The sequence below is a fragment of the Kitasatospora sp. NPDC004745 genome, assembly GCF_042873275.1.
GTDB lineage: Bacteria > Actinomycetota > Actinomycetes > Streptomycetales > Streptomycetaceae > Kitasatospora.
Genome location: NZ_JBIALK010000017.1, coordinates 130,965 through 186,762, shown reverse-complemented (window position 1 = coordinate 186,762; position 55,798 = coordinate 130,965). Strand labels below are relative to the sequence as shown.

50 protein-coding genes (2 of these 50 only partly in view) are annotated in these 55,798 nt (G+C 75.0%); 31 read left to right on the top strand and 19 right to left on the bottom strand.

Annotation, left to right across the window (positions count from 1 at the left end):
• On the bottom strand, nt 1-175 hold the 5' end (the start) of the coding sequence (locus ACFYUY_RS25855; protein WP_387904064.1) for an SRPBCC family protein. 410 nt of this gene lie to the left of the window's left edge; 175 of the gene's 585 nt are visible here — the first part of the coding sequence; it begins with the start codon at nt 173-175; the stop codon falls past the left edge of the window.
• 214 nt (nt 176-389) lie between these two features.
• Here ACFYUY_RS25855 and ACFYUY_RS25850 point away from each other — a divergent pair, with 214 nt between their 5' ends.
• Both ACFYUY_RS25850 and ACFYUY_RS25845 read left to right on the top strand, forming a co-directional pair.
• A complete protein-coding gene (locus ACFYUY_RS25850) occupies nt 390-1,283 on the top strand; it encodes a LysR family transcriptional regulator (RefSeq protein WP_387904062.1) in 894 nt (297 codons plus the stop codon).
• Nucleotides 1,284-1,663: 380 nt separating this feature from the next.
• On the top strand, nt 1,664-2,386 hold the full coding sequence (locus ACFYUY_RS25845; protein WP_387904059.1) for a hypothetical protein: 723 nt from the start codon (nt 1,664-1,666) through the stop codon (nt 2,384-2,386).
• A gap of 54 nt (nt 2,387-2,440) precedes the next feature.
• Here the strand turns inward: ACFYUY_RS25845 and ACFYUY_RS25840 are convergent, their stop codons facing one another.
• Entirely contained in the window at nt 2,441-3,202 is a 762-nt protein-coding gene (locus tag ACFYUY_RS25840; RefSeq protein WP_360218283.1) for an enoyl-CoA hydratase-related protein, read from the bottom strand.
• Nucleotides 3,203-3,438: 236 nt separating this feature from the next.
• On the opposite strand from ACFYUY_RS25840, the gene ACFYUY_RS25835 reads away from it, so the two are divergent.
• Nucleotides 3,439-4,773: a PLP-dependent aminotransferase family protein gene (locus ACFYUY_RS25835; RefSeq protein WP_387904055.1), complete on the top strand. Its 1,335-nt coding sequence runs from the start codon at nt 3,439-3,441 to the stop codon at nt 4,771-4,773.
• 72 nt (nt 4,774-4,845) lie between these two features.
• Here ACFYUY_RS25835 and ACFYUY_RS25830 read toward each other — a convergent pair whose 3' ends face one another.
• The gene (locus ACFYUY_RS25830; protein WP_387904052.1) at nt 4,846-5,820 is read right to left on the bottom strand and encodes a helix-turn-helix transcriptional regulator; all 975 of its coding nucleotides are present in this window, start codon (nt 5,818-5,820) and stop codon (nt 4,846-4,848) included.
• Nucleotides 5,821-5,929: 109 nt separating this feature from the next.
• Between ACFYUY_RS25830 and ACFYUY_RS25825 the strand changes: the two genes are divergently transcribed.
• The gene (locus ACFYUY_RS25825; protein WP_360218292.1) at nt 5,930-6,472 is read left to right on the top strand and encodes a DinB family protein; all 543 of its coding nucleotides are present in this window, start codon (nt 5,930-5,932) and stop codon (nt 6,470-6,472) included.
• Between the two features lie 97 nt (nt 6,473-6,569).
• Here ACFYUY_RS25825 and ACFYUY_RS25820 read toward each other — a convergent pair whose 3' ends face one another.
• Nucleotides 6,570-7,283, bottom strand: a complete 714-nt coding sequence (locus tag ACFYUY_RS25820) for an ester cyclase (protein ID WP_387904050.1) — start codon at nt 7,281-7,283, stop codon at nt 6,570-6,572.
• 14 nt (nt 7,284-7,297) lie between these two features.
• Nucleotides 7,298-8,092 carry an SDR family oxidoreductase gene (locus ACFYUY_RS25815; RefSeq protein WP_387904049.1) on the bottom strand — a complete coding sequence of 265 codons (795 nt, stop codon included), beginning with the start codon at nt 8,090-8,092 and terminating at the stop codon, nt 7,298-7,300.
• Nucleotides 8,093-8,248: 156 nt separating this feature from the next.
• On the opposite strand from ACFYUY_RS25815, the gene ACFYUY_RS25810 reads away from it, so the two are divergent.
• From ACFYUY_RS25810 to ACFYUY_RS25795, 4 genes are all read left to right on the top strand, one after another.
• Complete coding sequence (locus ACFYUY_RS25810) at nt 8,249-9,151, top strand: LysR family transcriptional regulator (protein WP_387904047.1); 903 nt, start codon at nt 8,249-8,251, stop codon at nt 9,149-9,151.
• 154 nt (nt 9,152-9,305) lie between these two features.
• On the top strand, nt 9,306-10,007 hold the full coding sequence (locus ACFYUY_RS25805) for a DUF3152 domain-containing protein (RefSeq protein ID WP_363365659.1): 702 nt from the start codon (nt 9,306-9,308) through the stop codon (nt 10,005-10,007).
• A gap of 156 nt (nt 10,008-10,163) precedes the next feature.
• Nucleotides 10,164-11,093, top strand: coding sequence for a glutaminase (locus ACFYUY_RS25800; protein WP_360218307.1), 930 nt, complete (start codon nt 10,164-10,166; stop codon nt 11,091-11,093).
• A gap of 187 nt (nt 11,094-11,280) precedes the next feature.
• Nucleotides 11,281-11,691 carry a hypothetical protein gene (locus ACFYUY_RS25795; RefSeq protein WP_387904044.1) on the top strand — a complete coding sequence of 137 codons (411 nt, stop codon included), beginning with the start codon at nt 11,281-11,283 and terminating at the stop codon, nt 11,689-11,691.
• 133 nt (nt 11,692-11,824) lie between these two features.
• On the opposite strand, the gene glmS is transcribed toward ACFYUY_RS25795, so the two are convergent.
• Together glmS and ACFYUY_RS25785 are read right to left on the bottom strand one after the other, a co-directional pair.
• Nucleotides 11,825-13,651, bottom strand: coding sequence for a glutamine--fructose-6-phosphate transaminase (isomerizing) (gene glmS, locus ACFYUY_RS25790; protein ID WP_360218313.1), 1,827 nt, complete (start codon nt 13,649-13,651; stop codon nt 11,825-11,827).
• A gap of 142 nt (nt 13,652-13,793) precedes the next feature.
• Complete coding sequence (locus tag ACFYUY_RS25785; RefSeq protein ID WP_244178662.1) at nt 13,794-14,069, bottom strand: hypothetical protein; 276 nt, start codon at nt 14,067-14,069, stop codon at nt 13,794-13,796.
• Between the two features lie 227 nt (nt 14,070-14,296).
• On the opposite strand from ACFYUY_RS25785, the gene asnB reads away from it, so the two are divergent.
• From asnB to ACFYUY_RS25765, 4 genes are all read left to right on the top strand, one after another.
• On the top strand, nt 14,297-16,147 hold the full coding sequence (gene asnB / locus ACFYUY_RS25780; protein WP_360218316.1) for an asparagine synthase (glutamine-hydrolyzing): 1,851 nt from the start codon (nt 14,297-14,299) through the stop codon (nt 16,145-16,147).
• Nucleotides 16,148-16,359: 212 nt separating this feature from the next.
• Nucleotides 16,360-17,478: a hypothetical protein gene (locus ACFYUY_RS25775; protein WP_387904040.1), complete on the top strand. Its 1,119-nt coding sequence runs from the start codon at nt 16,360-16,362 to the stop codon at nt 17,476-17,478.
• Nucleotides 17,479-17,621: 143 nt separating this feature from the next.
• Nucleotides 17,622-19,130 (top strand): pyridoxal phosphate-dependent decarboxylase family protein, encoded by a 1,509-nt coding sequence (locus ACFYUY_RS25770; protein ID WP_387904037.1) that lies wholly within the window; start codon nt 17,622-17,624, stop codon nt 19,128-19,130.
• A 76-nt stretch (nt 19,131-19,206) separates the two neighbouring features.
• Nucleotides 19,207-19,716 (top strand): hypothetical protein, encoded by a 510-nt coding sequence (locus tag ACFYUY_RS25765; protein ID WP_360218325.1) that lies wholly within the window; start codon nt 19,207-19,209, stop codon nt 19,714-19,716.
• Between the two features lie 21 nt (nt 19,717-19,737).
• On the opposite strand, the gene ACFYUY_RS25760 is transcribed toward ACFYUY_RS25765, so the two are convergent.
• On the bottom strand, nt 19,738-20,487 hold the full coding sequence (locus ACFYUY_RS25760; RefSeq protein WP_387904034.1) for a DUF2306 domain-containing protein: 750 nt from the start codon (nt 20,485-20,487) through the stop codon (nt 19,738-19,740).
• Between the two features lie 426 nt (nt 20,488-20,913).
• Here ACFYUY_RS25760 and ACFYUY_RS25755 point away from each other — a divergent pair, with 426 nt between their 5' ends.
• From ACFYUY_RS25755 to ACFYUY_RS25730, 6 genes are all read left to right on the top strand, one after another.
• A complete protein-coding gene (locus tag ACFYUY_RS25755) occupies nt 20,914-21,447 on the top strand; it encodes a hypothetical protein (protein WP_387904032.1) in 534 nt (177 codons plus the stop codon).
• A gap of 79 nt (nt 21,448-21,526) precedes the next feature.
• Nucleotides 21,527-22,336 carry a class F sortase gene (locus ACFYUY_RS25750; protein WP_387904030.1) on the top strand — a complete coding sequence of 270 codons (810 nt, stop codon included), beginning with the start codon at nt 21,527-21,529 and terminating at the stop codon, nt 22,334-22,336.
• 242 nt (nt 22,337-22,578) lie between these two features.
• Nucleotides 22,579-23,481 (top strand): hypothetical protein, encoded by a 903-nt coding sequence (locus ACFYUY_RS25745; protein ID WP_387904027.1) that lies wholly within the window; start codon nt 22,579-22,581, stop codon nt 23,479-23,481.
• Nucleotides 23,478-24,314, top strand: coding sequence for a response regulator (locus tag ACFYUY_RS25740; protein WP_387904024.1), 837 nt, complete (start codon nt 23,478-23,480; stop codon nt 24,312-24,314). Before ACFYUY_RS25745 ends, ACFYUY_RS25740 begins: the two co-directional genes overlap by 4 nt.
• Nucleotides 24,311-25,564 carry a sensor histidine kinase gene (locus tag ACFYUY_RS25735; RefSeq protein WP_387904022.1) on the top strand — a complete coding sequence of 418 codons (1,254 nt, stop codon included), beginning with the start codon at nt 24,311-24,313 and terminating at the stop codon, nt 25,562-25,564. Before ACFYUY_RS25740 ends, ACFYUY_RS25735 begins: the two co-directional genes overlap by 4 nt.
• 134 nt (nt 25,565-25,698) lie before the next feature.
• Entirely contained in the window at nt 25,699-26,577 is an 879-nt protein-coding gene (locus tag ACFYUY_RS25730; RefSeq protein WP_387904020.1) for an aminoglycoside phosphotransferase family protein, read from the top strand.
• Nucleotides 26,578-26,674: 97 nt separating this feature from the next.
• Here ACFYUY_RS25730 and ACFYUY_RS25725 read toward each other — a convergent pair whose 3' ends face one another.
• Entirely contained in the window at nt 26,675-26,920 is a 246-nt protein-coding gene (locus ACFYUY_RS25725) for a hypothetical protein (RefSeq protein WP_360218349.1), read from the bottom strand.
• Between the two features lie 183 nt (nt 26,921-27,103).
• On the bottom strand, nt 27,104-31,018 hold the full coding sequence (locus ACFYUY_RS25720; protein WP_387904017.1) for an amino acid adenylation domain-containing protein: 3,915 nt from the start codon (nt 31,016-31,018) through the stop codon (nt 27,104-27,106).
• 377 nt (nt 31,019-31,395) lie between these two features.
• On the opposite strand from ACFYUY_RS25720, the gene ACFYUY_RS25715 reads away from it, so the two are divergent.
• The 5 genes from ACFYUY_RS25715 to ACFYUY_RS25695 all read left to right on the top strand — a co-directional run bounded on the left by ACFYUY_RS25715 (nt 31,396) and on the right by ACFYUY_RS25695 (nt 36,920).
• Nucleotides 31,396-32,130: a GNAT family N-acetyltransferase gene (locus ACFYUY_RS25715; RefSeq protein WP_387904014.1), complete on the top strand. Its 735-nt coding sequence runs from the start codon at nt 31,396-31,398 to the stop codon at nt 32,128-32,130.
• A 251-nt stretch (nt 32,131-32,381) separates the two neighbouring features.
• A complete protein-coding gene (locus ACFYUY_RS25710) occupies nt 32,382-33,644 on the top strand; it encodes a MurT ligase domain-containing protein (RefSeq protein ID WP_387904011.1) in 1,263 nt (420 codons plus the stop codon).
• A gap of 46 nt (nt 33,645-33,690) precedes the next feature.
• The gene (locus ACFYUY_RS25705) at nt 33,691-34,419 is read left to right on the top strand and encodes a glutamine amidotransferase (protein ID WP_360218358.1); all 729 of its coding nucleotides are present in this window, start codon (nt 33,691-33,693) and stop codon (nt 34,417-34,419) included.
• Nucleotides 34,420-34,771: 352 nt separating this feature from the next.
• Nucleotides 34,772-35,797 carry a 6-phosphofructokinase gene (locus tag ACFYUY_RS25700; protein WP_360218361.1) on the top strand — a complete coding sequence of 342 codons (1,026 nt, stop codon included), beginning with the start codon at nt 34,772-34,774 and terminating at the stop codon, nt 35,795-35,797.
• Between the two features lie 127 nt (nt 35,798-35,924).
• Nucleotides 35,925-36,920 (top strand): 2-hydroxyacid dehydrogenase, encoded by a 996-nt coding sequence (locus ACFYUY_RS25695; protein WP_387904008.1) that lies wholly within the window; start codon nt 35,925-35,927, stop codon nt 36,918-36,920.
• A 120-nt stretch (nt 36,921-37,040) separates the two neighbouring features.
• On the opposite strand, the gene ACFYUY_RS25690 is transcribed toward ACFYUY_RS25695, so the two are convergent.
• The 4 genes from ACFYUY_RS25690 to ACFYUY_RS25675 all read right to left on the bottom strand — a co-directional run bounded on the left by ACFYUY_RS25690 (nt 37,041) and on the right by ACFYUY_RS25675 (nt 42,135).
• On the bottom strand, nt 37,041-38,774 hold the full coding sequence (locus tag ACFYUY_RS25690; protein ID WP_387904005.1) for a serine/threonine-protein kinase: 1,734 nt from the start codon (nt 38,772-38,774) through the stop codon (nt 37,041-37,043).
• Nucleotides 38,775-38,826: 52 nt separating this feature from the next.
• The gene (locus tag ACFYUY_RS25685; protein ID WP_387904003.1) at nt 38,827-39,039 is read right to left on the bottom strand and encodes a hypothetical protein; all 213 of its coding nucleotides are present in this window, start codon (nt 39,037-39,039) and stop codon (nt 38,827-38,829) included.
• A gap of 109 nt (nt 39,040-39,148) precedes the next feature.
• On the bottom strand, nt 39,149-40,240 hold the full coding sequence (locus tag ACFYUY_RS25680; protein ID WP_387904000.1) for a peptidoglycan-binding protein: 1,092 nt from the start codon (nt 40,238-40,240) through the stop codon (nt 39,149-39,151).
• 1,004 nt (nt 40,241-41,244) lie between these two features.
• A complete protein-coding gene (locus ACFYUY_RS25675; protein WP_360218373.1) occupies nt 41,245-42,135 on the bottom strand; it encodes a LysR family transcriptional regulator in 891 nt (296 codons plus the stop codon).
• Between the two features lie 155 nt (nt 42,136-42,290).
• Between ACFYUY_RS25675 and ACFYUY_RS25670 the strand changes: the two genes are divergently transcribed.
• Nucleotides 42,291-42,674 (top strand): VOC family protein, encoded by a 384-nt coding sequence (locus ACFYUY_RS25670; RefSeq protein ID WP_387903997.1) that lies wholly within the window; start codon nt 42,291-42,293, stop codon nt 42,672-42,674.
• Nucleotides 42,675-42,973: 299 nt separating this feature from the next.
• On the opposite strand, the gene ACFYUY_RS25665 is transcribed toward ACFYUY_RS25670, so the two are convergent.
• Nucleotides 42,974-43,990: an NAD-dependent epimerase/dehydratase family protein gene (locus ACFYUY_RS25665; protein WP_360211320.1), complete on the bottom strand. Its 1,017-nt coding sequence runs from the start codon at nt 43,988-43,990 to the stop codon at nt 42,974-42,976.
• A gap of 213 nt (nt 43,991-44,203) precedes the next feature.
• On the opposite strand from ACFYUY_RS25665, the gene ACFYUY_RS25660 reads away from it, so the two are divergent.
• Both ACFYUY_RS25660 and ACFYUY_RS25655 read left to right on the top strand, forming a co-directional pair.
• Nucleotides 44,204-45,220, top strand: a complete 1,017-nt coding sequence (locus tag ACFYUY_RS25660; RefSeq protein WP_387904079.1) for a cytochrome c oxidase assembly protein — start codon at nt 44,204-44,206, stop codon at nt 45,218-45,220.
• Nucleotides 45,221-45,303: 83 nt separating this feature from the next.
• The gene (locus ACFYUY_RS25655) at nt 45,304-45,942 is read left to right on the top strand and encodes a YdcF family protein (RefSeq protein ID WP_360211322.1); all 639 of its coding nucleotides are present in this window, start codon (nt 45,304-45,306) and stop codon (nt 45,940-45,942) included.
• 100 nt (nt 45,943-46,042) lie between these two features.
• Here the strand turns inward: ACFYUY_RS25655 and ACFYUY_RS25650 are convergent, their stop codons facing one another.
• The 3 genes from ACFYUY_RS25650 to ACFYUY_RS25640 form a co-directional block, all read right to left on the bottom strand.
• Nucleotides 46,043-48,262 carry an NADP-dependent isocitrate dehydrogenase gene (locus ACFYUY_RS25650; protein WP_360211324.1) on the bottom strand — a complete coding sequence of 740 codons (2,220 nt, stop codon included), beginning with the start codon at nt 48,260-48,262 and terminating at the stop codon, nt 46,043-46,045.
• Nucleotides 48,263-48,427: 165 nt separating this feature from the next.
• Entirely contained in the window at nt 48,428-48,844 is a 417-nt protein-coding gene (locus ACFYUY_RS25645; protein WP_360211326.1) for a DUF4180 domain-containing protein, read from the bottom strand.
• Entirely contained in the window at nt 48,837-49,268 is a 432-nt protein-coding gene (locus tag ACFYUY_RS25640) for a helix-turn-helix domain-containing protein (protein WP_387903994.1), read from the bottom strand. Before ACFYUY_RS25640 ends, ACFYUY_RS25645 begins: the two co-directional genes overlap by 8 nt.
• 235 nt (nt 49,269-49,503) lie before the next feature.
• Between ACFYUY_RS25640 and ACFYUY_RS25635 the strand changes: the two genes are divergently transcribed.
• From ACFYUY_RS25635 to ACFYUY_RS25625, 3 genes are all read left to right on the top strand, one after another.
• Nucleotides 49,504-49,809: an SAV_915 family protein gene (locus ACFYUY_RS25635; protein ID WP_387903991.1), complete on the top strand. Its 306-nt coding sequence runs from the start codon at nt 49,504-49,506 to the stop codon at nt 49,807-49,809.
• Complete coding sequence (locus ACFYUY_RS25630; protein ID WP_360211332.1) at nt 49,806-50,126, top strand: hypothetical protein; 321 nt, start codon at nt 49,806-49,808, stop codon at nt 50,124-50,126. The genes ACFYUY_RS25635 and ACFYUY_RS25630 overlap by 4 nt, the downstream gene beginning before the upstream one ends.
• A gap of 596 nt (nt 50,127-50,722) precedes the next feature.
• Nucleotides 50,723-52,384 carry an APC family permease gene (locus ACFYUY_RS25625; protein ID WP_360211334.1) on the top strand — a complete coding sequence of 554 codons (1,662 nt, stop codon included), beginning with the start codon at nt 50,723-50,725 and terminating at the stop codon, nt 52,382-52,384.
• Between the two features lie 137 nt (nt 52,385-52,521).
• Here ACFYUY_RS25625 and ACFYUY_RS25620 read toward each other — a convergent pair whose 3' ends face one another.
• Nucleotides 52,522-54,147 carry an FAD-dependent monooxygenase gene (locus ACFYUY_RS25620; RefSeq protein WP_360211336.1) on the bottom strand — a complete coding sequence of 542 codons (1,626 nt, stop codon included), beginning with the start codon at nt 54,145-54,147 and terminating at the stop codon, nt 52,522-52,524.
• 304 nt (nt 54,148-54,451) lie between these two features.
• Here ACFYUY_RS25620 and ACFYUY_RS25615 point away from each other — a divergent pair, with 304 nt between their 5' ends.
• Together ACFYUY_RS25615 and ACFYUY_RS25610 are read left to right on the top strand one after the other, a co-directional pair.
• Nucleotides 54,452-55,618, top strand: coding sequence for a SchA/CurD-like domain-containing protein (locus tag ACFYUY_RS25615; RefSeq protein ID WP_360211338.1), 1,167 nt, complete (start codon nt 54,452-54,454; stop codon nt 55,616-55,618).
• A 30-nt stretch (nt 55,619-55,648) separates the two neighbouring features.
• A protein-coding gene (locus ACFYUY_RS25610) for a cupin domain-containing protein (RefSeq protein ID WP_360211340.1) crosses the window boundary here: on the top strand, nt 55,649-55,798 show its 5' end (the start). It continues 276 nt past the right edge of the window; the window shows 150 of its 426 coding nt (coding positions 1-150); the start codon lies at nt 55,649-55,651; its stop codon lies off the right edge, out of view.

The following is a 55,798-nucleotide window of genomic DNA, read 5'->3' as shown; positions in this document are numbered from 1 at the left end:
CCTCGAACCGGGCGCCGGGCGCCGGCCCGTCGGCGCCGTCGAGCCAGCCCACGCGCTGGAGCTCGGGGCTCAGGCGGGCGGGCAGGCCGATGTCGGTGACCAGCCGCCACACCTGCTCCACCGTGGCGTCGACGTGCACCTCGCAGTGCGTCCCCGGACCGTCGGCGTAGCGCACGTCCGTCCCCCTTCGTTCGTTCCGATCGCGGTCGTCCTCATCCTGCACCAGCTGTGCGGGTCGGCACCCGCCGCGTCCCCGCCTCTGCGTCCGGTGCGCGCGAGGACAGCGGGCGGGTTGCCGCCCTGGGCCCACGACGATGATCGATCCTGCCGAACACCCAAGTCAGTCCACCGATTTACTGGGAAACCCCCAAGCACTACCTTGGGTCGTCGTGACTCTTGACGACCTCCGCGTCTTCGCCGCGGTCTGCCGGGCCGGCTCGCTGAGCGCCGTCGCCCGCGAGCTGTCCTGCACCCAGTCGGCCGTCAGCCAGCACGTGAAACGGCTCGAACGGGAGCTGGGCCTGACCCTGGTGGAGCGCCGTCCGCGCGGGGTGGTGCCCACCAAGGCCGGCCGCCTCCTGCAGACGGCCGTCGCCACCGGTCTGGGCAGCATCGACCACGCGCTGCGCAGCATCGGCGAACTCGCCCGCGGTGAGGGCGGATCGGTGCGGATCACCACCGGAGCCACCAGCATCCGGCACTTCATGTCCGCCGCCGTGGTCGACTACCGCCGGCGCTTCCCGCAGGTCAGCCTGGAGTTCCAGACCGAGGTCTCCAGTCGGAGCTGCTTCGAGGCGCTCACCGCAGGCCGGGTCGACCTGGCCTGGGTCACGCTCGGCACCCCGGTGCACGGGATCGAGCAGCGGCCGGTGGTCGAGCTGCCCTGGGTGCTGGCCGTCGCCGCCGGGGACCCACTGGCCGCCCGGGACGCCATCGAGCCCGCCGACCTGCAGGACGCCCGGCTGATCGGGCTGCCGCAGAACTCGGTGTCGCGCTCCCAGCTCGACTCCTGGCTGGGGCGGTCCGGCATCCGGCCGGTCTTCGACACCAGCGTCGCGGACTGGGACACCGCGATCCTGCTGGCCGAGCTGGGTCTGGGCCACGCCGTCGTCCCGGCCCTGCCGCAGTGGCAGGGCCCCGGCCACCCCGGCCTGCGGCTGCTGCCGCTGCCCGCGCTCCCCGTCCTCGCGGCCGGCTGGGCCGTCCGCCGCGGGGACCCGCTCTCCCCACTGGCCCGCGCCTTCGCCGACACCGTCGCCGACCACTGTGGCCGGAACACCTAGCTCGCCCGACGGAGCACGGCACCGCGCCCGTCCCCGAACCGTGGACGGATCACGGCGCTCCGGCAGCGCCTGCCGGCCGGCGGGGCCCTGGCGGCGACGGCCGCCACGCGGTACCGGGTCGACGAGGAGTCCCCTGCAGCGATGCCGGCCAGGCCGGTCGTCCGGGTGCTGACGGAGGCGGCTTCCGCGGTCGTCGGGCTCGACGGCGACCGCTGTTCCTCCCCCGAGGAGGAGGTCGAGGGCGCCCACCACCAGAACATCGCGAACGTGCTGTCGCCCGGCATCGGACGGTGCCCGCTGCGATCGCCGCAGCGCGGAGGCCTGCGCGACCGCACTCGCGCTGCCTGCCCGGCCCGCGCGGGGCGTGGGAGGATCCCGGGATGCTGATCGAACGCATCGCCGCGGTGGACTGGGACGCGATCCCGACCCCGGGGCTGCACCTCACGCCGCGGGCCGACGACACCGGGCCGCCCGAGCGTTGGCTGTCCGATCCGGTGGAGCCGCTGCGGCTGCTGGCCACCGCCCGCAGCCGTGTCCAGGTCGCCACCGCGGTGTCCGGGCTGGAGTACAGCAGCGTCATGCACGGCCACATGTCCGCCGTGTTCCCCGCTGCGGTGACGGCCGCGCGGTTCCTGCTGGAGATCGCCGAGCAACCGGAGGCCTTCCCGCCGGCCCGCGCGAGCGCCATCGCTCTGCTCGGCGAGTTCCTGACGATGGCGCCGTTCCACGGTTTCCACCGGGTCGAGGGCACCGCGCTGTGCTGTGCGGTGGCCGATCTGCTCCGCACCCGCCGGGCTTTCCTGCGGGCGCTGGACAAGTCCGGCCGGCTGCTGCTCCAGGAGGCCGACACGCACTGGCGCCTCGAGGTCACCGAAACCCTCGCGGACGGCGACGGGGTGCTCGTCTTCGGCGCTCTGGCGGGGCGGTTCCCGGCGGCCAGGGTGCGCGCGGAGCTCCAGCCCGGCGGAGCGCAGCACGCGGCGTCGGTCGAGTACCAGGCGGACGGCCCGGCCGGCGAGGCCTGTCTGCTCCTGGCCGGCCCGGCCGCGCTGCCCGTCGGCGGCGTGCTGCGGCCCGCCGAGTGCGGTGAGCGCGAACACTGAGCAAGCCCCCGAGAGCGCGACCGCCGAGCGAGCATGCCCGCAGGCCCTCGGGCGCTACCGGTCGAGGAAGCGCCGCAGTCCGTCCCGGACGCCCTCGGTGGGCAGGGTGCTCGCGAAGCAGGCCGCCTCGACGGCGAGGCCCGCGTCGACGGGCAGGTCGATGCCCCGGGTGACGGCGCGCAGGCAGGCGGCGACCGCGGTCGGCGCGTGCCGGATGATCCGGTCGACCAGGGCCCTTGCGGTGTCGAGCAGTTCGGCGGCCGGGACGACGGCGTTGACGAGGCCGAGCTCGGCGGCTCGGGCGGCGGTGATCGGGTCGCCGGTGAGGATCAGTTCCAGTCCGCGCTTGCGGCCGACGTGCCGCGGGAGCCGCTGGGACCCGCCGAACGGCGGCGGGAAGCCGAGCGAGATCTCCGGCTTGGCGAAGGTCGCGTGCTCGGCGGCGACGGCCAGTGGGGCGGCCTCGGTGATCTCGCAACCCCCGCCGTAGGCCAGGCCGTTGACGGCCACCACGACCGGCTTCGGGAACTCCTCGATCCGCCGGGTGAGCGCGTGGCCGCGCCGGACGACCTCGCGCAGCGCCCGTTCCGTGCCGCCCGCGATGCTGCCGGCGAGCCAGGGGATGTCGGCGCCGGCGCTGAAGGCCCGCTCCCCTGCCCCGGTGAGGACGACGGCGCGGACGTCGTCGTCGGCGTCGGCGCGGTCGAGGGCGGCGAGCAGCGCGTCGATGGTCGGCCGGTCGAGGGCGTTCAGCTTCCGTTCCCGGTCGATGGTCAGGGTGACGACGTGCCGGTCGCGTTCGGTGCGGACGGTCATGGCGGTTGCTCCGTTTCGCCCGGCGGCACGCGGGGCCCGCGCCGGGGCGGGGCACGCGCACGGACCGCTCGGGGTGGGCCTGGGTGCGGACGGCATCGAGGCTACGAACACCCGCCCGGGACGAGCCACTTATTGTCCTGGATACACGTCGACGGACACGTCGACGGCCCCATGTGGACGAACCCGCGGACGAACCCCATGGGCGGACCCCATCGACCCCGATCCCGGAGGCGCCCGTGCGACCGCCCTCCTACAAGGCCGTCGTCGACGCGTACGCGGCGGCCATCCGCTCCGGCGCGCTCCGGCCCGGCACCCGGCTGCCGACCCACCGGGCGCTGGCCCGCGAGCGGCGGATCGCGCTGGCCACCGCCTCCCGGGTGTACGCCGAACTGGCCGCCGCCGGGCTGGTGGTGGGGGAACGCGGGCGCGGCACCTTCGTCCGGGACCGCTCCGGGTTCGACGGCATCGAGCCCTCGCGCGCACTGCCGGTGCCGCGGGTGGCCGACCTGTCGTTCAACCAGCCGCTCGATCCAGGCCAGGGGGAGGAGCTGCGCCGGGCCCTGCGCGAACTGGCCGCCTCGGCGGACCCGTCGGCGCTGCTGCGCCAGCACCCGCCCGGCGGCCACCGGGCCGACCGGGCGGTGGTGGCGCGGTACCTGCTGGACCGCGGGGTCGACACGGCCCCGGAGCGGGTCGTGCTGACGGGCGGGGCGCAGCAGGCGCTGGACTGCGTGCTGCGCGCGCTGACCCGGCCCGGTGACGTGCTCGCCGTGGACGCGCTCGGCTACCCGGGCGTGAAGCTGCTGGCCGCCGCGCACGGCCTGGACCTCGCGCCCGTCCCGGTGACGGCGGCGGGCCCGGACCTCGACGCGCTGGAGCGGCTCTGCCGCGCCCGGCCGGTCCGCGCCGTGTACACGATGCCGACCGTCCACAACCCGCTCGGCTGGGTGCTCGACCCGGCGCAGCGCGAGCGGCTGGCGGACCTCGCCGCCGCGCACGGCTGCACGCTGATCGAGGACGGCACGTACGCCTTCCTGGAGGCGTCGCCGCCCCCGCCGCTGCACGCGCTGGCCCCGGAACGCACCTGCTACGTCGCCGGGTTGTCGAAGAACGTGGCTCCCGGGCTGCGGTTCGGCTTCGCCGTGCCGCCCGGGCACCTGGTGCCGGCCGTGACCGGCGCGCTGCGCGCCGCGGCCTGGGGCGCCCCGGGGGTGGTCACGGCGCTGGCGACGGGCTGGCTCGCGGACGGCACGGTCGCCCGGCTGGAGGCGCGGCGCCGGGAGGACGCCGCCGCCCGTCAGCGGGTCGCCCGGGCCGCGCTGGCGGGTCTCGAGGTCACCGCGCACCCCGCCTCGTACCTGCTGTGGCTCGGGCTGGCGGAGCACCAGCGGCCCGATCGGGCCGCCGCCGTCCTGGCGGAGCAGGGGATCCTGGTGTCCACCGCCGACGCCTTCGCCACCGGCCCGCTCCGCCCGCACGCGCTGCGGCTGGCGCTGGCCGGCCCGCCGTTGGAGGAGCTGGCGGGCGTGCTGGGGCGGCTGCGGGCGGCGGTCGAGTCGATCCCGCCCTGACGTCCCGGCCGGGGCGCCCCGGCCGGACGGTCCGCCCGGACGACTGCCCCGCCCCACAGCGCCGCACCGCCGCTACCCGGCGGCCCCGGCCCCCGCCGCCCGGGTGAAGCGTGCCCCCCACTCCTCGACGAGGACGCGCAGTTCGGCCGGGTCCGTCACCCGGAACTCGGCGCCGAGCGAGCCGAGCGCCATCGCGGGCCAGTCCAGCGAGTCCGCCGTCATCAGCAGCCGGCAGTGCCCGGCGTCCACCTCCTCGACGGTGCCCCAGCGGCCGACGTGGGCGCGGACGGTCTCGGCGGGGGCGGCCACCAGGGCCTCGACCCGGTGCGGGCGGGGCACGCCGTCGAGCCCGGCCCGGACGAACGCGGCGGCGTCCTCGGCGGGGAGTTCGCGGGGGCCGAACCGGGTGCCACTGCCCTGCGGGGAGCTGAGCCGGTCGAGTCGGAAGGTCCGCCAGTCCTGCCGGTCGAGGTCGTAGGCGACGAGGTACCAGCGGCGGTGGAGGCAGACCAGCCGGTGCGGCTCGACGTGCCGTCGGGAGCCCCGGCCGTCGGCGGCGGAGTAGGAGAAGCGGAGCCGCTCGGTGTCCCGGCAGGCGAGCGCCACCGCGGTGAGCCGGTCCGGGTCGACGCCGGGGCCGGCCGGGGTGCCGCCGCCGATGGGCACGGTGACCGCGCGCAGCGCCTCGACCCGGCGCCGCAGCCGGGCCGGCATCACCTGCGCGACCTTGGCGAGCACCCGGACGGAGGCCTCGGCGATGCCCTCCACCGGGCTCTCGGCCGCGGCCTGCAGGCCCACGGCGAGCGCCACCGCCTCCTCGTCGTCGATCACCAGCGGGGGCAGGGCGGCGCCCGCGGCGAGCTGGTAGCCGCCGTCGACGCCGCGCTGCGCCTCGACGGGGTAGCCGAGTTCGCGCAGCCGGTCGACGTCCCGGCGCAGCGTGCGGATCGAGACGCCGAGCCGGTCGGCCAGTTCCCCGCCCGGCCAGTAGCGGTGGGTCTGGAGCAGCGAGAGCAGTCGCAGCGTTCGGGTGCTGGTGTTCGCCATGTCAGCGATTCTCGCGCAATTCAGGCCAGGAACTGACCGCAATGGCCCGTAGCGTGGACCTTGTCCGAGAGAGCAGGAACCGAGCACGACCCGAACGGAAGGCCACACCATGACCGCGACCCCGAGCAGCAGCACCGCCACCGCCACCGGCGAGCGCGCCGACCTGCTGACGGCCCTGGCCAAGCAGCGGCACTTCCTCCGCTTCACCACCCGCGACCTCACCGACGAGCAGGCCGGTCTGCGGACGACGGCCAGCGAGCTGTGCCTGGGCGGCCTGATCAAGCACGTGGCCGCCGTCGAGCGGGTCTGGGCCGACTTCATCGTCGGGGGCCCGTCGGCGATGCCCGACTTCACCGCCTTCACCGAGGAGGACTTCGCCCGCCGGGCCGACGAGTTCCGGATGCTGCCGGGCGAGACGCTGGCCGGCGTGCTCGCCGAGTACGAGGAGGTGGCCCGCCGCACGGACGACCTGGTCGTGGAGCTGCCCGACCTGGGCGCCACCCAGCCGCTGCCGAAGGCGCCCTGGTTCGAGGCCGACGCCGAGTGGTCGGCCCGCCGCGTCCTGATGCACGTCGTCGCCGAGACCGCCCAGCACGCGGGCCACGCCGACATCATCCGGGAGTCCCTGGACGGCGCGAAGAGCATGGGCTGAGCGGGTTCCGGCGGCTCGGCGACCAGGGGCCGAGCCGCCGGAGAACCGGGGGAGGAGGCGGACGGGCCGGGGAGGGAGGGGGCGGACGGGCCGGCCGTCAGCCGCCGACGCCGAGTTGGCGCAGGAGCGTCTGGTTGTCCTCGACGTGCCAGTCCTCGGTGATCCGGTCGCCCCCGGCGTGCTGGATGTCGATCGCGTTGAACTCGACCCGCTGGCCCCGCCCCCGGACGCCCTCGAAGGTGCCGGTGAAGTGGCCCCGGAAGACCAGCCGGGCGGTGATCCGGTCCCCCGTCACCAGGACGTCGGAGAGCTCGCAGGTGAGGTCGGGCACCGCCGCCCGGAAGGCCGCCGAGGCGGCGGCGGGTCCGGCGGGCCCCTGCGGGCGGCCGTCCGGCAGGGTGTTGTCCCGGAACGACGGGCTGATCGCGGCGTCCAGGTACTGCTGCTGGCCGGTGTTCCAGAACGTGTAGAGCTGCTGGGCCAGGTGGACCAGCCGGGTGGCCCGGCGTTCGCCGATCGTGCGGTCGACGGTGAGCGTGCCGGGCCGGACGAGGTCGGGCGAGCGGTCGACCAGCCGCTGCGGCCAGGCCCGCGGGGTGTCCCGGTGCCCACCGCCGCGGGACTGCGCGGCCGCGGTGGTGCCGCCCACCAGGCAGGCCGCCACCGCGAGGGCCACGGTGCCGCGGGCCAGACGGCCCCGGGGCGGAGTCCGGTGCAGGACCCGGCGCCGGCCCTGGCCACTGCCACGCCCTGGTGCCCGCTGCGGAATAGCCACCGGGAGCCCGGAGGCCGTCGGAGTCGTGTGCGTCATCGGAGGTCCTCCCGTCAGGCCAGCCGGCCGCCGCCGTCGACGTGCAGCACCGTGCCCGTGACGTACGGGTTGTCGACTGCGTAGAGGACGGCCTTGACCAGGTCGTCGGGGGTGCCGACGCGGCGGGCCGGGTTGCGCTCGGCGACGCCGCGCAGGAACGCGGCCTTGCCGGAGCCAAGCCCGTCCCAGGAGCCGGTGTCGACGATGCCGGGCGAGACGGCGTTGACCCGGACCGGGGCGATCTCGACCGCGAGCGCCTGGACGAGGAAGGCCAGCGCGCCGTTGGCGGTGGCCATCACCGTCCGCTCCGGCGCCGGGCGCCAGGCGGCCACGCCGGAGAAGAAGGTGAACGAGCCGTCGTCGGCGGCCTGCGGTGCCAGGTGCTTGGCGAGCAGCAGCGGGCCGATCACCTTGGCCGCGAACGCCCGCTGCACGTCGGCGAGTTCGAGGTCCTTCAGGGGGCCGTTGGCGGGCATCGCGGCGGTCGAGACCAGGTGGTCGAAGCCGCCGGCCCGCCGGGCGAGGGCGGCGATCGACGCCTCGTCCGCGAGGTCGACCGGCACCACCTCGGACGGCCCGGACAGCTCACCGGCCGTCCACTCCAGCTTGCGGGGGTCGGGCCCGGCCAGCACCAGCTCGGCGCCGGCCGCCGAGGCGGTCACGGCGAGCAGGCGGCCGGTGCGCGAACCGGCGCCCACCACGATCAGGCGCTTCCCTTCGAGGGCGGCGAGCGCGGGCCGCGGGGTCGGGGCCTGCGCGGACGTCGGGGACTGCGCGGACGTCGGGGACTGCGCGGACGTCGAGGACACGGGGTACTCCTTCGGGGGTCTTCGGGTACGGGCGCGGGAACGGGGACGGAAGGTCCCCGGGCCGGGCGTCTCGCCCGGCGGCCACCCCTTGACCCTCCCCCGACTAGTACTCATGCGTCCAAGGCATGTAGTCGATGCCATCGATAAAATCCGCTCATGACAACGCTGCGGCAGCTCGAGTACCTGGTCACCGTCGTCGACACCGGCTCCTTCACGCGCGCCGCCGAACAGCTGCACGTGACCCAGCCGGCGCTGTCCCACCAGGTGCGCGCGCTGGAGAAGGCCGTCGGCGGTCCGCTGCTCGAACGGCTCCCCCGCGCGGTGCGCCTCACCCCACTGGGCCGGGCCGTCCTCCCGCACGCCCGCGCGGCGCTCGCCGAGACCGACCGGCTGCACGCGGCCGCGCGCCGCGCCGGCGGGCTGGACGAGGGCGAACTGGAGGTCGCCACCGTCCACTCGGTCAGCCTCGGCATCCTGCCGCCCGTCCTGCGGACCTGGCGGGCGAGGCACCCCGGCGTGCGGATCCGGCTGCGCGAGTACCCGCACGCCGACCGGCTCCAGGAGGCGATGGCGGCGGGCCGGGCCGACCTGGCCGTCGGGCCGGTACCGGCGGGGTGGGAGGGCCCGATCCGCGAGCTCGGCGTGGAGGAGTTCGTCCTGGTGCTCCCCTCCGACGACCCGCTCGCCGGGCGCCCGGAACAGCCGCTGCCGCTCGGCGCACTGGCCGACCGCGCCTGGGTGCACTACGCCCCCGGCCACGGCCTGGCCGATCTGCTCGACCAGGTCTGCGCCCGGGCCGGTTTCACCCCGCGGGCCGCCGTGCGCACCGAACAGACCTCCGCCGCGCCGCTGTTGGCCGCGGCGGGCCTCGGACCGGCCCTGGTGCCGGCCAACCTCGTCCCGGACCGCTTCGACGCCGCCGTGCTGCTGCCCGACCCCCTGGTGCACCGCACCCTCGCGGCCTACACCCGCACCCGCCCCGACCCGGCCACCACCGCCTTCGCCGACCTGCTCGCCCGCCAGGCCTGCGTCACCCCCGAACGCTTCCGGCCGTCCTGACACCGGCCGGTCCCACCGGGACACCGAGCTCCGCCACCGATCCGCCCCGCCCACCCCCGACCCGACCCGATCCGACCGAATCCGACCAGACCTGTCCGAATCCGACTGAACCAATCGCCCCCGTCCGCGCGTTCCTCCCGGTATGAGGAGGTTCATGAAGAGGCTCGGCGCACCCCGGTCCCGGCGGATCCGCTACGGCGCACCCGCCCTGGTCGTGGTCGCGGCGGTGACCGCCGGTCTGCTGTGGTGGCACCCGTGGGCCCAGGACACCCGGCAGAAGCCGATGCGGTTCACGACGGCCACCGGCGGCACGGCCCGCATCGGTACGGGCGAGCACCTGTACCGCTACAAGGTCCGCGCGGAGGACGGCCTCCCGGAGAAGCCCGGGCAGTTCGCCGCCGAGGTGGACGCCGTCCTCGGGGACGTCCGGCGCGGCTGGGCGGCCGGCGGCGAGGCCTCGTTCCAGCGGGTGGCCGCGGACCCGGTGGACTTCACCGTCTACCTGGCCACCCCGGCGACCACCGACCGGATCTGCGGCCAGTACGGCCTGGACACCGGTGGCACGGTGAACTGCGGGGTGGGGCACCAGGTCGTCATCAACGTCAAGCGCTGGCGGGAGCTGTCGGAGTTCTACGTCGGCAAGCCCGCGCTCTACCACGCGCTCGCCGTCAACCACGAGGTCGGCCACGTCATCGGGTACGGGCACGTCGACTGCCCCGGCGAGGGCCAGCCGGCGCCGGTGATGATGCAGCAGATCAAGGGCCTGCACGGCTGTGTGCCCAACGGCTGGCCGTACTCCGACACCGGCACCCTGCTCTCCGGGCCGGCCCTCCCGGCCCCGAGCGCCGCGCCCTGACGGCCACGCGCCGACGGCCACGCTCCCCGACGGAACGGATCACAGGACGACCACAGGGCGACCGGCCACGCCCCGGCGGCCGGCCCGTCGTGCCGAAACCCGCATAATTCTGGTCGTACCTGTGATCGCGCCCGTGGAGGAACAGCGTTGAGCGGCATGCCCGACGGAGAGAGCCTGGACTACCCGCTGCTGCTGGAGGCAGCCTCCGCGGCCGCGCACGCCACGGCCGGGCAGGGCCGCGTCGCCGACTACATCCCGGCTCTCGCCACCGTGGAGCCGGACGCCTTCGGCATGGCGGTGGCGACCGTCGACGGCGAGCTGTACGGGACCGGGGACTGGGAGCGGCCGTTCTCCGTCCAGAGCGTGTCCAAGCTGTTCACCCTCGCGCTGGCCATGGCGCACGGCGGCGACACCGTCTGGACCGGCGTGGGCCGCGAACCCTCCGGCAACCCGTTCAACTCCCTGGTGCAGCTGGAGACCGAGCACGGCATCCCGCGCAACCCGTTCATCAACGCGGGGGCCCTGGTCGTCACCGACCGTCTGCAGAGCATGACGGGCGACGCCGCCGGGGCCGTCCGCGACTTCCTGCGCCGGGAGTCCGGCAACCCGCTGATCGACACCGACCCGGTGGTGGCGGCCTCCGAGGCCGAGCACGGCCACCGCAACGCCGCGCTGGCCCACTTCATCGCCAGCCACGGCAACCTGGAGAACCCGGTCGAGACCGTCCTCGACCACTACTACGCGCACTGCGCGGTCACCGCCAGCTGCCGCGACCTGGTCCTCGCCGGCTCCTTCCTGGCCCGCTACGGGGTGCGCGCCGACGGCACCCGGCTGATGTCGCGCAGCGAGGCCAAGCGGGTCAACGCCGTGCTGCTGACCTGCGGCACCTACGACGCGGCGGGCGAGTTCGCCTTCCGGGTCGGCCTGCCCGGCAAGAGCGGCGTGGGCGGCGGCGTGCTCGCGATACTCCCGGGGCGGGCCGCGGTCTGCGCGTGGGGCCCTCGGCTGGACCAGGCCGGCAACTCGGTGGCCGCGGTCACCGCCCTCGACACCCTGACCACCCTCTCCGGCTGCTCGGTGTTCTGACCCACGGCAGGCCCCTGCCGACCCGGGACCCAACGGAGGCCGGACGCTCCGCCGACCGACCACCACCGCAACTTCTCACGCCCGTCGGCCGGTTGACCACCGGCCGACGGGCAGTCCGTGGCATGCTCCAGGCGGGGGCCCGATCGTCGTCACGAGGAGTCCGAGAGGAATTGGGGGGAACCGTCCGATGCGTACCGCGTTAGCAGCCCTGCTGGGTCTGGCCGGAGCGGCGGGGCTGGTGCTCAGCTCTTTCCAGCCCTGGTACGGGAAGAGCGATCCGAGGTCGGTGCCGGTGGCCGACCTGTTCCGGGGGATGTCCCCCACGCGCACCACCTCGACCGCGATGTCGATGTTCCTGCTCCTGGCCCTCGCCGCCGGGATCGCGGTGGTCGCCCTGCTGGTGCGGTCCCGGCCCGGGCTGCTGCTGGCCTGCGTGGTCGGGGTGGTCACCGGTGTGCTGTGGGTGTACCAGAAGGGCCGCGAGCTGTCGCCGGTCTCGCTGGACGTCACCGACCTGGACAACGGCTTCTGGAACGCCTGCGGAGGCGCCCTGGCGATCCTGCTCGCGGTGGCCCTGCTGCCGCCCAAGCGGGTCTGAGGGCGGGCGCCGGGCCGCGCCCGGCCCGTAGCTCCCGGGGCCCGGCCGTCCGCGCGACGGCCGGGCCCCGGGAGCGCCGGGGCGGACGGGCCCGGCAGGACCGGCCCGGCCGACCCGGGCCGGTCCGGAGCGACTACTCGACGGTCACGCTCTTCGCCAGGTTGCGCGGCTTGTCGACGTCGCGGCCCAGCGCCACCGCGGCGTGGTAGGCGAGCAGCTGGAGCGGGATGTTGAGGAGCAGCGGGTCGAGTTCGGGCTCGCTCTTGGGGACCAGGATGCAGTGGTCGGCGAGCTTCTCCTCGGGCCTGCGGTGGGCGACGGCGATGACCCGGCCGGAGCGGGCCTTGATCTCGCCGAGGGTGGTGAGGTTCTTGTCGAGCAGCTCGTCGTCCGGGACGAGGGCGACGGTGGGCAGCTCGGGGCTGATCAGCGCCAGCGGGCCGTGCTTCAGCTCGCTCGCCGGGTACGCCTCGGCGTGCACGTAGGAGATCTCCTTGAGCTTCTGCGCGCCCTCCCGGGCGACCGGGTAGCCGCGGACGCGCCCGATGAACATCATGCCGGTGGACCCGGCGTACTCGGCGGCGAGCTCGGCGATCTTCCCGCTCTGGTCGAGCACCTCGCGGATCTGGTCGGGCAGCGCGTTCAGGGCGGAGACGATCCGCCGGCCGTCGGCGGGCGAGAGGTCGTGGATGCGTCCGAAGTGCAGCGCGAGCAGCGCGAAGGCGACCACGGTGGAGGTGAAGGCCTTGGTGGAGGCGACCGAGATCTCCGGCCCGGCGTGCAGGTAGATGCCGCCGTCGCACTCGCGGGCGATGGCGCTGCCGACCGTGTTGACGACGCCGAGGACCCGGCCGCCCTTGCGCTTGACCTCCTGGACGGCGGCCAGCGTGTCGTAGGTCTCCCCGGACTGGCTGACCGCGATGTAGAGGGTGTCCGCCTCGATCACCGGGTTGCGGTAGCGGAACTCGGAGGCGGGCTCGCTGTGCGCGGGGATCCGGGCGAGCTCCTCGATCAGCTGGGCGCCCATCTCGCCGGCGTAGTAGGCGGATCCGCAGCCGAGGATCTTGACCCGGCGGATCTCGCGCAGCTCGCGGGCGTCCAGGTTGAGGCCGCCCAGGTGGGCGGTGGCGAAGCGCTCGTCGAGGCGGCCGCTGAGGGTGCGCTCGACGGAGCCGGGCTGCTCGTGGATCTCCTTGAGCAGGAAGTGCTCGTACCCGCCGGTGTCGTAGGAGTCGATCTCCCAGTCCACGGTGGAGGGCTGGCGGTGCGTGGTGCGGGCGTCGGAGGTGAAGGTGCGGAAGCCGTCGGCGCGGACGGTGGCCAGCTCGCCGTCCTCCAGGTGGACGACCTGGCGGGTGTAGCGGACGAGCGCGGAGACGTCGGAGGCGGCGAACATCTCCTTCTCGCCGATGCCCAGCACGATCGGGCTGCCGTTGCGGGCGACCACGATCCGGTCCGGCTGCTCGGCGTCGAGGACGGCGATGCCGTAGGTGCCGACCACCCGGCCGAGGGCGGCGCGGACGGCGTCCTCCAGCTCGACGCCCTCGGTGACGTGCGCGGCGATCAGGTGCGAGAGCACCTCGGTGTCGGTCTCGGAGCGGAAGACCGCGCCGTCCGCGGCGAGCTTGGCGCGCAGCTCGTCGGCGTTCTCGATGATGCCGTTGTGGACGACGGCGATCCGCTCGGCGTTGTCCAGGTGGGGGTGGGCGTTGGCGTCGCTCGGCACGCCGTGGGTGGCCCAGCGGGTGTGGCCGATGCCGGTGCCGCCCTTGAACCGGGCGGGGACGGCGGCGGCGAGGTCGGCGACCCGGCCCTTGACCTTGCGGACCTTCAGGCCGCCGGTGCGCCCGGTGACGGCGACGCCGGCCGAGTCGTAGCCGCGGTACTCCAGGCGGGCCAGGCCCTCCAGCAGGAAGGGGGTCGCGTCCTTGGGGCCGATGTAGGCCACGATTCCGCACATGCGTGGGCTCCTCTTCTGAAGGCGGGAAGGCACTTGGCGATACAGCAATACGGCGATACGTCGATACGGCGGTGGAGCGGTAGGCGGTGAAGCAGCGGGGCGGCGCGGCCGGGGCGCCGGGGCGCCCGCTCGGCGACGGCGCTCAGCCGTAGACGATCCGGCGCAGCTGGCGGGCCGAGAGCTCCGGTGCCGCGACGCGGCGGGCGGGCAGCTCCTCGGCGAGCCGGGCGAAGATCCGTTCGTTGGTCAGTCCGCGTGCCTGGAGCTCGCCGTGGCGGCGGCGGACGTACTCCTCGGTGGTCTCGGAGAAGTAGGCCAGCACCTCGGCCACGATCCGCGCCGCCTCCCGGGGCCCGAGCGGGCTGGTCCGGGTGAGGTGGGCGAGGAGGTCCTCGTGAGGGTGGGGTGAGCTCGACACGAGTGAGGAGCCTAGGCCGCGCCGGTCGGGGAGGACAAAGATCCTGCCCGAATTCGGGCAGACATTACGACTTTCAGCTCAAGAGATCAGCCGATCGGCCCCCAGCGGACGCCCCCGCCCCTCCCCTCCCCTCCCTGCCGCACCTTTCCGTCGCACCCTTGTAGCCGCACCCGGCCGTCACGTAGCGTGACACCCTGCGTACGCAGCGGAAGACCGGAGGCTTGCTGATGTGCGGGATCACCGGATGGGTCGCGTTCGACCGCGACCTCACCGCCGAACGGGACGTCCTCGACGCGATGACGGCCACCCAGCTCTGCCGCGGCCCGGACGCCGGCGCCGTCCGCCTCGAACGGCACGCCGCGCTCGGCCACCGCCGCCTCGCGGTCATCGACCCCGGGGGCGGCACCCAGCCGATGGCCGTCGAACGGGACGGCCGGCTGCTGGCCGCGCTCACCTACAACGGCGAGGTCTACAACCACCGCGAGCTGCGCGCGGAACTGGCGGCGGCCGGGCACCGCTTCCGCACCCGCAGCGACACCGAGGTGGTGCTGCACGCCTACCTCGAGTGGGGCGAGGGCCTGGCCGAGCGGCTGAACGGCATGTTCGCCCTCGCCGTCTGGGACGCCCGCACCGAGGAGCTGCTGCTGGTCCGCGACCGGATGGGCGTCAAGCCGCTGCACTACCACGCCACCGCCGACGGCGTGGTCTTCGGCTCCGAGGTCAAGGCCCTGCTCGCCCACCCCGCCGTCCGCCCGGTCGTCGACCTGGACGGGCTGCGCGAACTCCTCGCCCTCACCCGCACCCCCGGCCTCACCCCCTACCGGGGGATCGCCGAAGTCCCGCCCGGGCACCTGCTGCGGGTGGGCCGCGCGGGCGTCACGACCCGCCGCTACTGGGCGCTCGAGGCACGCGAGCACGCCCACGGCCTGGAGGCCACCGTCACCACCGTCCGGGCCCTGCTGGAGGACGTCGTCCACCGTCAGCTCGACTCCGACGTCCCGCTCTGCTCCCTCCTCTCCGGCGGCCTGGACTCCAGCGCCGTCACCGCGCTCGCCGCCCGGGAGCTGCGGGCCGCGGGCGCCGGCCCGCTGCGCTCCTTCTCGGTCGACTTCGCCGGACAGGGCGCGGACTTCCACGCCGACGAGACCCGCACGACGCCGGACGGCCCCTACGCCCGGCTGCTCGCCCGGCACGTCGGCGCCGACCACCGGGTGATCGAGCTGGCGCCCGCCGAGCTCACCGACCTCGCCCAGCGCTCCGCCGTGCTGCGCGCCCGCGACCTGCCCGGCGGCGTCGGGGACATGGACGTCTCGCTGCTGCTGCTGTTCCGCGGCGTGCGCCGGCACTCGACCGTCGCGCTGTCCGGCGAGTCCGCGGACGAGCTGTTCGGCGGCTACCGCTGGTTCCACGACCCGCGGGCGATCGCCGCCGAGGACTTCCCCTGGGCCTCCGCGGTCAACGCCATCGGCGGCCCGGGCGCCGGCCCCCGCGAGCAGCTGCTCGACGCCGACCTGCTCCGCAAGCTCGACCTGCCGGGCTACCGCCGCGCCCGCTACCGCGAGGCGATCGCCGAGGTGCCCCACCTGCCGGCGGCCGACCCGCGGGAACGCCGGATGCGGGAGATCTCGTACCTCAACCTCACCCGCTTCCTCCGCATCCTGCTGGACCGCAAGGACCGGATGAGCATGGCCAACGGACTGGAGGTGCGGGTCCCGTTCTGCGACCACCGGCTGGTCCAGTACGTCTTCAACACGCCGTGGGCGATGAAGCACTTCGACGGCCGGGAGAAGAGCCTGCTGCGCGCCGCCGTCCGGGACCTGCTGCCGCCCGAGATCGCCGACCGGGCCAAGAGCCCCTACCCCGTCACCACCGACCCGCACTACCCGGCGCTGCTGCGCTCCGAACTGGCCCGGCTCGCCGCCGCGCGCACCTCCCCCGTGCTCGGCCTGCTGGACCGCAGGCGGCTGGCGGACGCGTTCGCCCCGGACACCGACCCGCAGTCCGTCCGGCTCGCCGTCGACCTGGCACTCGACCTGGACGCCTGGCTGACGCAGTACCGGGTGACGCTGGACCTCTGAGGCCCTTCCGCCCGCCGGAGCCGCCCCCGCGCACGGGCCGGCGGCTGCACCGTCCGGGTGATCATCGGGAACCATCCCGCCGCACCCGGGCGTCGGACCGTGCGATAGCGTCGCCGACACCTCCCGAATGGCGGGCGAAAACGCGGATTCCCGCCACCGTGCCGTCAGGATGGGAGCGAACCGTCCACCTCGATCCGCCGGGGGATCCCGTCATGCAGCCGCGAGTATTCGCGATTCTCACCGCCCTGCTCCTGGGCGTCCTGGGCCTCGGGTCGGTGGCCGTCACCGACTGGACGCCCGCGACGGCCACCGCGGCGACGGCCCAGGCCGCCCCCGGCACCACCCCCGGCACCGCGCCGCCGGCCGGCACCCCGGCCGCGAGCGCCACCCCGACCGGCGACCCGGCCGTGTGGACCCGCTCGACGCTGCGCAACAAGCTGATGGCCGAGATGGACGCCACCGACCCCGGCGTCGCGCTGGCCGACCTCGACAAGATCACCAAGGAGAAGCCGTACACGGTGCGCTTCTGCCACCCGATCGCGCACGAGCTCGGCCACGCGGCGGTCAAGCGCTTCAACGCCGACTTCCAGAAGGTCATCTCCTTCCCGCACGAGACCTGCGCGGCCGGCTACCTGCACGGCGCCGTCGAGGAGATGCTCAACGCCTCCGCCCAGCCCGAGGTGGACCTGCTCAAGCTCTGCGCGCCGAAGAACACCGGCCCGTGCATCCACGGCGTCGGCCACGGCACCATGTTCGTCGCCAAGCAGGACGTCGCCAAGGCGCGCGACCTGTGCAACAAGTTCCCCACCGACCAGAACCGGATCCGCTGCTCCGAGGGCCTGTTCATGCAGCTCTTCGGCCCGGACGAGGAGGACGAGAAGGCCAAGGCGAACCTGCCCGCCGACAAGCTCGCCCAGGACCCGCTGTACCCCTGCAAGGACCAGCCGTCCCTGTTCCAGTCCGCGTGCTTCTTCTACGCCCCGACCTTCTACCTCTCCTCGCACGACTACCCGAACCACCCCGAGGTCTACGCCGACGCCCTCAAGTGGTGCCTCAACGGCAAGTCCAGCGGCGGGGCGGTGGACTGCAGCCGCGGCGTCGGCTCGCGCACCATGAAGTACAACCTGGACCGCGAGGACTGGGCCGCCCAGCAGTGCGCGACCGCCGCCGACGGCTGGCAGCGCAAGGCCTGCGCCGAGGGCCTGGTCAGCTACTACACGGTCAACTACACGGACGGCGGCGCGGCCGGCCGGCTCTGCTCCAAGATCACCAACAAGGAGATGCAGGGCTACTGCCGCTCCGCGAGCGGTCTCTCCGCCTCCCTGGACTGACCGGCCCCCGGGGCGACCGCTCCCGTCCGCCACGTCCCACCCACCGGGCCCGCGCCACACGGCGCGGGCCCGTTCCGTAGGATCGGCCGCTCAGGGTGCGCCGAGGACGCCGCGCCTCCCCCCACCCCTGGAGAGCCGCCGCCATGACCACCGAGGACCCCCGCGCCGGGCTCCGGCCCGGGTCCGGCCCCGAGCCCCGCACCGAGCCCCGCGCCGAGTCCGGCAGCGCCGCCCACGCCGAGTTCCGCGGCGCCGCCCACGCCGCCGCCGACCTGGTCGCCGACTACCTCGCCGGACTGCCCGCCCGCCCGGTCTGGCAGCCGATGGACGACACCGCCCGCACCGCCCTGCTGGACGCGCCGCTGCCCGCCGACGGCCGCCCGCTCGCCGAGCTCCTCGTCGCCATCGACCGGGACGTCCTCCCCCACCCGATGGGCAACGGCAACCCGCGCTTCTTCGGCTGGGTCAACTCCGCCCCCGCCCCCGCCGGAGTACTCGCCACCCTCGCCGCCGCCGCCATGAACCCCAGCTCGGCCGGCGGCGACCACGCCGACGTCCACCTGGAACGCGCCGTGGTCCGCTGGATCGCCGAACTGGCCGGCTTCCCGCACCCGCCGGGCGGCGGACTGCTCACCTCCGGCACCTCGATGGCGACCATCGTCTGCCTCGCCGCCGCCCGCAACCGGGCCGCCCGCCGCGCCGGGTGGGACGTCCGCGAGGACGGCCTGGCCGGCCTGCCGCCACTGGTCGGCTACGTCACCGGCGAGACCCACTCCTGCGTCCGCAAGGCCGCCGAACTCCTCGGCCTCGGCAGCCGGCACCTGCGCACCGTCCCCACCGGCCCGGACGGCCTCCTCGACCCGGCCGAGCTGCGCGCCGCCGTCGACCGCGACCGGGCCGCCGGACTGCTCCCCTTCCTGGTCGTCGCCTCGGCGGGCACCGTGGGCACCGGTGCCGTCGACGCGTTCGGCCCGCTCGCCGACCTCTGCGCCGAGCAGCAGCTCTGGCTGCACGTCGACGGCGCCTACGGGGCCTTCGGCCGGCTCGACCCCGCGATCGCCCATCGCTACGCCGGCCTCGAACGCGCCGACTCCCTCGCCCTCGACCCGCACAAGTGGCTGGGCGTCCCGGTCGACTGCGGCTGCGCCCTGGTCCGCGACCCCGAGGAGCTGCGCGCCACCTTCAGCCTCGTCCCCTCCTACCTGCGCGACGAGGCCGCCGGCGCGCTCGGCTGGTTCTCCGAGTACGGCACCGAGCAGACCCGCCCGTTCCGCGCCCTCAAGGTCTGGGCCACCATCGCCCACAAGGGCCGCAGCGGCCTCGCCCGGGACATCGCCCGCTGCACCTCGCTGGCCCGCCGGCTCGGCGAACTGGTCGAGGCCGACGGGCAGTCGGAGCTGCTGGCCGAGGTGCAGACCTCCATCGTGGCCTTCCGGCACCGCCCGGCCGGCCTGGGCGAGGAAGCGCTCGACGCGCTGAACCGCGAGCTCCCGGCCGCCGTCCAGCGGCGCGGCCGGGTGTTCGTCACCGGGGCGCGGCTGGACGGGCGGGAGGTGCTCCGCGCCTGCCTGCTCAACGCCGACACCACCGAGGCCGACCTGCACCTGCTGCTCGCCGAGGTCGCCGCCGCGGCCGCGGACCTCCGACCGTAACGCGCGCCCGGAGACCGTAACCGCCGGGTCACGGGGGGTGCGCGGTCGGGAAACACCCGTTGGGCACCGTGGTGCCATGGAGCACACGGAGCACCAGACGACCCGGCCCGCACCCGACCTCCCCCGCGCCCCGCAGCGCGGCGCCCGCACCCACCGCTGGCGCCGCGACACCGTCGAGCTCGCGGCCGTCTTCGTCTCGGTCACCGCGGCCGACCTGGTCGCCAAGATCGTCGTCAGCGGCCCCGACGGCCCGGTGGTCCTCGCCACCTCCGCCCTCGCCCTGCTCGGCACCGCCCTCTTCCACGCCTGGTGGTCCCACCGGCACCACCTCCACGGCCCCCCGCCGCCGACCGCCCTGTGGCGGGTGCGCACCACCGGACGCAGCACCCCCACCGACCTCGCCCGCGTCCACACCGCCCTGGCCGGGCGGCAGGTCACGCTGCTCTCCCTGCAGCCCCACCCGCTCCCCCACACCACCGTCGACGAGCTCTACCTCCGCGCCCCGCACACCCTCACCCCCGCCGACCTCACCAGCCTCCTGGCCACCGGTCAGCCGCTCCTGGACACGCCGACCCGCATCGGCTGAGCACCCCGGCGCCCTCCCGGATCAGCGTGGGGACGGCGCCGGCACGAGGCGGTAGGCGGGCAGGCCCCGGCGGCGGACCAGGAACTCGGCGACCACCAGGTTGGGCAGCCAGCACAGGAACGGCAGCGCCGCGTAGGCGTTGTCGAAGGCCCGGTCGCCGTCGAGGTCACCGCCGGCGGTGAGCAGCTGGAGCACGATCAGCACGCCCAGCCACACCCGCAGGGTGACGGCGGCGTAGGTGAGGGCGAAGCTGCGGATCATCCAGGCCCGGTGGCCCGCCAGGTCGCCCGCGCGGACGGCCCGGTAGCCGCGCCAGGTGGTCCAGGCCCAGAGCAGCGCGAGGGTGCCGAACCCGAAGAAGCCGTCGAAGGCGATCGAGCTGACGAAGGACATCACGAACGCGGCCGCCGCCCCGACGCCCACCCCCAGCGCGTACACCCGGCCGGTCCACCGGTGCACCCGCGGTGCTCTTCGGCGCAGCGCGGCGGAGAACTGGAACGGGCCGACCAGCAGGGCCAGCGAGGCCGTCACGACGTGGACGTAGAAGACGACCTGCACGGCGTACGGGCGGTCGGCGTAGGCGGCGGACACCCCGCCGTCCGACGCGGAGATCGGCAGACTGGCCCGGGCGTAGCTCGCCAGGACCGCACCGACGATGGCGAGCGACGTCAGCAGGACGACGACCCAGCGGACCCGCCCGCCGCGTCCGGTCCGTACGGTGCCGGTCGGTTCGGTGCCGGTCGGCCCGGCCCCGGCGATGGTGCTGGTCATCCGGTGACCCGCTCTCTGCTCGGTGGGAGGCGTTCGGGCGACCGGGCGCGACGGCACGCGCCCGGCCGCACCGGAGGCGCGGACCCGCCCGCGCCCCGCCAGTCTGGCCGGGTCCGGCCGCCCACCCCATGGAGCAACCCCCCACCCTAGTAAGGGGGTTACCCCCATGGCGGGCCCGTAGCCTGGGGGCACCGCCGCCGCGGTCCGCGAGGTGGCGATGCGTCACCGGACACCCCGTCATGGGTGGCTGACACCTGCTCCGGTCGCGGGAGGGGATCGGCCGTGACGGTCCGGAGGGTTCGTTACGCAGCCGATGGGCGGCCGTGACACGACCGGCCGGGGACCGCGACACGGGCCTCCTACCGTCACTGACGACGCACCGGCCAGCAGGGCCGGACGGCGTCCGTGACGAAGGAGAGACCCCGTATGAGCAGGAGCCGTACCGACCGTTCGCCCGTCCGCCGCGTGCTGGCGGTCTGCGCCCTCACCGGAGGCGCGCTGCTGACCGCCGTGACCGGCGGCCAGGCCTGGGCCGACGGGTCCGGGGCCGCCCCCGCACCGGCCGCCAAGGCCGCCCAGGAGGCCGGCTCGGGCACCGGGGCCGCCCCCGCACCGGCCGCCAAGCCCGCCGCCGTCCAGGACGCCAAGCCCTCGGCCGGGTCCGGCGCCGTGCCGACCGCGACGCCCAGCCCCCTGCCGCCCCGCGCGGCCCAGCCCTCCGCCGCCCCGGCGGTCGTCGGCCGGGAGAGCGCCACCCCCTCGCCCGCGCCGAAGCCCGCCGAGGGCGGCGGCCAGCCCCAGGTCAAGGACGTGCCCAAGGGTGCCGCCCAGGCCGGTGACGGGTCCACCGCCACCGACCACAGCGGTCTCGCGCTGGCGGGCGGCGGAGCCGTCGCCGCGGTCGGCGCCGGGGCCCTGGGCTTCGCCGTCCTGCGCCGCCGCTCCGGTGCGCGCGGCTGACACCGGCCCCGACCCCGCCGGGCACCCCGGTGCCGCCGCCCCGCCCCTGACCGGGCGGGGCGGCGGCGCCGGGGCCCCGGTGGCGGACGGGCAATCCGACAGCACGCCCGGCACCGGCCGGGCCTCCCGCCGCGGGCTCCCGCGCACCGGCGCCCACCGCCGGGCCCGTCCCGGTGCGCCCGGACCGGGCCCGCTGCGCCGGACGGCCTTCGGCGCCGCCGGCCTGGCCTGTCTGGTGCTCGGCACCGCACTGGCGGTGTCCGGCCGGAGCACCCCGGTGGTCCGGGTCGAGCCCTCGGTGCACGGCCGTGCGGACGGCCCGGCCACCGGGACCGCCCCCTCCGGCGGCCCGACCGCGGGCACCGGGGCGACGGGCGGCAGCGCGGCGGGTACCGGGGCGACCACTCCGCCGCCCGCGCCGAAGCCGTTCGCGGCCTCGGCGCCGACCCGCCTGCTGATCCCCTCCGCCGGGGTGGACGCCCCGGTGACGGGCCTGGGCCTGAACCCGGACGGGACGGTCGAGGTGCCCGCCGCCGACCGGGCCGGGGAGGTCGGCTGGTACCGCAACGGCCCGACGCCCGGGGAGACCGGCCCCGCCGTCCTCATCGGGCACTACGACACGGCGCACGGCCCCGCGGTCTTCCAGCGGGTGCCGAAGCTGCGGCCCGGCGACCTGATCCAGGTCCGGCGGGCCGACGGCGGCACAGTCGGGTTCCGGGTCCGCGAGCTGCTGCAGGCCGCCAAGGACCGCTTCCCGACCGAGACGGTCTACGGCGACACGCCCGCCCCCGCGCTCCGGCTGATCACCTGCGGCGGGCGGATCGGCACGGACGGCCACTGGACGGACAACATCATCGTCCTGGCCGACCTCGCCACCGAGGCCGGCTGACCCCGGGCCGCCCCGGGCCGCCCCCGGACCGGGCCCGACCGACCGCAGCACGGCGGACCGGAGCCGAGCGGACCGGAGCACGGCGGACCGGACCGCCACCGGCCGGCGCGTGACCGGGCCCGCCCACCGCAGCCGCGGCCGCCCCGGCGGGAACCGCCGACCGCCGTCCGCACGACCTACCACCGGGACCGGCCGGGGACGAACCGGCGCATCGCCGCAGACCAGGAGGACGGACACCGACCGTGGCAGCAGCAACCCCACCCCGCCGCCGGCGCGTCGCCGTACCGGCGGCGGCCCTGGCCGCCCTGGCCGTCCTCGTGGCGCTCGCGGTCCTGGCCGCCGGCCGGGTCACCCCCGGCGGGCTGCACGACGACGGCGCGGCCGCCCCGGTGACACCACCGCCGCGGCCGCAGCCGCTCTGGCCCGACCTGGCGGCCTCCCCGCCGCCGATCGCCCCCGCCGACGGCGCCGACCCCGCCACCCAGGCGCCGCCGCAGCCCGTCCCCGACGTGACCGTCCCGGGGCGCGACATCACCGCCGTCGACGTCCGCGCCGTCCTCGCCAAGGACCCCGCACTGGGGCCGGAGGAGCGCCACGCCCTCGACTCCTGCCCCGGCTGCGAGGTCCGCGCACCCGAGTTCCGCGACCTCACCGGGGACGGCCGACCCGAGCTCGTCGCCGCCGTGGCCACCACCGGGCCGGTCGTGCTGCATGTCTACACCCTCGCCGACGACCGCCTGCTGCCCGTGCTGCGGGCCGAGCTGGTGCGCGGGTTCAGCGCCGCGACGGTCGGATCCGACCTGTGGCTGTACGAGCCGACCACCGTGTTCCTGCGGACCAGCAGCCACTACGGCTGGAACGGGACCCGCCTCGCCCTGCTGGAACGGAAGATCGAAGGCATCGGCCCCGTCCCCGAGCCCACCACCGACGGCGGGAACGGCACCGGCCGGCCGGCCGCCGGCTCCGGCGCCGAGCCCGTGCCCGCGCCCGCCGTCACCCCCAGCTCCGGCCGCGGGCAGGCGCCGTCGCGGCCCAAGTCCACCGCCCCCGACGTCGCTCCCCCCGCCGCCACACCGTCCCCGCTGGCGGGCGCCGCCCCCGCGACCGCCCGCCCGGCCCCCGTTCCCTCGGAAGCGAAGCGATGAACCCCGCAGCCGCCCCCGCCCACCCGCACATCCTGCTCGTCGAGGACGACGAGGTGATCCGGGAGGCCACCCGGATGGCCCTGGAGCGCTACGGCTTCCCGGTCACCACGGCCGCGGACGGCCTGGAGGGCCTGGAGACCTTCCACGCCGTCCACCCCGACCTGCTCCTGCTGGACGTCATGCTGCCGCTCCTCGACGGGGTCGGGCTCTGCCGCCGGATCCGCGAGGAGAGCCAGCTGCCGATCCTGATGATGTCGGCCCGCACCGACCCGGTCGACGTGGTCTCCGGTCTGGAGGCCGGCGCGGACGACTACGTCGTCAAGCCCTTCGAGAGCGCCGTGCTGGTCGCCCGGATCCGCACCGTGCTCCGCCGGGTCCGGGTGGTGCCCGCCGCCGACACGCCGCCGCCCGCGGCGCAGGACGGACCGGCCGGACCGGCTGCGGTGCCCGTCGCGATCACACCGGTTGCACCGGTCGAGACGGCCGCACCGCCGGCCCCCGGCGGCACCCCGCAGGTCGCGCCGCCGGTCGCGCCCCCGTCCGCCGTGCGCAGCTTCGACGGCATGCAGGTGGACACCGACAGCATGGAGGTCCGGGTCGACGGCCGGCTCGTCCCGCTCACCCCGACCGAACTGCGGCTGCTGCTGGAGTTCACCGCCGCGCCCGGCATCGTGCTGGAGCGCTCCACCCTGCTGGAACGCGTCTGGGACTACGACTGGGGCGCCGACACCCGGGTCGTCGACGTCCACGTGCAGCGGCTGCGCGCCAAGATCGGCGCGGGCCGGATCGAGACCGTCCGCGGGTTCGGCTACAAGTTCCGGCGCCCGGCATGACCCTGCGCCGCCAGATCGCCACCGCCGTCGCCGCCATCTCCGTGCTGGTCGCGGTGGCCGTCGGCCTGCTCGTCCACCAGGCGATGATCCGCCAGCACGTCGACCAGGCCCGCGCCTCCGCGCTCACCTCCCTCGACGCGGCGCTGGACGCCTACCGGCGCGGCGATCCCCCCGGCCGGGCCACCGTGGACGACCCGGCGCTGCCCGCCCCGCTGCGCGCGCTCGCCGCGGGCGGACGGCAGGGATCGCTGCTCGCCCGGGGCGCGCAGGGCGAGTCGATGTGGGCCGCCCGTCCGGTCCAGGGCGGGGTGATCTCGGCCCGGGTCGACTTCACCCAGGACCGGCAGGCCATCGCCGACCTCGACCGGATCATCCTGCTCGCCGTCATCGCCTCGGTCTTCACCACCGTCCTCGCCGGCGTGCTGGTCGCCGACCGGATCAGCCGCCGGCTGCGCACCGCGGCCACGGCCGCCCGGGGCATCGCCGCGGGCGGGACGGACACCCGGATCGGCGAGCTCGTCGACGGCCGGGACGAGGTCGCCGAGCTCGCCGCCGCCGTCGACCTGATGTCCCGCACGCTGCACCGCCGGCTGGCGGACGAACAGCGCTTCACCGCGGACGTCGCCCACGAGCTGCGCACCCCGCTCACCGGGCTGGTCACCGCGGCCGAGCTGCTGCCGCCCGGCCGGCCCACCCAGCTCGTCCGGAACCGGGTGCAGGCCCTGCGCGGCCTGGTCGAGGACCTGCTGGAGGTCTCCCGGCTGGACGCCGACGCCGAACTCCCCGACCTGGCACCCGTGCCGCTGGAACGGGCGGTGCGCCGGACGGTCGGCCTGACCGGCCTGGAGGTGGACGTCGAGGTGAGCGCCGACGCGGGCGCGGACGGCCGGGTCCGCACCGACCTGCGCCGCCTGGACCGCATCCTCGGCAACCTCCTGCTGAACGCCGACCGCCACGGCGCCGGGCCGATCCGGCTGCGGGTCGACGGTCACCGCATCACCGTCCGCGACCACGGCCCCGGCTACCCCGACGACCTGCTCGCCCACGGCCCCCAGCGCTTCCGCACCAACGCCCCGGAACGCGGCCGCGGCCACGGCCTCGGCCTCACCATCGCCACCGGGCACGCGCGGGTCATCGGCGCCGACCTGACGTTCGCCAACCACCCGGCCGGCGGCGCCGTCGCCACCCTCGTCCTGCCGCCCGACCCGGCCCCGCCCGGCCCGGACCCCGCCCCCGACCCGCAGCCGTGACGCACCCCGGCTCCGGTCCCCCGGCTCCGGCCGCCGGCACCACCGCCCCACCGCCCGCGGCCTGACCGCCCCTCAGCACGCCCCCGGGGAAATCCCGTCGACGCCGGGGCCGTCCCGCTGCTGGGATGGTCCGCATGACGACGATCGACGAGGGCCTGGTACGGGGCCTGCTGGCCGGGCAGTTCCCGCAGTGGGCGGGGCTGCCGCTGCGGCGGGTGGAGCCGGGCGGGTCGGACCACGTGATCTTCCGCCTGGGCGCGGAGCTGGCCGTCCGCCTGCCGCGCGGCGACTGGGCCGCCGGGCAGGCGGCCAAGGAGTACGCGTGGCTGCCGCGGCTGGCGCCGCACCTGCCGCTGGCGGTGCCGACGCCGGTGGCGGTCGGTGTCCCGGCCGCGGGGTACCGGTGGCACTGGTCGGTGGCCCGCTGGCTGGACGGCGAGACCCCGGCGGAGGGCTCGCTGACGGACCCGCACGAGGCGGCGCGCGGGCTGGCGTCGTTCCTGGCGGAGCTCCAGCGGCAGGCGCCGGACTCCTCGCTCGCGCCCGGCGAGCACAACGGCTTCCTCGGCTCACCGCTCACCACCCGGGACACCGACACCCGCGCCGACATCGCCGCCGTCCGGGGCGACTTCGACGCCGGGGCGCTGACCGCCCTCTGGGAGGCCGCCGTCCGGGCGCCGGGGTGGGACCGGCCGCCGGTCTGGTTCCACGGGGACCTGCACACCGGCAACCTGCTGGCCCGGCACGGTCGGCTGTCCGCGGTGATCGACTTCGGCGGGCTCGGGGTCGGCGACCCGGCCTGCGACCTGGTGATCGCCTGGACGCTGCTGACCGCCGACACCCGGCGGACCTTCCGCGCCGCCCTGGGCGTGGACGACGCCACCTGGCTGCGCGGGCGCGGCTGGGCGATCACCACCGGCCTGAACGCCCACGCCACGTACGCGGCGACCAACCCCCGGGTGGCCGCCGCCACCCGTCGTCAGATCACCGAGGCCCTCGCCGATCCGTTCTAGGGCCGGGCCCGCGGGTCGGACGGGGCCCGATCCGTTCCGGGCCCGTCCGGCGCCGCGGGCCCGGCCCGATCCGCCGGACGGGCCCGGAGGCGGGCGCTCAGCCCTTGGCGTCGGGCTGCACCACGCAGACCGCGTTGCCGAGCATCGACCCGAACCCGCCGAGCAGCGCCCCGGTGACGGCCTTGCAGGCGGCGGCCTCCTCGGGGGTCTTCGGCCCGTTGTTGGTGTTGTCGGCGGCGGTGGCCGACTGGGCCAGGGCGAGCGGCGCGGCGAGCAGCAGTGCGCAGCACGCGGCGCCCAGGACGGACTTCTTCAGACGGGACGGGAGGCGGGACGCGGACATGGGGATCCCCTTCGGAGGAGGTGGGTTTCGGCGGTGAGCCGAGCCATCCCTACCCGAAGGGGATCCCCCGTTCACGGATCCTGCGCCATCCGTGAGCGTGTCCGGACGCCGGCGTCGCGGGCGCGGGCCCGGTCGACGGGCCCAGTCGGCGGGCCCGGTCGGCGGTCAGCGGCCCGAGCCGGGTCAGCGCTGCGGCAGCGCCCGGACCGCGGCGGCCAGTTCGGCCACGCCGTGCTCCTTGAGGACGCCGTAGTGGTCGGCCGCCAGGTCGACCACGGTGGGCGGGGCCGCGGAGTAGCCGGTGCTGCCCTCGATGAAGGAGTAGTCGTCGCCGGCGGCCTTGAAGACCGTCACCGGGACGTCCAGCCGGCGCTCCGCGAGTTCGCGGAAGCTGTAGTCGAACTCGTAGGTCTCGCCGACGATCCGGACGATCCGGCGGATCACCTCCTCGTCCAGGGTGGGCAGCAGCCGGTGGACGAAGCCGACGAAGCCGTCCTCGTCGGCGGCCTCGGCCAGGCACCGCTCCAGCTCGGGGCCGCTGACCCGGCCGGTGAACACGCCGAACAGGATGCTCACGTAGGCGGGGTTGGCGTAGGAGGCCTCGCGGCCCCACCGGCGGCCGTCGGCCTTGCGGACCTCCGGGTTGCCGGGGCAGATCAGCAGCAGGTCGGCGACCCGCTGCCCGGCCCGTTCGAGCTGCCAGGCGGCCTCGAAGGCGACCCGGGCACCGAAGGAGAAGCCCCACAGCGTGTACGGGCCCTCGGGCTGCACGCGGCGCAGTTCGGCGATGTCGGCGGCGGCCGTCTCCCGGACGGTCGGGTACGGCGTCTCGCCCTCGTTGATGCCGTGCGCCTGGACGCCGTAGAACGGTCGGCCGTCGGCCGCCTCGCGGCCGAGCAGGCGCAGGTTCATCGGGTAGCCGCCGAGGCCGGGCCAGCAGAACACCGGCCTGGCCGCCCGGTCGTCGCCGGGGTCGAGCCGGATCAGACGGGAGGAGGCGGGGCCGGTGGCGCCGCCGGCCGCGCCGGCCCGTTCGATGCGGGCGGCCAGGTCGGCCAGCCGGGGGCTCTCGAACAGCACCTGGAGCGGCAGCGAGGTGCCGAACTCGCGGTTGATCCGGTTGACCAGGGCGACGGCGATCAGCGAGTTGCCGCCGGCGGCGAAGAACTCGTCGGCCGCCGAGACGTCCTGGTGGCCCAGCGCCCGGCCCCAGGCCTCGGCGAGCCACCGTTCGTGCCGGGTGGCGGGGGCGACGTACTCGCCGCGGACCTCGGCGGTGCGGACGGCGTCGGAGGCGGCGAGGGCCCGCTGGTCGACCTTGCCGTTCGCGGTGAGCGGCAGGGCGTCGACGACCAGGACCCGGTTGGGCAGCATGTAGTCGGGCAGCAGGGCGGCCAGTTCGTCCTTGACGATCTCGGCCGGGCCCTTCATGTGGACGGTGTCCTCGTGCATGCCCTCGCTGCGGATCTGCTCCTCGCTGACCTTGCCGCCGAGGAAGAAGTACGAGGCGCCGGCGTCGAGGCCGGCCGCGGCGAGGAGCGCGTCGAAGCGCCGGGCGGCGGGCAGCGGGTGGCCGCTCCTGGAGCTGTAGCCGGAGGACATCAGGCCGAGGCCCAGGCCGTTGCGCTGGAGGTGGTGGAGCTTGCTGCCGAGGGCGACGTACTCCAGCCACGGCTGCCCGGCGCGGCTGACGGCGGTGATGCCGAACGCGGCGCGGGCGTGGACGGCCTGGTTGATCGCGATGACGTGCCGGGCTTCCACGATCCCGTCGGCCACGCGCTCCAGCGCGCCGCCGGCGTACCGGTAGAGGCCGGCCGGCAGGCCCTCGACCCGGTCCCGGTGGGCCTGGACGTACAGCTCGGTGCACTCGGGGCGGGCCCGCCCGGTGTTGCGGTCGACCGCGAAGGCGCCCAGGTAGTGGTCCTCCTCGGCGACGTCCAGCCGGTCCTTGGCGGCCGGGTCGAGGCCGAGCGGGCGGACGTACAGCCCGTACTCGGGCAGCACCTCCTCCAGGACGCCCAGCATGTGGCCGGTCTCGAACTCCAGCACCTCCCGGATGTTGTCCCGGTAGACGGGGGCGATGGCGCCGGTCTTCCCGGAGAAGTGCAGCGTCAGGTAGGTCCGTTCGCGCTCCGGGGCGGGGCCGATCCGGATCAGGGCGTGCTCGACCGGGTGGTAGTAGTACAGCCCGGCCGCGAGGCCGTCCAGCCCGCCGGTCTCCAGGTACAGCTGGGTCGCGTACAGGGCGCCGGGCGAGGCGTAGGAGTACTTGGGCAGCAGCCGCTCCGCGCTGTGGAACTGGCCGAACCACCGCAGCACGCGGCCGAGTTCGGGGTGGCTGAGCAGCTCCAGGTCCCGGCCGAAGGGGGCGGTCGGACGGGGGGCGAGCAGCGCGGTGAGGTCGCTCCGGGTGACGGCCCCGCCGTCGTAGAAGCGGTAGGTCTTGCGGGCGAAGGCCGCCCGGCGCTGCGCCTCGGACTCGCGCCGGCCGGGCAGTTCGACGCGCTCGCGGCCGGCCGTCCGGGCGGGCTCGCGCAGTCCCGGGTCGGACAGCTGGGCCCGGACCTGCAGCCGGCTGGCCTTGGACCGGTGGTGGCCGCCGTGGTTGCCCTGGTCCATCAGGGCGGCCTCGCGGGGGTCGAGTTCGACGCAGGCGACCAGGCTCCGGTGCCCGCCGCGGTCGTCGCCGGTGACGACGGCGGCCGCGCGGCGGACCCAGGCGTGCTCCTCGATCGCGCGGGCGATCTCGTCCAGCTCGACCCGGTGGCCGCGCAGTTTGACCTGGTTGTCGGTGCGCCCGGCGAACTGGATGGTGCCGTCGGGGTTCCAGTGCGCGAGGTCGCCGGTGCGGTAGAGCCGCTCGGTGGGCACGAAGGGGGACGGGACGAAGCGCTCCGCCGTCAGGTCGGGGCGGTTCAGGTAGCCGCGGGCCAGCTGGACGCCGCCGATGTACAGCTCTCCGACGGCACCGACGCCGACCGGGGCCCGGGCCTCGTCGAGGATGTAGCACTGGGTGTTGTCGACCGGCCGCCCGATCGGTACGGATCCGGCCCCGTCGTCGTCGAGCTCCGCCGGGTCGACGGGGTGCGCGGTGGCGTTGATGGTGCACTCGGTCGGCCCGTACAGGTTGACCAGGGCGGCCCCCGGCAGGGCCCGGGCGAGGTTGCGGGCGAGCCGCCGGGAGAGCGCCTCGCCGCCGGAGAAGATCCTCGTCAGGCCGGTGCAGTCGGTGAATCCCTCGGTGTCGAGCAGCGCCTGCAGCAGCGTGGGCACGCACTGCAGCGCGGTCACCCCGTGCCGGCGGACGGCGGCGACCAGGGCCTCCGGGTCGCGGTGGATCCCGGGGGCGCCGGTGACGACGCGGGCGCCGACGGCCGGGGCGAGGATCTCCCACTGCGCGGCGTCGAAGCTCATCGGCGTCTTCTGCAGCACGGTGACCTCCGGGTCGAGGTGGCCGGCGCCGCGCATCCAGCGCAGCTGGGAGACCACCGAGCGGTGCTCGATCAGGACGCCCTTGGGCCGGCCGGTGCTGCCGGAGGTGTAGATCACGTAGGCGAGCGCCCCCGGCCCGGGGCCGTCGTCGGCCGGGGCCCGGTCGGGCGGGGCCGGGTGGGCCGGCGCGTCCTCGGCGGTGGTGACGGCGGTGCCCGCCGGGGCCAGCGCGGCCAGCCGCTCCCGCAGGTGCGGCTGGGTGAGGACGACCCGGGTGCCGCTGTCCTCCAGCATGTAGCGGAGCCGCTCCTCGGGGTACTCGGGGGCCAGCGGCAGGTAGCCGGCCCCGGCGTACAGGACGCCCCAGGCGCCGGCCACCAGCTCCACCGAGGGCTCGACGAACAGGCCGACGCAGTCGTCCGGGCCGGCGCCGAGCCCGCGCAGGTGCGCGGCGAGCCGGCGGGCTTCCTGCGCCAGCTCCCGGAAGGTGAGGCTCCGCCCCTCGGCGATCACGGCCGGGGACTCGGGCCGGGTGTGGGCCTGCCGGTCGAGCAGGCCGGTGAGGGCGACGCCGACCGGGGCCCGGCGGGCGTGCGGGACGACGGGGACGGCGCCGGTGGTCGCGGTGGCGACGGCGGGGGTGGGGACGGACGGGGTGTTTCGCATGGGAGGGCCTTCGGTGCGGGGACGAACGAGGGGTCCGGGCTCCGCTCTCGGGGGAGCGCCGGGCATGTCCTCCACGGTCGGCCGCCCGCCGTCCCGGCCGCCTGAGGCAGCGGTCCGGTCCTGCGCCCGGGCCCGTCCCGCCCCCGGCGGCGCACCCGTCCCGAAAGGCCCGGACCGAACCAGCCCCGGAAGCAGGACCCGGACCGGGACCAGCGCCGGAAGCAGGCCCGGGAGCAGGGCCGGCGCCGGGAGCAGGACCGGGCAGGGATCCGGCATGGACCGGACAGGACCCGTCACCGCCCGGTCGTCGCAGCGGGCATTCGTGCGTTCACGATCACGTAACCGGCCGGAAGCGCGACATCGGTAGCGTCGGCGGCATGACGGCATCACGCACTCGCCCCGAACGGATCTGGCCCCGGCCCTTCCGCAGGTCCGACCGCAGGTGCGCGGCGCCCGACGGCCGGGCCGCCCGCCTGCCCGCGCTCACCGGGGGGCCGTTCCGGGTGGCCCACTCGCACCCGTCGACGGAGCAGCCGGCGCCCCGGCACCCGTCTCCCGCCCTCCCCCGCCCGGCGGCCGACCAGGCCGTGGAGGCCCCGTCCCGACTCGTCCTGGCCGACGGCACCGAGCTGCTGCTGCGCCCGGCCGGGCCGTCCGACCAGCCCGCGGCGCTGGCGATGCACGGCCGCTGCTCCCCCGCCTCGCTGCGGCTGCGCTACCACGGGCCGGTGCGCGACGCCGGCCGCTACCTGGAGCACCTGCTGGACGGCCGGCACGGCCGGAGCCTGGCCGTGACGACCTCCGACGGGCGGATCGTCGCGCTCGGGCACCTGATGTGGGACGACGGCGAGGCCGAGCTGGCGGTGCTGGTCGAGGACGCCTGGCAGCGCCGCGGGCTGGGGCTCGCGCTGCTGCGGCGGCTGTCCGCGGCGGCCCGCTCGGCCGGGGTGGGGACGGTGTACGCGGTGACGCACGCCGGCAACACCGGGCTGATCACCGCGATGCGCCGACTGCCCGCGCCGCTGGCCTTCCACTCCGAGGACGGGACCCTGGTGATCACGGCCACGCTGACCGCGGAGGAGCCGGGCGCCCGCAGCCGTCCGGCCTGCTGATCATTTCTTCACGACATCCTTACCCGGGGAACCGGGCGGGCCCCGCGAGGCGTCCCCGGCGGCGAGGGGCCCTCCGTACACCGCCCTCCTTGACGGCCCGTCAGGGCCCCGCGGGGGCCCGTCGCAGCAGGCGGCACGGGGTCCGGATCGTCGAGCCGGGCGGCGGAGTCGGTAGGCTGGCCCCGTCCCCGCCGCCCGACGGCCCGTTATCCGGCCCCGGGCGGTGCCGCAGCAAGGAGGAATCACTGAGCATGGCAGGCACCGAATCGGAGCCCACAGGCGCACGCGACGCCTCGCTGCCGGCCCGCGCCAAGATCGCGGTCACGGCCGGCCGGGTCGCCGCCGCCGTGTCCCGCAAGGCCGGACGCGGAAGCGGCTCGGTGATCGGCGGCAAGGTCGCCCTCAGGCTCGACCCCGACCTGCTCGGCACCCTCGCCGACCACCTGGACGTCGTCCTGGTCAGCGCCACCAACGGCAAGACCACCACCACCCGCCTGATCGCCGAGGCGCTGCGCGCCGCCGGCCCGGTGGTCTCCAACGCCCTGGGCGCCAACATGCCGGCCGGCATCACCTCCGCCCTGGCCGGCGGCTCGGAGGCCCGGTTCGGCGTCATCGAGGTCGACGAGAAGTACCTGGCGACGGTCGCCCGCGACACCCGCCCCAAGGCGATCGCCCTGCTCAACCTCTCCCGCGACCAGCTCGACCGCGCCGCCGAGACCCGCATGATGGCGGAGAAGTGGCGCGAGGGCCTGCAGAACACCGAGGCCGTGGTCATCGCCAACGCCGACGACCCGCTGGTGACCTGGGCCGCCTCCTCCTGCAAGAAGGTGGTCTGGGTGGCCGCCGGACAGGCCTGGAAGGAGGACGCCTGGTCCTGCCCCGCCTGCGGCGGCGTGATGCAGCGCCCCGGCGACGACTGGTTCTGCCAGGAGTGCGGCTTCCGGCGCCCCAACCCGCACTGGGCGCTCCAGGGCACCCACGTGATCGACCCGCAGCGCGGCGCCTGGCCGATCCAGCTCCAGCTGCCCGGCCGGGCCAACCTGGCCAACGCCACCAGCTCGGCCGCCGTCGCCGCCGTGTTCGGCGTCTCCCCGCAGGTCGCGCTGGAGCGGATGCGCTCGGTGACCGCGGTGGCCGGCCGCTACGACGTCGTCCAGTACCAGGGCCGGGACATCAGGCTGCTGCTGGCCAAGAACCCGGCCGGCTGGCTGGAGACCTTCTCGCTGATCGACGGCCCGCCGACCCCGGTGATCCTCTCCGTCAACGCGCTCGACGCCGACGGCACCGACACCTCCTGGCTCTGGGACGTCGACTACGAGCGCCTCGCCGGGCACCCGGTGTTCGTGATGGGGCAGCGCAAGCTGGACCTGGCCGTCCGCCTGGAGGTCGCCGGGCTGCAGTTCCACGTGGTGGACACGCTGGAGCAGGCCGTCCGGATGGCCCCGCCCGGCCGGATCGAGGCCATCGCCAACTACACCGCCTTCCAGCAGCTGCGGAAGGTCGTGGCCGGCTGATGCCGTGCCCGCAGCCCCATCTGATCGTGACGGAAGGCCTTCGAGGATGAGTGAGAGCAGCCTGCGCGTGGTCTGGGTCTACCCGGACCTGCTCAGCACCTACGGCGACCGCGGCAACGCCCTGGTCGTGGAGCGCCGGGCCCGCCAGCGCCATCTCAACGTGACCCGCATCGACGTCCGCTCCGACCAGGCGGTCCCCACCAGCGGCGACATCTACCTGATCGGCGGCGGCGAGGACCGGCCGCAGCGACTGGCCGCCGAGCGGCTGCGCGCCGACAGCGGCCTGGTGCGGGCCGCCGAGAACGGCGCGATCATCTTCGGCGTCTGCGCCGGGTTCCAGATCATCGGCCACGAGTTCATCAACGACCTCGGGGAGCGCGAGCCCGGTCTCGGACTGCTCGACGTCTGGACCGCGCGCGGCGAGGGCGAGCGCTGCGTCGGCGACGTGCTCGCCGACGTCGACCCGCGGCTCGGTCTGCCGCAGCTGACCGGCTTCGAGAACCACCAGGGCATCACCCACCTCGGCCAGGGCGTGCAGCCCTTCGCCACCGTCAGCGTCGGCCGGGGCAACGGCACCGGCGACGGCACCGAGGGCGCCTGGCGGGACACCGTCTTCGGCACCTACCTGCACGGCCCGGTGCTGGCCCGCAACCCCGCGGTCGCGGACATGCTGATCAAGCTGGCGCTGGACGTCAACGCCCTGCCGCCGGCCGACACCACCTGGTACGACGCGCTGCGCGCCGAGCGCATCGCCGCCACGACGCGCCCCGCGTAGTACGTCCGCCCGTCCCGGCCGGGTGCCCGCGATGCGGTCACCCGGTCCGCGGACGGCCCCGGACGTACCACAATGGGGCTGCCTACTGCACACCCTCCTCGGCAGCAGGCTGCATTTCCGCGCGGGGGCGCCGACGGCGCCGCTCCCGCGTCGGCTCCTGCCCGGCCGGACGCAGGCGCCGTATGCTCGACTCCGCGGCCGGTTTCGGATGTTCTGTCCGGATCGGCCGGTCCTTCACCCCACGGCAACCTCCCCGCCACCGCGGCGTGGGGGCGCCCCGCTACGGTGTCGGCTCGTCGTCCCAGCCTGTAGTCCGGCCGTTCCTCGGTTCTGCTCGGGAGTTGCAAAGCTAATGCGTATCGGAGTGCTGACCAGCGGCGGTGACTGCCCCGGCCTGAACGCGGTGATCCGTTCCGTGGTGCACCGGGGGGTGGTCGACCACGGCGACGAGATCATCGGGTTCGAGGACGGGTGGCGCGGGTTCCTGGAGGGCCACCACCGCCCCCTGACCCTGGACTCGGTGAGCGGCATCCTCGCCCAGGGCGGCACCATCCTCGGTTCCTCCCGGGTGCAGCCCAGCCACCTGCGGGACGGCGTGGAGAGGGCCAAGAAGTACTGCTCGGACCTCGGCCTGGACGCCGTCATCCCGATCGGCGGCGAGGGCACCCTGAAGGCCGCCAAGCTGATGAGCGACGCGGGCCTGCCGATCGTCGGCGTGCCGAAGACCATCGACAACGACATCGCCGCCACCGACGTGACCTTCGGTTTCGACACCGCCGTCTCGGTCGCCACCGAGGCCCTGGACCGGCTCAAGACCACCGCGGAGTCCCACCAGCGGGTCATGGTCGTCGAGGTCATGGGCCGGCACACCGGCTGGATCGCGCTCAACGCGGGCATGGCCGCCGGTGCGCACGCCATCGTCGTCCCGGAGCGCCCGTTCCACATCGACGCGCTGACCGCCGTCGTCCGCGAGCGCTTCGACCGGCAGAAGAAGTTCGCCATCGTGGTCTGCGCCGAGGGCGCCAAGCCCGAACCCGGCACCATGCACTGGGAGGAGGGCAGCAAGGACATCTACGGCCACGAGCGGTTCACCGGCATCGCCACGCAGCTCTCCCGCGAGCTGGAGCACCGCCTCGGCAAGGAGGCCCGCCCGGTGATCCTCGGCCACACCCAGCGCGGCGGCACCCCGACCGCCTACGACCGGGTGCTCGCCACCCGCTTCGGCTGGCACGCCGTCGAGGCCGTCCACAAGGGCGCCTTCGGGCACATCACCGCGCTGCAGGGCACCAACATCAACCTGGTGCCGCTGGCCGAGGCCGTCGCCGAGCTGAAGACCGTCCCGCAGGAGCGCTACCTGGAGGCGGAGACGGTCCTCTGACCGCTCCGCACCGGACGCACGGAGGCCCCCGCACCGCTGCGGGGGCCTCCGTGCGTCCGGCAGGCCTCCCGGGCGGTTCCCCCACTAACGTGACCGGTGGACCGGACCACTCGTGGAGGGACAGCCGATGGACATCCTCGCGTACGGCGTGCAGGCCGACGAACAGCCCCTGCTGGAACGGGCCTTCGGCGGCCGCCACGCACTGCGCTGCCTGACGGTCTTCCTCGACCGCGACACCGCCCCGCTCGCCGCCGGCCACCCGGCCGTCAGCAGCAGCGTCAACGCCGTCCTGGACGCCGAGACCCTCGCCGTCCTGGCCGCCGGCGGCACCAGGCTGATCGCCCAGCGCTCCACCGGCTTCAACAACATCGACCTGGACGCCGCCGCCGACCTCGGCCTCACCGTCGCCCGGGTCTCCCACTACAGCCCGTACGCCGTCGCCGAACACGCGTGGGCCCTCGCGCTGGCCGTCAACCGCCGCCTCACCCGCGCCGCCACCCGCACCCGCGAGTTCGACTTCCGCCTCGACGGCCTGCTCGGCCGCGACGTCCACGGCATGACGGTCGGGGTGATCGGCACCGGCAAGATCGGCGAGTGCTTCACCCGGATCGCGGCCGGGTTCGGCACCGAGCTGCTCGGCTGGGACATCGTGCAGAACCCGGCCTGCCTCGACCTCGGCATGACGTACACCGAGCTGCCCGAACTCCTGGCCCGCGCCGACCTGGTGAGCCTGCACGTGCCGCTGGTGCCCGCCACCCACCACCTGATCGACGCGACCGCACTGGCCCGGATGAAGGACGACGCCATCCTCGTCAACTCCAGCCGCGGCGGCCTCGTCGACAGCGCCGCCCTCGTCGAAACCCTCCGCGCCGGACGCCTCTCCGGCGTCGGCCTGGACGTCTACGAGGAGGAGACCGGCGTCTTCTTCACCGACCGATCCGTCCAGGGCGTCACGGACGACGTGCTGGCGCGGCTGGTCACCTTCCCCCAGGTCGTGGTCACCTCCCACCAGGCCTACTTCACCAGCACCGCGGTGGGCCAGATCATCGACGCCACCGCCCGCAACGTCGACGACTTCGCCGCCGGCCGACGCAACGAGAACACCCTCGTCCCGAAGGTCTGACCCGACGGGAAGCCCCGCGTGCACCCCGGCCGGAGGGCGGCTCGACGACGGTGACGGGCCCCGCCACCGCCGTCACGCCCGGCGGTCGAAGGCCGGGCGCCGCGGCGGTGCGCGGCGCTCCTATCCCCACTGGACCCAGTAGGTGTGTGCGTCGTCGGCCGGGGTGTCCGCGGTGGAGGACGGCTCCGTCCAGCGGGCGCCGGTGACGGTGAGCCCGGCGGGGACGCTGACGGTCGCGGCCTGGTCGACGGACCGGCCGGCGGCGACCGTCCCCGGGGCGTGCGGGCGGCAGGTGGGTGACTCGACCGCCTGCCGCGCCCCGGCGCCCACGACGTGTGCGGTCGTGACGGTGCCGTCCGAGAGCACCCCTTCCATGAGGAGCGCCGGTCTGCCGTGGACGGTCTGGTGCTGCACACCGCCCAACAGGCCGCCGGTGAACGTCTGCCTCGTGTTGACGTTCCACGCCGCGACACCGTCGGTCCGCAGTTGGGCGGGCATCTCCTCGGCGCCGAGGTTGGTCGTCGTGAAACGGACGCAGTAGAGGGCGTCGCCGCCACCCGGGCCGGCCGGTCCCCCGACCGGAGCGATGGAGGTGACGGTGACGCCCAGGGTGGTTCGGACGAAGGAGCTGTGCCGCGGGTCGGAGCCGGTGTCGTAGATGAAGGGGATCCTGGCCGTCTCGCCCTGCGCCATGACGGTGCCGGAGGCCGTCTCGTCCTTGCGCAGCGGATGCACGTCGGCCGGAGGGTCGCGCCACAAGCGGTCACCGGTCATGTAGTAGCCGCCGACGGCGACGGCGGCTACGGCCAGGACGGCGGAGGCGCCGGTCAGCACGGCATTCCGCCGGCCGCGGCGCGGGCGGGGGGCGTAGGCCGGCGCGGCCGTGGCGGGCGACGTGGGCGGCGGGGTCTCCGGGCCTCCGGGCGGCGGATCCCCGGGTGGCGGGTCGGCTGATGCCGGCCCGGCTTGTGCCGGACCGGGGGCAGTGGACTCGGACTCGGACTCGGACTCGGACTCGGACTCGGACTCGCTGCCGCGCGGGACCAGCAGCGCGAGCGCCGCCGCCGCGGTCGCAGGCCGGTCGGCCGGATCCTTCGCCAGCAGGTCCAGCACGAGCCGGTCGAGGTGCTCGGGGATCCCCGGGCGCTTCGTGCTCGGCGCGGCGGGCGACTGGCCGATGTGCTGGTAGAGCAGCGAGGCGACACCGGCGGTGGTGTCCACCCAGCCCGCGCCGGTGAGCAGTTCGTACAACACGCAGCCGAAGGAGTACAGGTCGGTGCGCTGGTCGGTGGGCCGTCCCTGGATCTGCTCCGGGGCCATGTACAGCGGTGTCCCCGCGATGCCGCCGGTCGAGGTGATCCGGGTGGCGTCGGCGAGCCGGGCGATGCCGAAGTCGCAGACCTTCAGCCGGCCGTTCGCCAGCAGGAAGAGGTTGGCGGGCTTGATGTCGCGGTGGGTCACGCCCTGCTCGTGAGCGGCGCCCAGCGCGTCCAGGATCTGCCGGCTGAACTCCGTCACCTGCTCGATCGGGACGCCGCCGGGGTGCCGGGCGACCACCGCGTGCAGGTCGCGCCCCCGGAGCAGTTCCATGACCAGGAAGAGCAGGGTGCGGCCGTCCTCCTCGACGTGCTCGTCGATGTCGAACACCGTGGTGATGCCGGGGTGGTCGAGGTTGGCCGCGATCTCCGCCTCCCGGCGGAACCGGGCGACGGCGGCGCGATCGGTCGCGGCGGCCGGCGACAGCGTCTTCACCGCCACCGGCCGGTGCAGCCGCTCGTCCTGGCCTCGCCAGACCTCGCCCATGCCGCCGCGGCCCAGCGGCTCCTGGAGCAGGTACCGCCCGGCCAATCGCATGCCGCTCCGCACGATCATCCCCCGATGAACAGACCGTATGACTGATGGATGTTCACGTTTCGGAGGAGAGCATCTCACCCCCGACGCCGACACGGGCCATGACCGCCGTGACGGCGGCGGTGGGGACGGCGAGGGCGCACCGGCAGGCGCTCGCGGCGGTGACGAGGGCGACGTGCCGGAGGACGGTGGCCAGGAGGGTGCTCCGGTGGGGGGTCGTGGCCGGGGCCCGGTCGTGGCCGCCGCCGGTCCGAGCGGGCCCGGGCACGCGCCACGCCCGGCCGGGGATCCCCGGCCGGGCGTGGCGGCACACCGCTGGTCGACGGACGGTCGACCCGGCGCGGGTGGCGGTCGGTGCCACCCGCGCGTGGGCACGGTCAGGCGGTGACGTGGTACCAGTAGCCGCCGGTGCGCAGGGTGACGTAGTGGACGTCGGTGCCGGTCTCCTTGGCCTCGTACATCATGTCGGCGCCGGTGGCGGAGTCGGTGCCGGCGTAGAGGACGACGTGGGTGGTGTCGTGGGGGCCGGTGCCGAAGTACTCGACGTCGCCGGGGCGGCGCTGGGCCTCGGTGATCGGGGTGAGGTGCTTGTCGAGGGTCTGTTCGGTGGTGTCGCCGCCGTTGGCGAGGTCGATGCCGGCGCCGAACCAGAAGGCGGCCCGGACCAGGCCGGAGCAGTCCAGGCCGGCGGTGGTGTCGGCCGGGCAGGGGTGGATCGAGCCGGTGTAGCCGTCGCAGGTGCCCAGGGACGGGCCGGGGCCCTCGCCGCGCAGGGAGTGCCCGCCGCCCCACACGTACGGGACGCCCAGGTACGACTTGGCCGCGTTCAGCACCTTCGTCGCGTTGACCGGGCCGCTGGGCAGCGGGGCGGGGGTGCTGCTGTAGAGGGCGTTCTTGACGGCGGCGCCGACGATCCCGTCGATCACCAGGCCGTGCGAGGCCTGGAAGTTGCGCACGGCGGTGTCGGTGGCGGGCCCGAACCGCCCGTCCGCGACGAGGCGCCCGGCCTTGAAGGTGTTGAGCAGCGTCTGCAGGGTGGAGACGCACGGCCCGGAGGCGCCGGTCCGCAGGGTCCCGCACTGGGTGCGCAGGTCCACGGTGCCGGAGGCGGCGGTGGCGGCCGCGTCGAGCGCGGTCTTGGTGGCCGGGCCGACGATGCCGTCCGCGGTGAGGTCGTGGGCGCTCTGGAAGGTGCGGACGGCGGTGCCGGTGGCGGGGCCGAACTGGCCGTCGACGGTGAGGGCCGGGGTGGCGCCGGTGAGGTTGAGTTCGGTCTGCAGCTGGGTGACGCAGCCGTCGGCCTCGCCCTGCTGGATGTTGGCGGGGCAGGCGGCGGAGGTGAGCGGCAACGGGGCGGGCGCGGTCGCGGCGGAGGCGACGGAGGCGGTGTACGCGCCGACGCCGGTCAGCGCGGCCGCCAGGGCCAGGCCCAGCGACAGCCGGCGCCGGGCAGGCAGGAAGGTGGTCACAGAAGGCTCTCCAGGTTCGTGATGTTTCGTCAGGGCAGCGGAGCAGCACGCTCCCCCGGCGCGCGATCGTCTCGACGGGTGGGCCTGGCGCCCCCCTCGCCCCTTCTCCCGACCGGTGGCGGGCCGTCAGTCAGAGGTGGGAACGAAGGCGCCGGGGACGGTGACGGCGGGGCGGGCCGCGCCGGCGGCGACGGCACCACGCTGGAACAGGTTCTCGGTCATGGAAGGTCCCCCCCCACAGGAGTTCGGATCGCCAGGGCCCACCGGGGCAGGGGCCGCACGTGACGGGCGGCGGTCCCCGTTTCCCGACAGGAGCCATCCTCGACCGTGCCGGACCCGTCCCACCAGGGAAGCCCGTCCCTGGGACGTCCCGGGTCCGTCAGAGGACGCCGACGTGGTCCGGGGCCGGGCCCAGCGCCGGAACGGACGCGCGTCGGCGGCGGGAGGGCGGGCGAACGGCCGCGAGGGAAGCTCCGCTGCTCGCCGTCCGGCTGCCGATCAGCCGCTCGGGCGTCCGACCCCGTTCCCCGGCGTGGTGATGACTGACCGTCAGGCTATCCGGGCGGTCGTATGCCGCCCGGGACGACACGGCGTGGACGGACCCGGCCGCGGCCACCGGGTTGCCGGGCGGCTACGGCACCTGGGTGCCCCTCGGCAGGTCGAGCTCCGCCCGGACCGCCTTCCCGAAGGCGGTCCGGCAGGCCCCCACCGGCGGCACAGGACGTTGATCAGCTGCAGTCCGCGCCCGCCCTCGTCGCTCAGCGAGGCGTGCTGGATCTGCGGCAGGTCGGGGCCCCGGTCGGACACCTCGATCACCAGGCGGTCATGCCGGAGCAGCCGCAGCGGCCCGACCGCGCGACCGTGGCGCAGGGCGTTGCCGGCCATCTCGCTGACCACCAGGTCGGTCGGCTCCCATCCGGCCAACTGGTCCCGTACCAGGCGGCGAGCGGTGCCTGCGGCCGAGGCGGCGGGACCCGGTCGGTCGCACGGCGCGGCCGACCCGGTCAGCCGGTCCGGGCCGCGACGTCCGCCGCGGCCCGGACGAACTCCCGCACCCGGGCGGTGGTGTTGCTCTCCAGCCAGACCGGTCCGCGTTCGATCGGCGGCACGTCGCGGATCGGCACGTAGGCGATGTCGGGCCGGGGGTAGTAGCGGCGGGCGTGCTCGCCGACCGGCAGGACGCCCCGGCCCATCGCCACCAGGGTGAGCATCTCGGAGAGGGAGTCGCCGGAGGGCCCCTTCGGGACGGGCCGCCCGGACGGCGTGCGGTCCGGGGTGCGGTCCTGCTTGAAGGTCACCGAGGTCACGGCCGGGTACTGCACCACCGGGTGGTCCGCGAGCACCTCGATCGACACCGACGCCTCGCCGGCCAGCGGGTGTCCGGCGGGCACCGCGAGCACCCGGCCCTCGGTGAGCAGCGCGGGCCCGCGCGCCATGCCGTCGAAGGGGTACGAGGCGATGAGGACGTCGACGACACCGTCCAGCAGGCCCGAGCGGGAGTTGGAGAGGTGGGCCTCGCGGACCTCGACCCGGCAGTCGGGGTGGCGTTCGCCGAACAGGGCGACGACCTCCAGCAGCACCGGCGCCATCCACTCCCCGAGGAAGGCCACCCGCAGCTCGCCGGTGACCCCGCGGCTCGCGTCCACCGCCCGCCGGAGGGCCGCGTCCAGACCGGCCACCAGGGGTGCCAGGTCGTCGGCCAACTGCCGCCCCACGGAGGTGAGCCGGACGCTCCGGCTGGTCCGCTCGAACAGTGCTCCGCCGATCCGCTGCTCCAGCTTGGCGACCACCTGGCTGACCCGCCCGCTGGTGAGCCGCAGGCGTTCGGCGGTGCGGCCGAAGTGCAGTTCCTCGGCGAGCGCCAGGAAGATCTCGATCTCCAGCCGTTCCAGCACGTCCCCCCTCCTCCTCGCCCGATTGATTAATCGCGCTAATTGATCGTATGGCGATCGGCTCTTGATGCCCCCGACGCGGCACGGAATCGTGGAGCCCGTCACCCCGGCCGGGGATCACCGGCCCGGGACGGAACCCACCCACGGAGCTGTGCACCATGCGCGTCAAGGCCTTCGACCACCTGGTCCTCAACGTCGGCGACGTCGAACGGTCCCTGGCCTTCTACACCGGCCCGCTCGGCCTGGAGCCGGTCCGGGTCGACGAGTGGCGCGCCGGGAAGGTGTCCTTCCCGTCCGTACGGGTCGGCCCGGAGACGATCATCGACCTGGTCGACCGCGCCCGCGGCGGCTCCAACGTCGACCACTTCTGCCTCACCGTGGAACCGCTGGACTGGCAGGAGGTCATCGACGCGGGCACCCTCACCGTCCTCGAGGGCCCCGTCCCGCGCTACGGCGCACGCGGCAGCGCGACCTCGGTCTACGTCCAGGACCCGGACGGCAACACCGTCGAGCTCCGCTGGTACCCGGAGGACGCCGCCTAGGCGGCACCCCGGGCCGGTCCGACGCCCCCGGCCGGGGGGGGGGGGGGGGGGCGCCCCCCCCCGGGGGGGGGGGGGGGGCCGGCCCGGCGCGCCGGGGGGGGGGGGGGCGGGGGCGCGCCCGCCCCCGGCGGGCGGGGGGGGCCCCCGGGCCCGCCCCCCCCGCCCCCCCCCGGCGCCCCGCCCCCCCCCCCGGCCCGGGGGGGCCCCCCCCCCGCGCCGGGGGGGGGGGGGCGCCCCCCCCCCCCCCCCCGGCCGGGGGCGAGGTCGTGACCGAGGGCCCGCGCGCCCGGCGGGAGTCGTCAGACACGCGCCAGGGCCCGGCGGTACCAGGGCACCGCCGCGGCGAGGCCCGCCAGCGGGCCCGGGCCGGGCGGGCAGGCTGCGAGGCGCCAGACGTCCTCGCTCCGGTACCAGTGGTCCCGGGCGATCAGCGCGAACTGGCGCTCGGAGACCCGGCCGGGGGCGGCGGCGAGCAGGCGGCGGCACTCCTCCCAGGAGGTGTCCGGGCCGTCCGCCGCGGGCAGCAGGCCGAGGCCGGCCAGGGCGTCGAGCAGGTCGCCGGCCCGGACCGGCTCGGGGTGGCTCGCGTGGTGCACACCGGACGGGACGGCGTGGTCGTCGAGGGCGAGGACGGTGATCAGCCGGGCCAGGTCCTCGCGGTCCACCAGCGAGAGCCGGGCGCGCCCGCCCTCCCAGCGCCCCGGAACCCGACGGACCAGCTCGGCCAGTGCGGGCACCACCCAGCGGTCTCCCGTGCCGGTCACCAGGCCGGGCCGCAGCACGACGGCGCCGGCCGCGAGCGCGTGCCGCTCGGCGAGCAGCCTGGTCCGGCTGGCCTCGGAGTGCGGGGCGGGCACCACCCCGTCGACCTCGACGCCGTCGTGCGGCCCCACGCCGTAGACGGCGGCCGTGGAGAGGTGGACGATCCGGTGCACCCCGGCCCGGCCGGCCGCGGCGGTCACCGCCGCGGTGCCGCGCACGTTCACCGCCTCGCACTCCTCGGTGCCGCCGGAGACCCGGGAGGCCAGGTGGAGCAGCACGTCGGCGCCCTCGCAGAGCGCGGTCAGGGCCGCGCCGTCCGCGAGGTCGCCCGGCACCCAGTCGGTGGCGCCCCGCTCGTCCGGCACCGTGCGGGCCAGCGCGCGCACCCGGACGCCCCGGGCGTCGAGGGCGGCGCGCACGGCGGAGCCGATGAAGCCCGTCGCCCCGGTCAGCGCGACCGTGGGCCGGGCCGCCCCGGCCCGCCCCGGCCGCTCCCCCGCCGGCGGTTCCGGTACGGACCGCCCGGACCCCGCCCGTTCCCGTCCAGCCGCCATGCGTCCGTCCTCCCCGTCGACCGTCCGGCCAGTCTAGCCAGCCGCCGGGCGGCCTCCCCGCGGCCTGCGCCGACCCGGACGGAGGGGGGCGGGGCACGGCCCGGGGTAAGGCCCACCTAGGCTGTATGCCAAGCAAAACGGGCGAACCGGACCCATTCCAGGGGCCGCGCGGACGGAAAGCAGGACCCGCCGATGGGCGACGGAATGTCAGGAATGCACCACCACGGCGGGATGACCCGACTAGGCCCCTTCAGCCTCTCCAACGTCTGGACCTGGTCCCCCGACTGGGTGTTCCTGCTGGCCGGCCTGGTCGCCCTGGCCCTGTACGCGGTGGCCGTGGTCCGCCTGCACCGGCGCGGCGACCGCTGGCCGGTCGGCCGGACGGTCGGCTGGGTGGCCGGCGTCGGGACCCTGCTCCTGGTCACCTGCACCGGGTTGAACGACTACGGCATGGTGCTGTTCAGCGCGCACATGATCCAGCACATGGTGCTGTCCATGCTGACGCCGATCCTGCTGCTGCTGGGCGCCCCGATCACGCTGGCCCTCCGTGCGCTGCGGCCGGCCGGCAAGGGCCGCCCGCGCGGCCCGCGCGAGCTGCTGGTGGCCCTGCTGCACAGCCGTTACGTCCGGGTGGTCTCGCACCCGGCGTTCACCATCCCGCTGTTCATCGCCAGCCTGTACGGGGTCTACTTCACCCCGCTGTTCGACTTCCTGATGCAGTACCGCGCCGGGCACATCTTCATGATGGTGCACTTCCTGCTCACCGGTCTGGCCTTCTTCTGGCCGATCATGGGCGTGGACCCGGGCCCGCACCGCCCGGGCCACGTGATGCGGATCATCGAGCTGTTCATGGGCATGCCGTTCCACGCCTTCTTCGGCGTGGCGGTGATGATGGCCGCCCATCCGCTGGTCACCACCTTCACCACGGAGGGCGCGCCGCCCGGGACGGACCTGCTGGAGGACCAGAAGCTGGCCGGCGGGATCACCTGGGCCTTCGGCGAGATCCCGACCGCGATCGTGCTGATCGCGCTGGTGTACCAGTGGATGGGGTCGGAGCAGCGGCAGGCCCGCCGCCGGGACCGCGCCGAGGACCGCAGCGGCGACGCCGAGCTGGAGGCGTACAACGCCTACCTGGCCTCGCTGCACAAGCGCGACCGACGCCCGGCCGACGCCCCGGCCGCGCCGTCCTCGCCGGTCACGCCGTCCACCCCGGCGGCCGAGACGGGCTGAGCACGCCCCCTCCTGCCCCCTGCTCGGCGGAACCCCCGTCTCCCGCGCGGAACGGGGGTTCCGCCGTACGCGTTCACCGGGGTATGCACGTCCTGCTGCTCACCGCCGCCCTGCTCGGCGGGTACGCCCTGGTCTGGGTGCTCGGCTTCGTCGGCCGGGCGCTCTGGCAGCGACGCCGCCCCGCGCCGCTCGGCGCCGACTTCGTGGTCGTGCTCGGCGCCGCGCTGGACGGCTGCGAGCCCGCGCCGCCGCTCGCGGCCCGGCTGGACACCGCGCTGAAACGTTTCGCCGCCGAGGAGGCCGCCGGCCACGCCCCCGTGTTGCTGGTCACCGGCGGGAAGGGCCGGCACGAGAACTGCACCGAGGCCGCGGCGATGGCCCGCCACCTGATCGCCCGGGGCGTCCCGGCCGGACGGATCCGCCGCGAGGAACGGGCCGTCAACACCACCGAGAACCTCCGCTTCAGCGCCGCCCTGATGGCCGCCGAGCGGCCCGGCTACCGGTGCACCGTCGTCACCAACGGCTTCCACACCGTCCGCGCCGCGCTCGCCGCCCGCCGGGCCGGCGCCCCCGCCCGGATGCTCGCCGCGGACGGCCTGCTCGCGCACGGCCCGTACGCGCTGCTGCGGGAGGCGGTCGGCACCGCGCTGGCCCACCCCCGGGCCAACGGCGCGGCCGTCCTGCTGCTGACCGGCACCGGGGCGGCCCTGGGCCTCGCCTAGGGCACGCGGCACAGGCCGGCGGCCCCGGACGCACGACACGGGCAGGCCCCCGGATCCACGAGGGATCCGGGGGCCTGCCCGCGGTTCAGCCCGAGCGGTCTCAGCCGAGGTTGCCGAGCGCCTCGTTGAAGGTCTTCGACGGGCGCATCACGGCCGCGGCCTTGGCCGGGTCCGGCTGGTAGTAGCCGCCGAGGTCGACCGGCGAGCCCTGGACGGCGATCAGCTCGTCGACGATGACCTGCTCCTGCTCGGTCAGCGCCTTGGCCAGGCCCTCGAACGCCTGGGCCAGCTCGGCGTCGGCGGTCTGCTTCGCCAGCTCCTGGGCCCAGAACAGCGCCAGGTAGAAGTGGCTGCCGCGGTTGTCGATGCCACCGAGGCGGCGGCTCGGCGACTTGTCCTCGTTGAGGAAGGTGCCGGTGGCGCGGTCCAGGGTGTCGGCCAGCACCTGGGCCCGGGCGTTGTCCGTGGTGGTGGCCAGGTGCTCGAAGCTGGCGGCCAGCGCGAAGAACTCGCCCAGGCTGTCCCAGCGCAGGTAGTTCTCCTTGACCAGCTGCTGGACGTGCTTCGGGGCGGAGCCGCCGGCGCCGGTCTCGAACAGGCCGCCGCCCGCCATCAGCGGGACGACCGACAGCATCTTGGCGCTGGTGCCCAGCTCCAGGATCGGGAACAGGTCGGTCAGGTAGTCGCGCAGCACGTTGCCGGTCACCGAGATGGTGTTCTCGCCGCGGCGGATGCGCTCCAGCGAGAACGTGGTGGCCTCGACCGGGGACTTGATCTCGATCTGCAGGCCGGTGGTGTCGTGCTCCGCCAGGTAGGTCTTGACCTTCTCGATCAGGACGGCGTCGTGGGCGCGGGTCCCGTCCAGCCAGAACACCGCCGGGTCGCCGGTGGCGCGGGCGCGGGTGACGGCCAGCTTGACCCAGTCCTGGATCGGCAGGTCCTTGGTCTGGCAGGCGCGGAAGATGTCGCCCGGCTGGACGGCCTGCTCCAGCACCACGTCGCCCGCGGCGTCGACCAGGCGGACGGTGCCCGCCGTGGCGATCTCGAAGGTCTTGTCGTGGCTGCCGTACTCCTCGGCCTTCTGGGCCATCAGACCGACGTTCGGCACCGAGCCGATGGTCGCCGGGTCCAGGGCGCCGTGGGCGCGGCAGTCGTCGATGACGGCCTGGTACACGCCGGCGTAGCTGCTGTCGGGCAGCACGGCGAGGGTGTCGGCCTCCTGGCCGTCCGGGCCCCACATGTGGCCGGAGGTGCGGATCATGGCCGGCATCGAGGCGTCGACGATGACGTCGCTCGGGACGTGCAGGTTGGTGATGCCCTTGTCCGAGTCGACCATCGCGAGGGCCGGGCCCTCGGCGAGCTCGGCCTCGAAGGAGGCCTTGATCGCGGCGCCGTCGGCCAGCGCGTCGAGGCCGGCGAGGATGCCGCCGAGACCGTTGTTCGGGTTCAGGCCGGCGGCCGTCAGCGCCTCGCCGTACTGGGCGAAGGTCTTCGGGAAGAAGGCGCGCACGACGTGGCCGAAGACGATCGGGTCGGAGACCTTCATCATGGTGGCCTTGAGGTGGACCGAGAACAGCACGCCCTCGGCCTTGGCCCGGGCGACCTGGGCGGCCAGGAACTCGTTCAGGGCGGCGGCGCGCATCACCGAGGCGTCGACGACCTCGCCGGCGAGCACCGGGACCTTCTCGCGCAGCACGGTGGTGGTGCCGTCCTCGCCGACCAGCTCGATGCGCAGCGCACCGTCGGCGGCGATCACGGTGGACTTCTCGGTGGAGCGGAAGTCGTTCTCGCCCATGGTGGCGACGTTGGTCTTGGACTCGGAGGTCCAGGCGCCCATGCGGTGCGGGTGGGTCTTGGCGTAGTTCTTCACCGAGCCCGGGGCGCGGCGGTCCGAGTTGCCCTCGCGCAGGACGGGGTTGACGGCGCTGCCCTTGACCTTGTCGTAGCGGGCGCGGACGTCCTTGTCCTCGTCGGTCCGCGGGTCGTCCGGGTAGTCCGGCAGGGCGTAGCCCTGGGCCTGCAGCTCGGCGATGGCGGCCTTCAGCTGCGGCACGGAGGCCGAGATGTTCGGCAGCTTGATGATGTTGGCGGCCGGGGTCTTGGCCAGCTCGCCCAGCTCGGCGAGGGCGTCCCCGATCTGCTGGCCCTCGGCCAGACGCTCCGGGAAGCTCGCGATGATCCGCCCGGCCAGGGAGATGTCGCGGGTCTCCACGCGCACACCCGCGGTCGAGGCGTACGCCTGGACCACCGGCAGGAACGAGTAGGTCGCCAGGGCCGGAGCCTCGTCGGTGTGCGTATAGATGATGGTCGAGTCAGTCATCGGTACTCCGCTTCACGTCTCCAACGTCTTGACGTCAAGATATCTCGTCACGGGCCCCTCGCTCCACCTCCCCCCGCCCCGGAGCGCGCGCCGGGCGCCCCGGGGGCGCGGCGACGGTCAGTCCCACCGTGGTCCCCGAGCGGGCCCGGGGCAAGCGGAGGGCGGTCAGACCTCGGCGAACCTGGCCTCGAGCGCGGCCTCGTCGGCCAGGAACCAGAGCTGGTCGCCGCGGTTGCTCTCCCGGACGAAGTCGCGCAGCGCGTCGCTCGCGGCGACGTGGGCGGCGACGTCGCCGAGCACGACCAGGCCGACCCGGTAGTTGACGAACTTCTGCACGATGCCGCCGGCGACCCGGGTGCGCAGCGCGAAGAAGTCGGGGTGCAGGCGGGCCGCGGGGACGACCACCCAGGTGGCGCCGCGGCCGAAGGCGTCGCCGATCACGTCCAGGGCGTCCTGCTCCCCGCGGATCGGCGCACCCTCGGCGGGCAGACGCAGGACCGTCCCGTCGGTGAGCGGGGACGCCGCCGCCGGGCGGTCCCCCCGCCCCGGCTGTACGGGCTGCTGCACGGACTGCTCAGACATGGCCGTTCTCCCTGGTCAACGAGTCGATGATGGCGAGCAGCGCGGCGGTGTCGGCCGGGTCCCCGAGCACGACCACCCGCAGGGTCTCGCGCTCGGCGTCGTGGACGGTCTCGACGTGCAGCGGGCGGCCGCCGTCGCGCGGTCCGGCGATCGCGGCGAGCACGGTGGTGGTCAGCCGGTCCACGGCGAGCCGCCCGACGCCCTCGATCCGGACGACGGCGGACACCTCCACCCGCGGCGCGGCGGCGGTGTCGGTCCGCCCGGCGGGGGCGCCGGTGAGGGCCTCCAGGTCGGCGCGGGCGATCCGGTACTGCTTGCCGATCCTGGTCGCGGCGAGCCGGCCGTCGCGGATGTAGCCGCGGACGGTCCGGACGTGCAGGCCGAGCAGTTCGGCCACCTGTTCCACGGAGTAGTACTGCGCCACCTGCGGCCATCCTCTCGAACTTCCCTATCATCATGCAAACTACCATCCGATGGGGATGTTTACGGAAGTATGTGGAGTGGTGTAGTCCACTCGGGTGAGCCGACCGTCAGGACTGCGTCAAGGCACCACCCCATTCGGTCAACGCCGCGTCAGGACCGGCGACGCCCGGCGAAACCCGGCCTAGCGTCGAAGCAGCAGTTCCGGCAGGCCCACCACTCCACCCGGGAGCACCCGCATGGCCCGCGTCGTCTGGCACGTACCGGTCACCGTCTCCGGCACCGGCGGCACCACCGCCCTCCGCCTCTTCCGCCTGCGCGACGGCCGCCGCTGCGCCGTCGGCTTCTCCTCCCCCGAGGCCCTCGCCGCCCTCCTCGGACCGGCCCAGCCGTACACCGAGCTCGCCGAGCCCGCGCTGCGCGACCTCGTCGCCCCGCTTTGCGTGGACACCCTCGTCCTCGACCCGCGCCTGGTCGCCCCGCCCGTCGCCGCCCCGGCCGGACCGCCGGCCACCGCCCCGACCGCACAGCTCCAGCACCGGTGACCGCCCTCCACCTGGTCACCGGGGGCCCGGAGCAGGAGCGGCCGGAGCCGGCCCGGACGCTGCACGCGCTCGCCCGGGTCAGCCACGGGCCCGTCCCGCTCGACTTCGACGCCCTGGCGGCGGAGCACCCGGCCGTCCGGGGCGGCCTCGCCCTCGCCGGCGACGCCGACCTGGAGCTCCGGCTGGCCTGCACCGGGCCGGAGGAGTTACGGGAGGTGGCCGCCGCGCTGCAGCGCGCCGGCGCCGCGAAGGTCCGGATCGACCTGGTGCTGCGCACCCTCGCCCCGGCCCCGGTGGTCCTGCGGCCGGTCCCGTAAGAGGTGTCTCGTGGATCAGGGCCCCGGCGGTGATCCAGACACCCCGTAGCACCGGCGGCCCGCCGGGGCCACGTGACGCACGACACGCGCCCGAGTCGCGGCTCCGGGGCCGCCGAGCGGCCGGCGACCCTCCGGAAGGCGGCCCGGGCGCGCCCCGGGGCGGCACTAGCGCGGCCCGTTCCACACCGCCCCTGCGAGGGGCCGGCGACCCTGCGAGGAGCCCGTACATCTCGCCAAGAAGCAAGCAGCGAGGGGCAATTGGCGCAATCGCGGCGAACCGCCGCCGGCCGCCCGGGCGAGCGCCCCGACGGACGGCGGCGCATCGCTATGCGGCGATCACCATTTCCATGTATCACCCGGGGCGTCCATATTGCCGCCTCGGGGGCCGATGCTCAATTCACGCTCAAATACTGAACCTACTCACCGGTCACGTAACACACACATGAACAGATAGCCCCCTACCTGCAGGGATATCCGGCAAAGTAAGTAAACATTCAGTAATGAAATCTGTGCAGAGGTCTATGAATAGCCCTACTGTGTGGCAACTCTCCGCGCTCCGTCGTCTGCCGGAGCCCCCACACACAGAGAGATCGCCCATGGCTTCCCTCAACCAGATCTCGCCGCCCGGACAGAGCACCGGCACCGAGTCCGGCACCTCCAACCGGTCGCTCAAGCGCCACGTCGGGCTCATCGGCCTCATGTGGGCCTCGGTCGGCTCGATCATCGGCTCCGGCTGGCTGTTCGGCGCGAAGAACGCCGTCGTCGCCGCCGGGCCTGCGGCCCTCCTCTCCTGGGGCATCGGCGCAGTCGCGATCGTGCTGCTGGCCTTCGTGCACGCCGAGCTCGGCGGGATGTTCCCGGTCGCCGGTGGCACCGCGCGGTACCCGCACTACGCGTTCGGCGGCCTCGCCGGCATGTCCTTCGGCTGGTTCTCCTGGCTCCAGGCCGCCACCGTCGCCCCGATCGAGGTCGAGGCGATGATCGGCTACGCGGGCCACTGGGAGTTCGCCAAGAGCTTCCTCAACGAGAACGGCACCCTCACCACCAGCGGGTTCATCGTCGCGGTGCTCCTGATGGGCGTGTTCGTCGCCGTCAACTTCCTCGGTGTGCGGGTCCTCGCGGCCACCAACTCGATCGCGACCTGGCTCAAGATCGGCGTCCCGCTGCTCACGATCCTGGCGCTGTCGATCACCAACTTCCACTCGTCCAACTTCACCTCGCACGGCTTCGCGCCGTTCGGTGCCAAGGGCGTGCTCGCCGCGATCAGCTCCAGCGGCATCATCTTCGCGCTGCTCGGCTTCGAGCAGGCCATCCAGATCTCCGGTGAGAGCCGCAACCCCAAGCGCGACATCCCCCGCGCCGTGCTCGGCTCCGTCGCCATCGGCACCCTGATCTACGTCCTGCTGCAGGTCGCCTTCATCGGCTCGCTGCCGCTCAGCTCCTTCGCCAACGGCTGGGACAAGCTCGACTTCCCCGGCATCGAGGGCCCGTTCGCCGGTCTCGCCACCCTGGTCGGCCTCGGCTGGCTCTCCTGGGTGCTGTACTTCGACGCCATCGTCTCCCCCGGCGGCACCGGCCTGATCTACACCACCTCCACCTCGCGCATCTCCTACGGCCTGAGCAAGAACGGCTACGCGCCGCAGAAGTTCGAGCAGCTGGACAAGAACGGCGTGCCGTGGTTCGGCCTGATCATGTCCTTCATCACCGGCGTGATCTGCTTCCTGCCCTTCCCGAGCTGGCAGGAGCTGGTCGGCTTCATCACCTCCGCCAGCGTGCTGATGTACGCCGGTGCCCCGCTCGCCTTCGGCGCCCTGCGCCGCCGGCTGCCCGACCACGAGCGCTCGTACCGGCTGCCGCTCGGCGGGATCATCTCCCCGGCCGCCTTCGTGGTCTCCAGCCTCATCATCTACTGGTCCGGCTGGCACACCCTGTCCCGTCTGGGCATGGCGATCGTCCTCGGCTACCTCCTGCTCGGCGGCTACGCGGCCTACGCGATCCGCAGGGGCCTGCCGAACGCGCCGCGGCTCAGCTGGAAGTCCGCCCAGTGGCTGCCCGTCTACCTGCTGGGCCTGGGCCTGATCTCCTGGCAGGGCGGCTTCGGTGACGGCACCGGCCGGATCCCGATGTGGTGGGACATGGGCCTGGTCGCGGTGTTCGCCCTCGGCATCTACTTCTGGGCGATCCGCGTCGCCCTGCCGGCCGAGGACATCCAGCGCGAGGTCGCCGACGTCGAGGTGGTCGACGCGGGCGGTCACTGACCCCGCTGACACACCCCGAAACCCCAGGACGGGCCCGCCGGTCACACGACCGGCGGGCCCGTCCCGCGTCGTCCGCAGGGTCCGGCCCCGCGCGGCCGGTCCCGGCGGTTCGAGCCCGGGACCGGCCGGCCGGCCCGCTACAGGTCGAGCACCGCGCGCAGGGCCGCCGCGACCTCGGCCTCCGGGTCCTCGGCCGGGCCCGTCGAGCGCCAGGCCACGAAGCCGTCCGGGCGGACCAGCAGCGCGCCGTCCGAGCCGATGCCGTGCAGCCCGGCGAAGTCCCCGCCCGGCTCCGGCGCGAGGTCGTCCTCCGGTCCGTCGCCGATCCGGTAGGCCTCCAGCGGCACGACCAGCCGGTCCGCCGCCCGCCGCGCACCGGAGCGCCAGGCCCCGCCGTCCGGGCCGGTCAGCAGGACCATCGTCTGCTCGTAGAGGTCCAGCGTCGACAGCCGCACGCCCGCCCGCAGCAGCCACTGGTGCGGGGCCCGGCTGCCGGGCTCCCCGGCCACCTCGAACTGCTCGGGGACGACCGGGCCCGCCTGGTCCGTGCCGGTCACCGCGCCCGCCGGGTAGCGGTAGCCGAGCGCCACCGCCAGCACCCCGGCCTGGCGCCCGACGCCCGGGACGACCGCGTACCCGGGGTGGCTGTGCTCGGCCGAACGGGCCGAGGCCCGCTCGCCGGTCACCTGCGCGACCGGCCGGCGCTCCTGCCCGTACGTCTCCAGCAGGCCCGGGCCCGCCCAGCCGGACAGCACCGCGGCGAGCTTCCAGGCCAGGTTGTGCGCGTCCTGGATGCCGGTGTTGGAGCCGAACGCGCCGGTCGGCGACATCTCGTGCGCGGAGTCCCCGGCGAGGAAGACCCGCCCGTCGCCGTAGCGGTCGGCAACCCGCTCGGCGGCGTGCCAGGGCGCCCGGCCGGTCACCTCGACGTCGAGGTCGGGCAGGCCGACGGCGGTGCGGATGTGCCGCTCGCAGCGCTCGTCGGTGAAGGCCTCCAGCGGCTCGCCGTGCTCGGGGTGCCAGGGCGCGTGGAAGACCCACTCCTCCTGGTTGTCCACCGGCAGCAGCGCGCCGTCCGCCTCCGGGTTGGTCAGGTAGCAGGCGATGAAGTGCCGGTCGCCGACCACGTCGGCCAGCCGCTTGGCGCGGAAGGTGATGCTGACGTTGTGGAACAGCTCGCCCTTGCCGCTCTGCCCGATGCCCAGCCGCTCGCGGGCCGGGCTGCGCGGGCCGTCCGCCGCGACCAGGTACTCCGAGCGGACCACGCGCTCCTCGCCGGTCTCCCGGCTGCGCAGCACCGAGGTGACGCCCTCGGCGTCCTGCTCGAAGGAGAGCAGCTCGGTGCTGAAGCGGACGTCCCCGCCGAGGCCGCGGGCGGCCCGCAGCAGCACCGGCTCCAGGTCGTTCTGGCTGCACAGGCACCACGAGCTGGGGCTGAACCGGGCGAGCCGCCCGCCCGGGTCGATCTCCCGGAACAGCCACTCCTGCTCGTCGCCGGTCAGCGAGGGCGCCTGCAGGATGCCGTGGTTCGGCGCGAGCACCGAGGCCGCCTCCCGGATCGCCGGCTCGATCCCGGCCACCCGGTAGAGCTCCATCGTCCGGACGTTGTTGCCTCGGCCACGCGGGTGATGCGAGGTGTCGGCGTGCTTCTCGACCAGCAGGTGTCTGACACCCAGTCGGCCGAGGAAGAGCGAGGCCGACAGGCCGACCAGCGACCCGCCCACGATCAGGACCGGCACCCGGTCGTCAACCTTCGGATTCATCAATTGCTCCGCCCTGTACGGGGATTCCGCGGACCGGCGAATGGGCTCGGCGCCGCCGTCGACGGGGCCCGCACGGCCGGGGGCCCCGCTCTTCCATCCCCCGTCACGGGGCCCTTGTGCCGCCCCTTCGCTCGGATGGCCCGCAAATCTCGCGCCCCCCGGGTACGCCGCTCACGATCGAGCTCAGGCCTGGCGCCGACCGCGCGGGCCGATCGCCCACACACCGCCCTCCCCAGGCCGGGAGCACCCGCCGGACGCGGCCCGCCACGGCCCGCAGCGTGCGGCCCAGAGCAGAAAGTGGATCATGACAACTCTGTCCGAACCTCAGAGCGAGCAGCACTCCGAGTCCGACACCCGGCTCCGGGTGGTGCTGATGCTGGAGATCCAGGACGGCGCCCAGCAGCGCTTCCTCGACGTCTACGAGCAGCTGCGCCACCAGGTGGCCTCGGTGCCCGGCCATGTCAGCGACCAGCTGTGCCAGTCGATCAACGACCCCCGCCAGTGGCTGATCACCAGCGAGTGGGAGGACCAGGAGACCTTCCTGCAGTGGGTGGACAGCCCGGCCCACCGCGAGATGGTCAAGCCGATGCACGGCTGCGTCAGCGACAACTTCCGTTCGCTGCGCTACGCCATCCTGCGCGAGACCTCGGGCGGGACCTCCACCGGCACCCGGGCCCCGATGGAGGTCCCGCCCGGCCTGCCGCGCAGCGAGCCCGCCGCGCACGTCGGCCCGCCGAAGGCCGAGCCCGGCCCCGACGGCGTCGTCCGGCACGCGCTCACGTTCACCGTGAAGCCCGGCAGCGAGCCCGAGGTCGCCCGGATCCTGTCCGGCTACGCCTCCCCGCGGGCCGAGGTGGACGAGCACACCCGGCTGCGCCGCACCTCGCTGTTCATGCACGGCAACCGCGTGGTCCGGGCCGTCGAGGTGATCGGCAGCCTCGGCGACGCGCTGCGCCACGTGGCGATGCAGCCCGAGGTGCGGGCCGTCGAGGAGGCGATCAACCCGTACCTGGAGGAGCACCGCCAGCTGGGCGACCCGCAGGCCGCGCGCGCCTTCTTCGCCCGGGCCGCACTGCCCGCCAAGCACCAGGCCATCGCCAGCTCCCCCGCCGCCGCCCGGCTGCACCGGCACGCGGTGCTGTACCCCGTCCGGCCCGGCCAGGGGCGGGCCGTCGCCGAACTGCTCGCCGAGCACGACAACCTGGCCACCGCCGACCCCACCGGCCCGGTCGCCGCGGGCACCGTCTTCCAGCGGGAGGACGTCGTGGTGCGCCTGGTCGACCTGCGGGTCCCCGCCGAGGCCGACCCGGCGGCGGCCCTGGGCGTGGCCGGCGACCAGGAGGCCGCCGAGCTCTCCCGCCTGCTCGACCTCGGCCCGCAGGGTGACCTGCGCACCGTCGCCGGACTCTCCGCGGTGCTCGCCGCCCGCGCCATGAACCCGGTCACCGACCGGAGCTCCCAGGACAGCTGACGTTCCGTCATTCACTTCGGAGGAAACACCATGACCACGCAGTACCCACGGATCGTCAACGTCGACGAGGCGCCGGAGAACCGTCGACGCGGCGGCGACCTGCGCGCCATGCTCACCCCGACCACCTGCGGGGCGACCAGCGGGTTCATGGGCCTGGCGATCGTCCAGCCCGGCGAGCGG

Bases quoted from the DNA above. Each gene is read 5' to 3' on its own strand.
- ACFYUY_RS25670 (WP_387903997.1), top strand. From the start codon at position 42,291: ATGCGCGTCAAGGCCTTCGACCACCTGGTCCTCAACGTCGGCGACGTC.
- ACFYUY_RS25800 (WP_360218307.1), top strand. From the start codon at position 10,164: ATGCCCGACGGAGAGAGCCTGGACTACCCGCTGCTGCTGGAGGCAGCC.
- ACFYUY_RS25730 (WP_387904020.1), top strand. From the start codon at position 25,699: ATGACGACGATCGACGAGGGCCTGGTACGGGGCCTGCTGGCCGGGCAG.
- ACFYUY_RS25840 (WP_360218283.1), bottom strand. From the start codon at position 3,202: ATGACCGTCCGCACCGAACGCGACCGGCACGTCGTCACCCTGACCATC.
- ACFYUY_RS25690 (WP_387904005.1), bottom strand. From the start codon at position 38,774: ATGCGATTGGCCGGGCGGTACCTGCTCCAGGAGCCGCTGGGCCGCGGC.
- ACFYUY_RS25755 (WP_387904032.1), top strand. From the start codon at position 20,914: ATGAGCAGGAGCCGTACCGACCGTTCGCCCGTCCGCCGCGTGCTGGCG.
- ACFYUY_RS25765 (WP_360218325.1), top strand. From the start codon at position 19,207: ATGGAGCACACGGAGCACCAGACGACCCGGCCCGCACCCGACCTCCCC.
- ACFYUY_RS25625 (WP_360211334.1), top strand. From the start codon at position 50,723: ATGGCTTCCCTCAACCAGATCTCGCCGCCCGGACAGAGCACCGGCACC.
- ACFYUY_RS25635 (WP_387903991.1), top strand. From the start codon at position 49,504: ATGGCCCGCGTCGTCTGGCACGTACCGGTCACCGTCTCCGGCACCGGC.
- ACFYUY_RS25655 (WP_360211322.1), top strand. From the start codon at position 45,304: ATGCACGTCCTGCTGCTCACCGCCGCCCTGCTCGGCGGGTACGCCCTG.
- ACFYUY_RS25775 (WP_387904040.1), top strand. From the start codon at position 16,360: ATGCAGCCGCGAGTATTCGCGATTCTCACCGCCCTGCTCCTGGGCGTC.
- ACFYUY_RS25715 (WP_387904014.1), top strand. From the start codon at position 31,396: ATGACGGCATCACGCACTCGCCCCGAACGGATCTGGCCCCGGCCCTTC.
- ACFYUY_RS25660 (WP_387904079.1), top strand. From the start codon at position 44,204: ATGCACCACCACGGCGGGATGACCCGACTAGGCCCCTTCAGCCTCTCC.
- asnB (WP_360218316.1), top strand. From the start codon at position 14,297: ATGTGCGGGATCACCGGATGGGTCGCGTTCGACCGCGACCTCACCGCC.
- ACFYUY_RS25695 (WP_387904008.1), top strand. From the start codon at position 35,925: ATGGACATCCTCGCGTACGGCGTGCAGGCCGACGAACAGCCCCTGCTG.
- ACFYUY_RS25825 (WP_360218292.1), top strand. From the start codon at position 5,930: ATGACCGCGACCCCGAGCAGCAGCACCGCCACCGCCACCGGCGAGCGC.
- ACFYUY_RS25665 (WP_360211320.1), bottom strand. From the start codon at position 43,990: ATGGCGGCTGGACGGGAACGGGCGGGGTCCGGGCGGTCCGTACCGGAA.
- ACFYUY_RS25810 (WP_387904047.1), top strand. From the start codon at position 8,249: ATGACAACGCTGCGGCAGCTCGAGTACCTGGTCACCGTCGTCGACACC.
- ACFYUY_RS25720 (WP_387904017.1), bottom strand. From the start codon at position 31,018: ATGCGAAACACCCCGTCCGTCCCCACCCCCGCCGTCGCCACCGCGACC.
- ACFYUY_RS25710 (WP_387904011.1), top strand. From the start codon at position 32,382: ATGGCAGGCACCGAATCGGAGCCCACAGGCGCACGCGACGCCTCGCTG.
- ACFYUY_RS25650 (WP_360211324.1), bottom strand. From the start codon at position 48,262: ATGACTGACTCGACCATCATCTATACGCACACCGACGAGGCTCCGGCC.
- ACFYUY_RS25615 (WP_360211338.1), top strand. From the start codon at position 54,452: ATGACAACTCTGTCCGAACCTCAGAGCGAGCAGCACTCCGAGTCCGAC.
- ACFYUY_RS25820 (WP_387904050.1), bottom strand. From the start codon at position 7,283: ATGACGCACACGACTCCGACGGCCTCCGGGCTCCCGGTGGCTATTCCG.
- ACFYUY_RS25795 (WP_387904044.1), top strand. From the start codon at position 11,281: ATGCGTACCGCGTTAGCAGCCCTGCTGGGTCTGGCCGGAGCGGCGGGG.
- ACFYUY_RS25700 (WP_360218361.1), top strand. From the start codon at position 34,772: ATGCGTATCGGAGTGCTGACCAGCGGCGGTGACTGCCCCGGCCTGAAC.
- ACFYUY_RS25770 (WP_387904037.1), top strand. From the start codon at position 17,622: ATGACCACCGAGGACCCCCGCGCCGGGCTCCGGCCCGGGTCCGGCCCC.
- ACFYUY_RS25645 (WP_360211326.1), bottom strand. From the start codon at position 48,844: ATGTCTGAGCAGTCCGTGCAGCAGCCCGTACAGCCGGGGCGGGGGGAC.
- glmS (WP_360218313.1), bottom strand. From the start codon at position 13,651: ATGTGCGGAATCGTGGCCTACATCGGCCCCAAGGACGCGACCCCCTTC.
- ACFYUY_RS25620 (WP_360211336.1), bottom strand. From the start codon at position 54,147: ATGAATCCGAAGGTTGACGACCGGGTGCCGGTCCTGATCGTGGGCGGG.
- ACFYUY_RS25735 (WP_387904022.1), top strand. From the start codon at position 24,311: ATGACCCTGCGCCGCCAGATCGCCACCGCCGTCGCCGCCATCTCCGTG.
- ACFYUY_RS25805 (WP_363365659.1), top strand. From the start codon at position 9,306: ATGAAGAGGCTCGGCGCACCCCGGTCCCGGCGGATCCGCTACGGCGCA.
- ACFYUY_RS25760 (WP_387904034.1), bottom strand. From the start codon at position 20,487: ATGACCAGCACCATCGCCGGGGCCGGGCCGACCGGCACCGAACCGACC.
- ACFYUY_RS25705 (WP_360218358.1), top strand. From the start codon at position 33,691: ATGAGTGAGAGCAGCCTGCGCGTGGTCTGGGTCTACCCGGACCTGCTC.
- ACFYUY_RS25845 (WP_387904059.1), top strand. From the start codon at position 1,664: ATGCTGATCGAACGCATCGCCGCGGTGGACTGGGACGCGATCCCGACC.
- ACFYUY_RS25830 (WP_387904052.1), bottom strand. From the start codon at position 5,820: ATGGCGAACACCAGCACCCGAACGCTGCGACTGCTCTCGCTGCTCCAG.
- ACFYUY_RS25740 (WP_387904024.1), top strand. From the start codon at position 23,478: ATGAACCCCGCAGCCGCCCCCGCCCACCCGCACATCCTGCTCGTCGAG.
- ACFYUY_RS25725 (WP_360218349.1), bottom strand. From the start codon at position 26,920: ATGTCCGCGTCCCGCCTCCCGTCCCGTCTGAAGAAGTCCGTCCTGGGC.